The organism is Gallibacterium melopsittaci, assembly GCF_042433085.1.
Classification (GTDB): Bacteria; Pseudomonadota; Gammaproteobacteria; order Enterobacterales; family Pasteurellaceae; genus Gallibacterium; species Gallibacterium melopsittaci.
This window is the reverse complement of sequence record NZ_JBHLWA010000037.1, coordinates 1-45,637: the sequence shown is the minus strand read 5'-3', so window position 1 is coordinate 45,637 and position 45,637 is coordinate 1. Positions and strand designations below refer to the sequence as shown.

General features: G+C 37.4%; 57 protein-coding genes, 9 tRNA genes and 1 pseudogene. 53 read left to right on the top strand and 14 right to left on the bottom strand.

Going from position 1 to position 45,637, the window contains the following annotated elements; translation table 11 throughout:
• Positions 1–141: 141 nt before the first annotated feature.
• The 3 genes from ACFFHT_RS08420 to ACFFHT_RS08410 form a co-directional block, all read right to left on the bottom strand.
• Positions 142–351 (bottom strand): YMGG-like glycine zipper-containing protein, encoded by a 210-nt coding sequence (locus ACFFHT_RS08420; RefSeq protein ID WP_382375259.1) that lies wholly within the window; start codon positions 349–351, stop codon positions 142–144.
• A gap of 90 nt (positions 352–441) precedes the next feature.
• Positions 442–2,148: a 2-succinyl-5-enolpyruvyl-6-hydroxy-3-cyclohexene-1-carboxylic-acid synthase gene (menD, locus tag ACFFHT_RS08415; RefSeq protein WP_382375257.1), complete on the bottom strand. Its 1,707-nt coding sequence runs from the start codon at positions 2,146–2,148 to the stop codon at positions 442–444.
• Positions 2,129–3,448, bottom strand: coding sequence for an isochorismate synthase (locus ACFFHT_RS08410; RefSeq protein ID WP_382375255.1), 1,320 nt, complete (start codon positions 3,446–3,448; stop codon positions 2,129–2,131). Before ACFFHT_RS08410 ends, menD begins: the two co-directional genes overlap by 20 nt.
• 152 nt (positions 3,449–3,600) lie before the next feature.
• Between ACFFHT_RS08410 and ACFFHT_RS08405 the strand changes: the two genes are divergently transcribed.
• On the top strand, positions 3,601–4,815 hold the full coding sequence (locus ACFFHT_RS08405) for a pyridoxal phosphate-dependent aminotransferase (RefSeq protein WP_382375253.1): 1,215 nt from the start codon (positions 3,601–3,603) through the stop codon (positions 4,813–4,815).
• Positions 4,816–5,066: 251 nt separating this feature from the next.
• Positions 5,067–5,981 (top strand): 2-dehydro-3-deoxygluconokinase, encoded by a 915-nt coding sequence (gene kdgK, locus ACFFHT_RS08400; protein WP_382375251.1) that lies wholly within the window; start codon positions 5,067–5,069, stop codon positions 5,979–5,981.
• Between the two features lie 7 nt (positions 5,982–5,988).
• On the opposite strand, the gene kdgR is transcribed toward kdgK, so the two are convergent.
• Entirely contained in the window at positions 5,989–6,774 is a 786-nt protein-coding gene (gene kdgR / locus ACFFHT_RS08395; protein ID WP_382375249.1) for a DNA-binding transcriptional regulator KdgR, read from the bottom strand.
• A gap of 209 nt (positions 6,775–6,983) precedes the next feature.
• Here kdgR and ACFFHT_RS08390 point away from each other — a divergent pair, with 209 nt between their 5' ends.
• The 6 genes from ACFFHT_RS08390 to ACFFHT_RS08365 all read left to right on the top strand — a co-directional run bounded on the left by ACFFHT_RS08390 (position 6,984) and on the right by ACFFHT_RS08365 (position 11,390).
• A complete protein-coding gene (locus ACFFHT_RS08390) occupies positions 6,984–7,508 on the top strand; it encodes a YgjV family protein (RefSeq protein ID WP_382375247.1) in 525 nt (174 codons plus the stop codon).
• 219 nt (positions 7,509–7,727) lie between these two features.
• Positions 7,728–7,964, top strand: a complete 237-nt coding sequence (gene rpmB, locus ACFFHT_RS08385; RefSeq protein WP_013746215.1) for a 50S ribosomal protein L28 — start codon at positions 7,728–7,730, stop codon at positions 7,962–7,964.
• Between the two features lie 11 nt (positions 7,965–7,975).
• Positions 7,976–8,146 carry a 50S ribosomal protein L33 gene (gene rpmG / locus ACFFHT_RS08380; protein ID WP_382375245.1) on the top strand — a complete coding sequence of 57 codons (171 nt, stop codon included), beginning with the start codon at positions 7,976–7,978 and terminating at the stop codon, positions 8,144–8,146.
• A gap of 170 nt (positions 8,147–8,316) precedes the next feature.
• Positions 8,317–9,270: a DMT family transporter gene (locus ACFFHT_RS08375; protein ID WP_382375243.1), complete on the top strand. Its 954-nt coding sequence runs from the start codon at positions 8,317–8,319 to the stop codon at positions 9,268–9,270.
• 2 nt (positions 9,271–9,272) lie between these two features.
• Entirely contained in the window at positions 9,273–10,442 is a 1,170-nt protein-coding gene (gene cgtA, locus ACFFHT_RS08370) for an Obg family GTPase CgtA (protein WP_382375241.1), read from the top strand.
• A gap of 39 nt (positions 10,443–10,481) precedes the next feature.
• Positions 10,482–11,390 (top strand): glycosyltransferase family 4 protein, encoded by a 909-nt coding sequence (locus ACFFHT_RS08365; protein ID WP_382375239.1) that lies wholly within the window; start codon positions 10,482–10,484, stop codon positions 11,388–11,390.
• Positions 11,391–11,414: 24 nt separating this feature from the next.
• On the opposite strand, the gene murQ is transcribed toward ACFFHT_RS08365, so the two are convergent.
• The 6 genes from murQ to ACFFHT_RS08335 all read right to left on the bottom strand — a co-directional run bounded on the left by murQ (position 11,415) and on the right by ACFFHT_RS08335 (position 13,931).
• Entirely contained in the window at positions 11,415–12,329 is a 915-nt protein-coding gene (gene murQ, locus ACFFHT_RS08360) for an N-acetylmuramic acid 6-phosphate etherase (RefSeq protein ID WP_382375238.1), read from the bottom strand.
• Positions 12,330–12,345: 16 nt separating this feature from the next.
• A complete protein-coding gene (locus ACFFHT_RS08355) occupies positions 12,346–13,461 on the bottom strand; it encodes an anhydro-N-acetylmuramic acid kinase (protein ID WP_382375236.1) in 1,116 nt (371 codons plus the stop codon).
• A gap of 88 nt (positions 13,462–13,549) precedes the next feature.
• Positions 13,550–13,625, bottom strand: a tRNA-Val gene (locus ACFFHT_RS08350).
• 32 nt (positions 13,626–13,657) lie between these two features.
• A tRNA-Val gene (locus tag ACFFHT_RS08345) sits at positions 13,658–13,733 on the bottom strand.
• Between the two features lie 29 nt (positions 13,734–13,762).
• Positions 13,763–13,838 (bottom strand) — tRNA-Val (locus ACFFHT_RS08340).
• A 17-nt stretch (positions 13,839–13,855) separates the two neighbouring features.
• A tRNA-Val gene (locus ACFFHT_RS08335) sits at positions 13,856–13,931 on the bottom strand.
• A 178-nt stretch (positions 13,932–14,109) separates the two neighbouring features.
• On the opposite strand from ACFFHT_RS08335, the gene gltX reads away from it, so the two are divergent.
• The 39 genes from gltX (at position 14,110) to murA (ending at position 40,095) form a co-directional block, all read left to right on the top strand.
• Positions 14,110–15,558 (top strand): glutamate--tRNA ligase, encoded by a 1,449-nt coding sequence (gene gltX / locus ACFFHT_RS08330; protein ID WP_382375234.1) that lies wholly within the window; start codon positions 14,110–14,112, stop codon positions 15,556–15,558.
• Between the two features lie 103 nt (positions 15,559–15,661).
• A tRNA-Ala gene (locus ACFFHT_RS08325) sits at positions 15,662–15,737 on the top strand.
• A 162-nt stretch (positions 15,738–15,899) separates the two neighbouring features.
• The gene (speA, locus tag ACFFHT_RS08320) at positions 15,900–17,831 is read left to right on the top strand and encodes a biosynthetic arginine decarboxylase (RefSeq protein WP_382375232.1); all 1,932 of its coding nucleotides are present in this window, start codon (positions 15,900–15,902) and stop codon (positions 17,829–17,831) included.
• Positions 17,832–17,840: 9 nt separating this feature from the next.
• A complete protein-coding gene (gene speB / locus ACFFHT_RS08315) occupies positions 17,841–18,764 on the top strand; it encodes an agmatinase (RefSeq protein WP_382375230.1) in 924 nt (307 codons plus the stop codon).
• A gap of 62 nt (positions 18,765–18,826) precedes the next feature.
• Positions 18,827–19,420, top strand: coding sequence for an XTP/dITP diphosphatase (locus ACFFHT_RS08310; protein WP_382375228.1), 594 nt, complete (start codon positions 18,827–18,829; stop codon positions 19,418–19,420).
• Positions 19,417–20,553 carry a radical SAM family heme chaperone HemW gene (gene hemW / locus ACFFHT_RS08305; RefSeq protein WP_382375226.1) on the top strand — a complete coding sequence of 379 codons (1,137 nt, stop codon included), beginning with the start codon at positions 19,417–19,419 and terminating at the stop codon, positions 20,551–20,553. The genes ACFFHT_RS08310 and hemW overlap by 4 nt, the downstream gene beginning before the upstream one ends.
• A gap of 16 nt (positions 20,554–20,569) precedes the next feature.
• Complete coding sequence (gene rpiA / locus ACFFHT_RS08300; RefSeq protein ID WP_382375224.1) at positions 20,570–21,229, top strand: ribose-5-phosphate isomerase RpiA; 660 nt, start codon at positions 20,570–20,572, stop codon at positions 21,227–21,229.
• A 33-nt stretch (positions 21,230–21,262) separates the two neighbouring features.
• Positions 21,263–22,501 (top strand): phosphoglycerate dehydrogenase, encoded by a 1,239-nt coding sequence (serA, locus tag ACFFHT_RS08295; RefSeq protein ID WP_382375223.1) that lies wholly within the window; start codon positions 21,263–21,265, stop codon positions 22,499–22,501.
• 172 nt (positions 22,502–22,673) lie between these two features.
• Positions 22,674–23,363 (top strand): pirin family protein, encoded by a 690-nt coding sequence (locus ACFFHT_RS08290; protein WP_382375221.1) that lies wholly within the window; start codon positions 22,674–22,676, stop codon positions 23,361–23,363.
• Between the two features lie 266 nt (positions 23,364–23,629).
• On the top strand, positions 23,630–23,941 hold the full coding sequence (gene rpsJ, locus ACFFHT_RS08285; protein WP_001181005.1) for a 30S ribosomal protein S10: 312 nt from the start codon (positions 23,630–23,632) through the stop codon (positions 23,939–23,941).
• 17 nt (positions 23,942–23,958) lie between these two features.
• A complete protein-coding gene (rplC, locus tag ACFFHT_RS08280) occupies positions 23,959–24,588 on the top strand; it encodes a 50S ribosomal protein L3 (RefSeq protein ID WP_065231803.1) in 630 nt (209 codons plus the stop codon).
• Between the two features lie 15 nt (positions 24,589–24,603).
• Positions 24,604–25,209: a 50S ribosomal protein L4 gene (rplD, locus tag ACFFHT_RS08275; protein ID WP_382371006.1), complete on the top strand. Its 606-nt coding sequence runs from the start codon at positions 24,604–24,606 to the stop codon at positions 25,207–25,209.
• On the top strand, positions 25,206–25,505 hold the full coding sequence (rplW, locus tag ACFFHT_RS08270; RefSeq protein WP_382371008.1) for a 50S ribosomal protein L23: 300 nt from the start codon (positions 25,206–25,208) through the stop codon (positions 25,503–25,505). Before rplD ends, rplW begins: the two co-directional genes overlap by 4 nt.
• A 16-nt stretch (positions 25,506–25,521) precedes the next feature.
• A complete protein-coding gene (rplB, locus tag ACFFHT_RS08265; protein WP_382375219.1) occupies positions 25,522–26,343 on the top strand; it encodes a 50S ribosomal protein L2 in 822 nt (273 codons plus the stop codon).
• A 26-nt stretch (positions 26,344–26,369) separates the two neighbouring features.
• On the top strand, positions 26,370–26,645 hold the full coding sequence (gene rpsS, locus ACFFHT_RS08260; protein ID WP_013745959.1) for a 30S ribosomal protein S19: 276 nt from the start codon (positions 26,370–26,372) through the stop codon (positions 26,643–26,645).
• A 10-nt stretch (positions 26,646–26,655) separates the two neighbouring features.
• Positions 26,656–26,988: a 50S ribosomal protein L22 gene (rplV, locus tag ACFFHT_RS08255; RefSeq protein WP_013745958.1), complete on the top strand. Its 333-nt coding sequence runs from the start codon at positions 26,656–26,658 to the stop codon at positions 26,986–26,988.
• Between the two features lie 17 nt (positions 26,989–27,005).
• Positions 27,006–27,713 (top strand): 30S ribosomal protein S3, encoded by a 708-nt coding sequence (gene rpsC, locus ACFFHT_RS08250; protein ID WP_382375217.1) that lies wholly within the window; start codon positions 27,006–27,008, stop codon positions 27,711–27,713.
• A 13-nt stretch (positions 27,714–27,726) separates the two neighbouring features.
• Positions 27,727–28,137, top strand: coding sequence for a 50S ribosomal protein L16 (rplP, locus tag ACFFHT_RS08245; protein ID WP_382375215.1), 411 nt, complete (start codon positions 27,727–27,729; stop codon positions 28,135–28,137).
• Positions 28,137–28,328: a 50S ribosomal protein L29 gene (gene rpmC / locus ACFFHT_RS08240; RefSeq protein ID WP_013745955.1), complete on the top strand. Its 192-nt coding sequence runs from the start codon at positions 28,137–28,139 to the stop codon at positions 28,326–28,328. The genes rplP and rpmC overlap by 1 nt, the downstream gene beginning before the upstream one ends.
• Positions 28,328–28,582, top strand: a complete 255-nt coding sequence (gene rpsQ, locus ACFFHT_RS08235) for a 30S ribosomal protein S17 (protein WP_382371015.1) — start codon at positions 28,328–28,330, stop codon at positions 28,580–28,582. Before rpmC ends, rpsQ begins: the two co-directional genes overlap by 1 nt.
• Positions 28,583–28,867: 285 nt before the next feature.
• The gene (gene rplN, locus ACFFHT_RS08230) at positions 28,868–29,239 is read left to right on the top strand and encodes a 50S ribosomal protein L14 (RefSeq protein WP_013745953.1); all 372 of its coding nucleotides are present in this window, start codon (positions 28,868–28,870) and stop codon (positions 29,237–29,239) included.
• A 13-nt stretch (positions 29,240–29,252) separates the two neighbouring features.
• Positions 29,253–29,576, top strand: a complete 324-nt coding sequence (rplX, locus tag ACFFHT_RS08225) for a 50S ribosomal protein L24 (RefSeq protein WP_382375213.1) — start codon at positions 29,253–29,255, stop codon at positions 29,574–29,576.
• A gap of 15 nt (positions 29,577–29,591) precedes the next feature.
• The gene (gene rplE, locus ACFFHT_RS08220) at positions 29,592–30,131 is read left to right on the top strand and encodes a 50S ribosomal protein L5 (protein WP_382375211.1); all 540 of its coding nucleotides are present in this window, start codon (positions 29,592–29,594) and stop codon (positions 30,129–30,131) included.
• Between the two features lie 11 nt (positions 30,132–30,142).
• Positions 30,143–30,448 (top strand): 30S ribosomal protein S14, encoded by a 306-nt coding sequence (rpsN, locus tag ACFFHT_RS08215; RefSeq protein WP_382375209.1) that lies wholly within the window; start codon positions 30,143–30,145, stop codon positions 30,446–30,448.
• A 38-nt stretch (positions 30,449–30,486) separates the two neighbouring features.
• The gene (rpsH, locus tag ACFFHT_RS08210) at positions 30,487–30,879 is read left to right on the top strand and encodes a 30S ribosomal protein S8 (protein ID WP_382375207.1); all 393 of its coding nucleotides are present in this window, start codon (positions 30,487–30,489) and stop codon (positions 30,877–30,879) included.
• 15 nt (positions 30,880–30,894) lie between these two features.
• On the top strand, positions 30,895–31,428 hold the full coding sequence (gene rplF / locus ACFFHT_RS08205; RefSeq protein ID WP_382375205.1) for a 50S ribosomal protein L6: 534 nt from the start codon (positions 30,895–30,897) through the stop codon (positions 31,426–31,428).
• Positions 31,429–31,441: 13 nt separating this feature from the next.
• On the top strand, positions 31,442–31,795 hold the full coding sequence (rplR, locus tag ACFFHT_RS08200; protein ID WP_382375203.1) for a 50S ribosomal protein L18: 354 nt from the start codon (positions 31,442–31,444) through the stop codon (positions 31,793–31,795).
• A 15-nt stretch (positions 31,796–31,810) separates the two neighbouring features.
• Entirely contained in the window at positions 31,811–32,311 is a 501-nt protein-coding gene (gene rpsE / locus ACFFHT_RS08195) for a 30S ribosomal protein S5 (protein WP_382375202.1), read from the top strand.
• A 6-nt stretch (positions 32,312–32,317) separates the two neighbouring features.
• Positions 32,318–32,497, top strand: coding sequence for a 50S ribosomal protein L30 (gene rpmD, locus ACFFHT_RS08190; RefSeq protein ID WP_013745945.1), 180 nt, complete (start codon positions 32,318–32,320; stop codon positions 32,495–32,497).
• A gap of 2 nt (positions 32,498–32,499) precedes the next feature.
• On the top strand, positions 32,500–32,934 hold the full coding sequence (rplO, locus tag ACFFHT_RS08185) for a 50S ribosomal protein L15 (RefSeq protein ID WP_382375200.1): 435 nt from the start codon (positions 32,500–32,502) through the stop codon (positions 32,932–32,934).
• 7 nt (positions 32,935–32,941) lie between these two features.
• Positions 32,942–34,267, top strand: a complete 1,326-nt coding sequence (gene secY / locus ACFFHT_RS08180; RefSeq protein WP_066108056.1) for a preprotein translocase subunit SecY — start codon at positions 32,942–32,944, stop codon at positions 34,265–34,267.
• Between the two features lie 31 nt (positions 34,268–34,298).
• Positions 34,299–34,412 carry a 50S ribosomal protein L36 gene (rpmJ, locus tag ACFFHT_RS08175; RefSeq protein WP_005548767.1) on the top strand — a complete coding sequence of 38 codons (114 nt, stop codon included), beginning with the start codon at positions 34,299–34,301 and terminating at the stop codon, positions 34,410–34,412.
• Positions 34,413–34,562: 150 nt separating this feature from the next.
• Entirely contained in the window at positions 34,563–34,919 is a 357-nt protein-coding gene (gene rpsM / locus ACFFHT_RS08170; protein ID WP_013745942.1) for a 30S ribosomal protein S13, read from the top strand.
• Positions 34,920–34,934: 15 nt separating this feature from the next.
• A complete protein-coding gene (rpsK, locus tag ACFFHT_RS08165; RefSeq protein WP_012072238.1) occupies positions 34,935–35,324 on the top strand; it encodes a 30S ribosomal protein S11 in 390 nt (129 codons plus the stop codon).
• A 28-nt stretch (positions 35,325–35,352) separates the two neighbouring features.
• Positions 35,353–35,973, top strand: a complete 621-nt coding sequence (gene rpsD, locus ACFFHT_RS08160; RefSeq protein ID WP_065234043.1) for a 30S ribosomal protein S4 — start codon at positions 35,353–35,355, stop codon at positions 35,971–35,973.
• A 28-nt stretch (positions 35,974–36,001) separates the two neighbouring features.
• Positions 36,002–36,985 (top strand): DNA-directed RNA polymerase subunit alpha, encoded by a 984-nt coding sequence (locus ACFFHT_RS08155; RefSeq protein ID WP_065234044.1) that lies wholly within the window; start codon positions 36,002–36,004, stop codon positions 36,983–36,985.
• Between the two features lie 41 nt (positions 36,986–37,026).
• On the top strand, positions 37,027–37,416 hold the full coding sequence (rplQ, locus tag ACFFHT_RS08150) for a 50S ribosomal protein L17 (RefSeq protein WP_382375196.1): 390 nt from the start codon (positions 37,027–37,029) through the stop codon (positions 37,414–37,416).
• 181 nt (positions 37,417–37,597) lie between these two features.
• The gene (locus ACFFHT_RS08145; RefSeq protein ID WP_382375194.1) at positions 37,598–38,674 is read left to right on the top strand and encodes an extracellular solute-binding protein; all 1,077 of its coding nucleotides are present in this window, start codon (positions 37,598–37,600) and stop codon (positions 38,672–38,674) included.
• A 149-nt stretch (positions 38,675–38,823) separates the two neighbouring features.
• A complete protein-coding gene (gene murA, locus ACFFHT_RS08140; RefSeq protein ID WP_382375192.1) occupies positions 38,824–40,095 on the top strand; it encodes a UDP-N-acetylglucosamine 1-carboxyvinyltransferase in 1,272 nt (423 codons plus the stop codon).
• A 100-nt stretch (positions 40,096–40,195) separates the two neighbouring features.
• Here murA and pyrG read toward each other — a convergent pair whose 3' ends face one another.
• The 3 genes from pyrG to ACFFHT_RS08125 all read right to left on the bottom strand — a co-directional run bounded on the left by pyrG (position 40,196) and on the right by ACFFHT_RS08125 (position 43,378).
• A complete protein-coding gene (gene pyrG, locus ACFFHT_RS08135; protein ID WP_382375190.1) occupies positions 40,196–41,833 on the bottom strand; it encodes a glutamine hydrolyzing CTP synthase in 1,638 nt (545 codons plus the stop codon).
• 146 nt (positions 41,834–41,979) lie between these two features.
• Entirely contained in the window at positions 41,980–42,753 is a 774-nt protein-coding gene (locus ACFFHT_RS08130; protein ID WP_382375188.1) for an ABC transporter permease, read from the bottom strand.
• The gene (locus ACFFHT_RS08125) at positions 42,746–43,378 is read right to left on the bottom strand and encodes an ABC transporter ATP-binding protein (RefSeq protein ID WP_382375186.1); all 633 of its coding nucleotides are present in this window, start codon (positions 43,376–43,378) and stop codon (positions 42,746–42,748) included. The genes ACFFHT_RS08130 and ACFFHT_RS08125 overlap by 8 nt, the downstream gene beginning before the upstream one ends.
• A gap of 50 nt (positions 43,379–43,428) precedes the next feature.
• Between ACFFHT_RS08125 and ACFFHT_RS08120 the strand changes: the two genes are divergently transcribed.
• Positions 43,429–43,746: a DUF2322 family protein gene (locus ACFFHT_RS08120; protein WP_382375184.1), complete on the top strand. Its 318-nt coding sequence runs from the start codon at positions 43,429–43,431 to the stop codon at positions 43,744–43,746.
• A gap of 7 nt (positions 43,747–43,753) precedes the next feature.
• On the opposite strand, the gene coaA is transcribed toward ACFFHT_RS08120, so the two are convergent.
• A complete protein-coding gene (gene coaA, locus ACFFHT_RS08115) occupies positions 43,754–44,686 on the bottom strand; it encodes a type I pantothenate kinase (protein WP_382375182.1) in 933 nt (310 codons plus the stop codon).
• A 401-nt stretch (positions 44,687–45,087) separates the two neighbouring features.
• On the opposite strand from coaA, the gene ACFFHT_RS08110 reads away from it, so the two are divergent.
• From ACFFHT_RS08110 to ACFFHT_RS08090, 5 genes and pseudogenes are all read left to right on the top strand, one after another.
• A tRNA-Thr gene (locus ACFFHT_RS08110) sits at positions 45,088–45,163 on the top strand.
• 32 nt (positions 45,164–45,195) lie between these two features.
• Positions 45,196–45,280, top strand: a tRNA-Tyr gene (locus ACFFHT_RS08105).
• Between the two features lie 28 nt (positions 45,281–45,308).
• Positions 45,309–45,383 (top strand) — tRNA-Gly (locus ACFFHT_RS08100).
• Between the two features lies 1 nt (position 45,384).
• Positions 45,385–45,460, top strand: a tRNA-Thr gene (locus ACFFHT_RS08095).
• Between the two features lie 103 nt (positions 45,461–45,563).
• Positions 45,564–45,637: pseudogene (locus ACFFHT_RS08090) on the top strand (GTP-binding protein); the annotation flags it as partial.

Below are 45,637 nucleotides of genomic sequence, written 5' to 3'. Positions count from 1 at the left end.
ATAATTACCAACTTTTTTGTCCTATAGACAATGAAAATAGATAAAGACCAACTTTTTTGTCCTATATGCCTTTTTAAATAAAAAAGGACAAAAATCTTATATATCTTCGTCCTTTCTATCATATTTGTTGTTAAGTAAAAATTATTTACCAACTTGGTTTCCGATAACACCGCCGACAGCTGCACCACCAACAGTACCAAGTGTTCCACCACCAGTTAATACTGCACCTGCGACCGCTCCAATACCTGCACCAGCAATAGTACTTTTATCTCGCTTACTTAAGTTTCCACAGGCAGCAACAGAAAGAATAACTACTGAAACAGCCATTAATTTAATTATAGTTTTCATCATTTTTCTCCTTAAAAGTAATTAAAATGATCTTCTCTAACATAACAGAGAAAAGTATAAAACAATAGTTATAGTTTTATTATTAAATGTTATTTAAGTACCAATAACAGCTTGTGAAATTTGGTTAATCAAATTTTTATAAATCGTACTTCCATCAGTCGAGTTCACTTTTATTTCAATAATTGTGGTACTTTTTCTTAAATAAGCATTTTTTAAGGTAGAAGTTAAGTCTGCCCATGTGTATGGACGTGAATAATTTAATTCGAACATTGTAGCAACTTGAGAAAAGTCGAGATTATGCGGTAAGCGGTAATATTGATCTTTTACTTCATTATCGACTGGCAACATATCAAAAATTGCTCCACCATTATTATTAATCACAAAAATAATCGTTGGGAATTTTACTTTTCTCAGTAAAGCTAAAGAATTCAAATCATAAAGTGCGGAAAGATCCCCTAAAAAAGCGACTAGTGGGGATTCACTTGCAATAGCAACGCCTGCTGCAGTAGCAAATAAGCCATCAATGCCACTCGCACCACGGTTTGTATATACTGGGTAATTGTTAGGAAGTTTACAAAGTGCATCTACTAAACGGACGAATAAACTATTGCCTAAAAAGAGTACGCCATTGCTTGGTAATAATCTTTCAATATGATGGGCAAGAGAGGCTTCATTGAGGTTACTACCAACTTGTTGTTCGATAAAATCTGCACAAAATTGGGATAGTGCTAAAGGTTCCAGTAACCAAGGTTTTTGGCGAAGTGGCGGGTGTGCACGCAACCAGTGATGTACTTTAGCGTGGAAACGAGTTTGTTGATGATGATAAGGATCTAAGCGACGTTGAGAGTGATCAACCAACCAATATTCACCTTGAAAGGCTTGGAGGAACTGGTTAATACGTTTACTGATAATGCCACTACCTAATTGAATCACGATATCGGCTTGTAGTAGTTGGTTAAATACGGTTTGATTAGCTAACCAAATATCTGCGTAAGGTAACGTTGCTTCAACACCTGACTGTATATCTGTGAGTAATATCCACCCCATTGTATTTGCCCAAGTGGTGATCCCCATCGTTTGTTCAAGTGGTAAGCGTCCTACAACAATCACACCACGCTTGGCTCGCCAAAAATCCCATTTCTCATGGATTAAAACTTCAGTTTGATTTTCTGGATGATTTAACCATGGTTTTGAACTATTTAGCCAAATTTTAATTGGTTGTAACCAAGTATGGTTGTCAATTTGTTCAGCTTCTGCCTGATATAAAGGTTCGGCAAAGGGGACATTAATATGTATTACACCTGGCGTTAATGTTTGTTGATAACAGGCTTGTTCTAAGGTTGAAACTAACCAATTAGCACTATAATCTTGACTTGGTTTTGGTAAATTAATTTGTGCCACAGGGTAATGTGCAAACATTCCTTGTTGTGGAATAGCTTGATTTGCACCGCAATCAATTAATTCTAATGGCCGATCAGCACTTAAAATAATTAAATTTGTTTGAGTTTGATACGCTTCGACTATTGCAGGATAGAGATTTGCTACTGCAGTGCCAGATGTGACAATAATTGCAACTGGTTTATGTTGAACTTTTGCTAAGCCAAGAGCAAAAAAGCCCAAACCTCTTTCATCAAAATGGGTATGGCAAGTAACAAGACTTGCATCTTGTAACCGAGCAGCTTCAAGCGTTAGTGGGGTTGAGCGTGATCCTGGTGCAATACAAATGTGTTGTACACCATAGTTTACTAATGTTTTTAAAATAACTTTAGACCAACAGCGGTTAAATGTACTGATTGACATTGTTTTCTCCTCGATCTAAGTGAGTGTTAAATAAGGATAATAATCCTGACATTTTTTTGCTAATTTCTTGCCATTCTTCGCTGGCAACAGACTCTTTGACAATGCCAGCACCTGCAAATAGGTGTAATTTATCATGATTGAGTTGTGCAGAACGAAGACCAACACATAACTCAGAGAATTTTTGTGAAATAATGCCTATTGCACCTGCATACCAATCTCGCTCAAATGGCTCATAGCGTTTGATAAAATCTAATGCTGCTTGTTTAGGATAGCCTGCAATCGCCGCAGTAGGATGCAGAGTTAATAACGGTTCCCAATAACGGTATTGTGATGACAATATGGTATGAATTGGGCGACATAAATGTTGCACTTTTCTTAGAATGCGTAATTGTACATCTTCAATTTGTATATGTTGGCAAAAAGGCGACATTTTTTGTTGAATATCATCAGCAACAAATTGATTCTCTTCAAGATTTTTATGATCGTTTAATAACCAGTTTTGATAATGTAATTGTTGCTGTTTTGTATCACCGATAGGCGCTGTGCCTGCTAATGCCTCACTATATATATGGTCATCTATTCGTTGGTATAAGCATTCAGGGCTTGCACCTAGAAAAGCAGATTGTTGAGTTTCGGCAAACAGGAAGTGATAACAATGTTGATTGCTCACCGAACTTGCAGCTAAGAAATCAAAAGCATTTAAATGATTGTTTAGACTAAATGTAACTTTTTGAGCTAATACAACTTTATCAAATTGTTTTTGTTGAATTGCTGTTAATGCTTGTTGAATTAGTGATTGCCAATGAAATTGATCACTGCTTTGTTGTATTAGTGTAGGGGTAATATTTTGGATAGATTGAATTGGTTTTTCCTGTAAAAAGGTTGTCCAATATTGTGCTAGTTGTTGTTGCTGGCTATGCCAATTTAGGTGGTTAATGAACAACTTAACGGTAAGTTTTTGGTCACAATACTCAAAATAGAATTGTGGTAATAGAAAATTCAATTCACCATCAAATTTCAGCCCGCCAATAAAATTAAAGGTAGGATATTGTTGTTTTAACTCAGTGAGCTGTTGGAAATCTTTGATTTGTAATAGTGAACCAAGTGCTGCAACTTCATATCGTTGATGACGTTGCTGAAAATAAAATTGTGGAAATAATGTTTGTGCTTTTAACCAAGCGATAAAATCAACCTTTGGGGTGTTAAGCGTAATTTGAATCATACCAAATGGTTGAGAGGATGGTTGATAAATAGCGATCTGCTCAGTTAATAATGTTTTGAGTTGTTGTAATACATTCATTGCAAATTAAGTAGTTCTATTTATCCAAATAATAACAAAGGGAGTAATTCTACCGTAATTTGAAATAAACTTCTTGAAAATCTTTCTAAGCCTAAAAAATTAGCGTAAAGTAACTCCTTATTGTTAATTAGTGATTTGCTAGGGTGATGCAGATGGATTATTTTCCAAAATCAAATAAGTTAGAACATGTTTGTTACGATATTCGTGGTCCAGTACATAAAGAAGCCTGCCGATTAGAAGAAGAAGGGCATAAAATTTTAAAATTAAATATTGGAAATCCTGCCCCATTTGGTTTTGAAGCACCAGATGAAATTTTAGTTGATGTCATTAGAAATTTACCAACAGCACAAGGCTATTGTGATTCAAAAGGGTTGTATTCGGCACGCAAAGCGATTGTGCAATATTACCAATCAAAAGGGTTATTAAATGTAGGCGTCAATGATGTTTACATTGGTAATGGTGTGTCAGAATTGATCACAATGTCAATGCAAGCATTATTAAATGATGGCGATGAAGTTTTAGTGCCGATGCCAGATTATCCTTTGTGGACTGCAGCAGTGACTTTGTCGGGTGGTAAAGCTGTACATTATCTTTGTGATGAAGAGCAAAATTGGTTTCCTGATATTGAAGATATTAAGCAAAAAGTATCTAGCCGCACAAAAGCGATTGTCATTATTAACCCAAATAATCCAACGGGTGCGGTTTATAGTAAAGAGCTATTACTTGAAGTTGCGGAAGTGGCTCGTCAGAATAAGCTCATTGTTTTTGCAGATGAGATCTATGACAAAATTTTATATGACGGTGCAGTCCATCACCATATAGCAGCATTAGCACCAGACTTATTAACTGTAACATTAAATGGTTTGTCGAAAGCGTATCGTGTTGCTGGTTTCCGCCAAGGTTGGATGGTATTAAATGGACCTAAGAAGGCAGCAGCAGGTTATATTGAAGGGTTGGATATGTTAGCTTCGATGCGTTTATGTGCCACAGTGCCAATGCAACACGCCATTCAGACAGCATTAGGTGGATATCAAAGTATTAATGAGTTTGTGCTTCCAGGTGGACGATTATTGGAACAACGTAATAAGGCATATGAATTAATCACGCAAATTCCAGGTATCAGTTGTGTTAAACCACAAGGTGCAATGTATATGTTCCCTAAAATTGATACAGAGATGTATAACATTTATGATGATGAAAAATTTGTGTTTGATCTATTAACACAAGAAAAGGTGTTGTTAGTTCATGGTAGAGGCTTTAATTGGCATAAACCAGACCATTTCCGTATTGTCACGTTGCCTTATGTACATCAAATTGAAGAAGCAATGATGAAGTTAGAAAGATTCTTGAGTCATTATCATCAATAATATCTTTCATTTTCCTGACTGATTTAAAGATCTCCCTTAGCAAATTGCAAGGGAGATTTTTTATTGCCTTTTTATCTGAAAATTTCGCTGCGATGCTTTTCTTTATTTCATAAAAATTATTTTTATATCAAAAATAATAAAACAGCTTTTCAAAAAATATAAAGCAAACTATTATTTTATTCATAGAATAAAAAATGTTCTGATGAGTTAGTTGTTATTGTAAGAAAAAAATTATGCTATAGGAGTACTTAATGATGAAAAGTAGAATTGCAATTCTGGGTGAATGTATGATTGAACTTTGGAACGATCATGATTGTTATCGACAGGGTTTTGCTGGAGATACATTGAATACGGCAATTTATCTTTCAAGGCTATTAGGTACTTCTAGTCAGGTTGCTTATATTACGGGTGTAGGTAAAGATGATTTAAGCCAAGCTATGTTAGCTTATTGGGAAACAGAAAAAATTGATACCTCTTCAGTGTTCGTTGTGCCAAATAAGCAACCTGGGTTATATATGATAAAAACCGATGAGAATGGGGAACGTCGTTTTTTATATTGGCGTAATGATTCGGCAGCACGCTATTGGTTAGCTCCGTTATCGGTAGAGGAAATAACAGTTCTTTTAGCGTCATATAATTATCTTTATTTGAGTGGGATCAGTTTGGCAATTTTGCCTACAAACGAGCGTGAAAAATTGCTTACAGCAATTGAGCGAGCAAAGGTAAAGGTGATTTTTGATAACAATTATCGTCCAGCCTTATGGGAAAATATGGAAGCAACAAAATTAGCGTATCGTAAAATATTATCGGTTGCAGAAATCGCTTTTTTAACTTTTGAGGATGATCAGGCATTATATGGATTTACTGATTATCAACAATCTATTGATTTAGCGCTTCAATTAGGTGTCAAAGAAGTTGTTGTGAAGCGAGGTAAAGAACCTTGTGTAGTAGCAACATCGTCAGATCGTTATGAAATTGCCGCAACAAAAGTAGAAAAGGTAATTGATACGACAGCCGCAGGAGATTCGTTTAGTGCTGGCTATTTAGCCAAAAGATTACAAGGCGGTACGATTGTGGAATCTGCCCAAGCGGGGCATAAACTTGCAGGTACAGTGATTCAACACAAAGGCGCTATTATTCCAACAACCGCAATGCCATTATTTTAATTATTTATTAAATAGGGTAACCATAGAAACCTAAACGTTCAGAGATATGTTTACCTGCTTGTTGGAGTAGATTTACCAAATAAGGGCGATCTTTTTCTTTAAAGCGAATTGATGGTAGAGAAATAGATAGCCCTGCGATGATATTTCCTAAATGATTATAAACAGGTGTTGCAATACAAGTTATTCCTTCTTCTTGCTCTTCATTATCTTCTGCATAATGCTTCTCTCGAATGGAATGAATTTCAAGAATAAGTTGTTCTACATTAGTTACTGTATTTTTAGTATGTTGAATGAATTCAACTTTAGACAAAATTGCTCTCACTTGTTCATCTGTTAGTCCAGAAAGCAAAATTTTTCCTATTCCAGTACTATATAGAGGGTTACGTCTACCAATGCGTGAATACATTCTAAGATTATATTTTGAATCGATTTTATGAAGATAGACTATTTCATGTGTATCTAAAATACCTAAGTGTAATGTTTCTCCTGTGAGTTCTGAAATATATTGCATTTCTTTATCTGCAAAAGAAACTAAGTCGGTATATTCTAATGAACGAGAACTAAGCTCAAATAACTTTAAGGTTAAACTATATTTATCACTATCATCTTCTTGATAAACATAACCTAAGTTTTTCATTGTTTGTAGAAAACGATAAGTAGTACTTTTTGACATCATCAATTTTTGTGAAAGTTCAGTAATACCTATATCTTTTTGTTCAGACAACATTTCTAAAATACTAAAAACTTTCAAAACTGAGGCAACAGATTCTAATGAGGTAGTGTCTTTTTTCATCTTATTCCTTAGGATATTAAGGTAAATAGAATATTGGTAATGATATTTATTGGAAGAAATATCTAACTTATGCAGTATCAGTTTATCGTATTTTAGAGATAGTTCTACCGTAAAGTGGTTTATTTATAATAAATCTATTTTTCTCTTTTTAAAAATAAAACAATGTTTTAAAATTTTAAAATCAAATGTGCAATTTATGATATTTAGGTATGATGCTAGTACAACTATTAACTCTACCGCAACTTCTTGGAATGTTGGCATTTATTTTGGGTGTTCTCTCTTTTTATCAAAGAAATGATAAGAAGTTAAAGATAGTGATGTTGATTCAGAATATAACGTATATGACACACTTTCTTTTATTAGGCTCAAATGTATCAGCATTAAGTTCGTTGTTATCTGCGTGTCGTACAGCAACTGCAATTTATGTTTCATCAAAGTATGCAGCATTATTTTTTGTCATCGTAGGTATTACTTTTGGTTATGTTGTTTCGGATTCAATTTGGCAGTTTTTCCCTATTTTAGGAACAACAATAGGAACAATTTCATTATTTTTATTGAAAGGGATTCCAATGAGAATCTTGATGTTAGTAGGATCGGGATGTTGGTTAACAAATAATATTTTGGTAGGTTCTTTTGGTGGTATTTTATTAGAATCTACCGTGATTGTAATGAATTCGCTAACGATTTTACGTTTAGTATTACAAAATAAAGAAAAGGATCATGTTTTATCTTGATCAAGAAAGAAGAAAGGATATTTATCATTTTTAATGATCTATTTTTATGATCAGGCTTGAGAAATCAAGATAAAGTGAGTATAATCCACGACCTTTAATATAGTTAGTAGCGGGTCGGGTTTCATACCTGACGAGGTAGCTAACAAATCTAAACCAATTAGAATGTTGGTAATCCGAACCGTAGAGCTTAAGCTTTAGTTAATTATTGGAGAATTACAAATGTCCAGAGTCTGTCAAGTAACAGGCAAACGCCCGGCAGTTGGTAACAATCGTTCACACGCAATGAACGCAACTCGTCGTCGTTTTTTACCAAACCTTCACACTCACCGTTTCTGGGTTGAAAGTGAAAACCGTTTCGTAACTTTACGCTTAACAGCGAAAGGTATGCGTATTATTGATAAAAAAGGCATCGATGCAGTTTTAGCTGATCTTCGTGCTAAAGGCGAAAAAATCTAAGGAGCTGAAAAATGGCAGCAAAAGGTGCTCGTGAGAAAATTAAACTTGTTTCTACTGCAGAAACAGGTCATTTCTATACTACGACTAAAAATAAACGTAACATGCCAGAAAAAATGGAAATCAAAAAATATGATCCAGTTGTTCGTAAGCATGTTCTTTATAAAGAAGCTAAAATCAAATAATCGCTTTTTTATAAAACAATCCTTTTAAAGTTAACTGCACCCAACGGTATTTACTGATGGGTGCAGTTTTTTATCTATTAAAGCATAGATATAAATTAACATATCTTGAATTGTGTCACAGAATGAACAGTAGTATTCTGCGGTAAAACAGAACGAATCAAGGAATAATAATGAGGCAAGTTGAACGACCATTATCTGGTTTTCTATTGGCATTAACGACAGCGATTTGTTGGGGATCACTGCCGCTTGCTTTACAACGAGTATTAACTGTTTTGGATAGCTATACCATTGTTTGGTTACGCTTTTTAGTTGCTATGTTAGGTCTTGTCGTTATTTTAGTAATGACAGGGAAATTACCTAATTTAAGAATTGCATTTAATCGTCGCTTTCGTTGGATAACATTAATTGGATGCATAGGATTAGCGGCTAACTTTATCCTTTTCAATACTTCATTAGAGTATATTAATCCATCTGTTTCGCAGGTATTAGGGCAAGTATCGCCATTTTTTATGATGTTGGCTGGGGTTATTATTTTTAAAGAAAAACTCAGTTGGAATCAAAAGTTGGGTGCAGCATTATTATTTATTGGTCTCTTAACTTTTTTTAATGAGCGTCTAGTTGAGTTGTTTACGAGTTTAACGACTTATACCAAAGGTGTTTTAATTTGTGTGTCTGCGGCAATTATTTGGGTATCTTATGCAATTGCTCAAAAATTATTATTACGACGTTTTAATTCACAGCAAATTTTGCTGATTTTTTATGTCGGTGCAGCATTAATTTTTACACCATTTAGCCATCCATCAAGTTTATCAGGGCTAACATGGCCTATTGCACTTTGTTTAGTATATTGTTGTTTAAATACATTAGTCGCTTATGGAGCTTATGCAGAGGCATTAAATCGTTGGGAAGTGGCAAAAGTAAGCTCAATTATTACCTTAACACCGTTATTTACTATCTTGTTTGTGGAAATCTTTCATAGTGTTTTTCCCGATATTGTTGCCGCATCTAATTTGAATTTTTTGGCATATGTTGGTGCATTTATTGTAGTATTAGGCGCATTGTGTTCAGCGGCAGGGCATAAATTAATTAAGACACGTCGGTTTGACGTCATAGGAGATAAATAAAAATGAAATTTATTGATGAAGCATTAATTAGAGTAGAAGCTGGCGATGGCGGTAATGGCTGCGTGAGCTTTCGACGTGAAAAATATATCCCTAAAGGTGGCCCAGATGGCGGTGATGGCGGTGATGGTGGCGATGTTTATTTAATTGCTGATGAAAATCTTAATACGCTCGTGGATTATCGCTTTGAAAAACGTTTTGCTGCAGGACGAGGTGAAAATGGCAGAAGTTCAAATTGTACTGGGCATCGTGGTAATGATATTACCTTAAGAGTACCAGTAGGAACACGTGCAGTTGATAATGATACTCGAGAAGTGATTGGTGATTTAACTGAGCACAATATGAAATTATTGGTGGCAAAAGGGGGATATCACGGTTTAGGAAATACACGTTTTAAATCTTCTGTAAATCGAGCACCACGTCAAAAAACCAATGGTACACCAGGTGAAAAACGTGATTTACAACTGGAATTAATGCTACTTGCTGATGTGGGAATGTTAGGTTTACCTAATGCAGGGAAGTCAACGTTTATTCGTGCTGTTTCTGCTGCGAAGCCGAAAGTTGCTGATTACCCATTTACCACATTAGTACCGAGCCTTGGTGTAGTAAAAGTGGATGATAATCGTAGTTTTGTGGTTGCAGATATTCCAGGATTAATCGAGGGAGCCTCTGAAGGTGCTGGGTTGGGTACGCGTTTCTTAAAACATTTAGAACGTTGTCGAGTTTTAATTCACCTTGTGGATCTATTGCCGATTGATGAGAGTGATCCCGCAGATAATATTGCCATTATTGAAACAGAATTATTCCAATATAGTGAAAAATTAGCAGAAAAACCTCGTTGGTTGGTATTTAATAAGATTGATACGATGGATGGTGAAGAAGCACAACAGCGAGCAGCGGAAATCGTTGAGCGTATTGGTTGGGATGAAGATTATTATCTTATTTCTGCGGCAACAGGACGTAATGTACCAACTCTTGTGCGAGATGTGATGGACTTTATTGAAGCAAATCCTCGTGAAAAAGCGGTAACACCAGAAAATGAAGAAGTGAAGTTCAAATGGGAAGATTATCATCAGCAACAGTTATCTGATGTACAAATTGAAGAGGATGATGACGATTGGGATGATTGGTCAGAAGAGGATGAAGAAGGGGTTGAGATTATTTATAAACCTTGATCCATATAGACTAAACAAAGATATGAAAAGGAGAAATAAATGTATAAGTTTGGGTTAAGTTGCCTTAAATTTAAGCGTAGAGGAGGAGTAGAAAGCTACGTCCTTTCTTTAGTCAATGGATTCAATCAGCAAAATATTGATTTTAATATTTATTGTGATATTGTTATTTGTGGTGGAAATCATAAAGGCTTCATTAAAGCAACTAATAAAAAGAAAAAATTTTATGATAATTTAAAAATAGCTCAAGAACAAAAAACATATAATTCATCTAAAGCGATTATTGCTCATTCTGAATTAATGAAGAATGAGCTTATTGAGTTGTATCAAGTACCTGAGGATAAAATCAAGGTCATATATCCACCTATTGATAGTGAGGCATTTTATATAAGAGATGATAATGAAAGACTGAAATTAAGGGAAAAATATAATTTTTCTAAGGAAAAAATCTATTTCTTATTTCCATCAACAGGGCACAAGAGGAAAGGCTTTGAATTGTTAGCAGAATATTTTAATAAGAGTAATTTGCCAATAGAGTTAGTTGTAGTAGGAAGTGAAATAGATAAAAAATATGAAAAGTATAAGAATATTCGTGAATTAGGTTTTTCTAATACGATGAGTGAGTTGTATAGTTGTGTTGATTTCACAATTATGGCATCAATATACGAACCATTTGGTTTAGTAGCGGTAGAGTCTATTTTATGTGGTACTCCCGTAGTCATGTCTGACAATATGGCTTGTACAGAAGTGTTTAATCATCAAAGTGGAATTACCTTTGATCGTTCAAGACAAGATTCTCTTGATATTGCAATAAAGCAAGCAGTGAATCGTGTAAAAGTTGGACAAGGTAGAATAGATAATCCTCTGAATGCATTAGAATATGATCCCAGTTTATCTAAGCATATAGAGGATATTATTACGGTTGTAGATCAAATAAAAAGTGTTAGATAAAGGCTTATAGTTATTCTTCTTTAATTATTTTCTGGCTTGTAATGCAACGTTCAATTTACCCTGAGCCTGTTGTAATAACTGTTCTGCCTCAGTGCGTTGTAAATGGCCTAAAATCATCATAATTGCTAATTTGGCTTGATTATCGGCTAGTTGTAGATAATGGGTGGCAGTTTGTTGATCGCATTCTGTGGCTTGCATCACAATTTTGACTGCACGATGGCGAAGTTTTTCATTTGTCGCTTGTACATCAACCATAAGATTTTGATAGCATTTTCCCATTTGTACCAAACTGGCAGTTGAGAGCATATTTAGCACCATTTTTTGTGCAGTACCTGCTTTTAAACGTGATGAACCTGTCAAAATTTCTGCACCAACAACTGGTGTAATGGCAATGTCGGCAAGCTTTGCCATTTCTGAATTTGGGTTACAACTAATTGCAACAGTAGTTGCACCGAGTTGTTTTGCATAGGCAAGTCCACCTAAGACATATGGCGTTCTGCCACTAACAGCTAAGCCTACGACCACATCTTTAGCAGAGAGTGCGAGTTGCTGTAAATCAAATTGTCCTGCTTGTGTATTATCTTCGGCATTTTCAACCGCTTGGCGAATAGCTTTATCACCACCAGCAATAATACCAATCACTTGATTTGGGCTAACACCGAATGTAGGCGGACATTCAGACGCATCTAATACTCCAAGTCGTCCGCTCGTCCCTGCCCCCTGATAGATTAAGCGTCCACCTTGTTGAAAAGCCTCAACAATGCAGTCAATGGCTTGTGCAATAATGGGAAGTTGGCTTTTGATTGCGATTGCCACCTGTTGATCTTCTTGATTCATCAGTTCAACAATTTCAAGAGAAGAGAGTTGATCTAATTGTGAGGAATTTGGATTGCGTTGTTCAGAGGTTAGTTGATCTAATGTTTGAGTAAGTGAAGACATTGGTTAATCCTAATGGTTAAAATGTATCAGCTAAATGAATAGCACCTAAGATTGCAGCTCGAGAAGCGCCTGTTACTTCAGGAACATTTCCTGGTTGATGCTGCATAGTTTGATAAGCTAACCAAGCAAAAGCAGCCGCTTCGACAAAATCACTATCAATATCTTTATCGTCTGTTGTGCAGACTTGCCATTGTGGTAGTAATGCTTGTAACCGTTGCATGATGAGTGGATTTCTTGCTCCACCGCCACAAACTAATAATTGAGCAGGTACATGAGTTTCGGGAATAGGAAGTTGTTGCACAATGGATTGTACGGTTAACTCAAGTAATGTTGCTTGTACATCAACGGCTGGTATATCTGGGAAGTGTGATAATTGCTGTTGCAACCAAGAGAGATTAAATAATTCTCGTCCTGTACTTTTCGGTGGACGTTGTTGGAAATAGTGTTCACGTAAACAGTGATCTAATAAGGCTTGATGTACCGTTCCTTGGCTTGCCCAGATACCATTTTCATCAAAGCGTTTACCTTGATGAAGTTGGATCCAATTATCTAATAATGTATTACCCGGTCCAGTATCATAACCCGTTACCGAACCATTAGGTGGTAGAAGAGTAATATTACTAATGCCACCAATATTTAATACAACGGTGAAGCAAGCGGAATGAGCAAAAATAGCTTGATGAAATGCAGGAACTAAAGGTGCACCTTGTCCGCCATACGCCATATCTTTACGGCGAAAATCAGTAATGGTTGTTATACCTGTTTTCGCAGCAAGTAGATTGCCATCAACTAGCTGCATAGTAAAAGGAAACTCACATTGTGGTGCGTGCCAAACCGTTTGTCCATGGCAACCAATAGCGGTAATTTGCTGTGGCGATAAGTTAGTTTGAGTGAGTAATTTATTCACTTCTTCGATATAACATAACGATAAGCGATGTTCGACTTCACCTAGCTGTTGTAGGGTGGTGTTACCTTGCATTAATTGGGTGAGATCTTGACGTAATGATTCTGGCATAGGTGAAAATTGACTGGCAAGCATTTGTGGTTGTGCAGTAGCAAAATCAACTAATGCAATATCAATACCATCTAAACTTGTGCCTGACATAATGCCGATATAAAGAGATGAGGACATAAAGCAGCCTTTATCAAAGAATGTTATCAGGCAAATATTATAAACAATAATGTAAGTAGGAAAATAAGAAATATTGAATTAAAAGGATTGGTGGGCGATACCGGTCTCGAACCAGTGACCCCCTCCTTGTAAGGGAGGTGCTCTCCCAACTGAGCTAATCGCCCGAATAGCATATATTCGTGGTTATTAACAATAGTGGTGGGCGATACCGGTCTCGAACCAGTGACCCCCTCCTTGTAAGGGAGGTGCTCTCCCAACTGAGCTAATCGCCCACATTGTTAATATTGGGTGATGCCATAAGTGGTGGGCGATACCGGTCTCGAACCAGTGACCCCCTCCTTGTAAGGGAGGTGCTCTCCCAACTGAGCTAATCGCCCTTATGACAAACAAAATATGGTGGGCGATACCGGTCTCGAACCAGTGACCCCCTCCTTGTAAGGGAGGTGCTCTCCCAACTGAGCTAATCGCCCACATTTTGTGTTCGACGCATTATAATTATAATTTGTGATCAGTCAATCGCTTTTTATGGCTTTGGCTTTAATTGTTGTAAAAGTAAGCATAAATTTGAACTTTTTATTAAGAAATGCGCTAACTCGTAGTAGAATAACGCGGTTTTTTGACAATAAAGATGATTGATAGGCACAGCTAATGGAAATTAAAAGTTTATTTAATTTAGATCCAAATGTGAAAGTTCGTACTCGCTTTGCTCCAAGCCCAACAGGGTATTTACATGTAGGTGGAGCAAGAACCGCACTTTATTCGTGGTTATATGCAAAACATAACCAAGGCGAGTTTGTATTACGTATTGAAGATACTGATTTAGAACGTTCTACCCAAGAAGCAACAGATGCTATTTTAGATAGTATGGCGTGGTTAGGTTTATCTTGGGAACATGGTCCTTATTATCAAACCAAACGTTTTGATCGTTATAACCAAGTAATTGATCAAATGCTTGAACAAGGATTAGCGTATCGTTGTTACTGTAGTAAAGAACGTTTAGAGGCATTAAGAGAAGAACAAGAAAAAAATAAAGAAAAACCTCGTTATGACCGCCATTGTTTACATGATCATAGTCATGATCCAAGTGAGCCTCATGTGGTTCGTTTCAAAAACCCAACGGAAGGTTCAGTGATTTTTGATGATGCGGTGCGTGGTAAGATTGAAATTAGTAATAGTGAGTTAGATGATCTCATTATTCGCCGTACAGATGGTTCACCAACATACAACTTCTGTGTTGTTGTCGATGACTGGGATATGGGAATTACCCATGTAATTCGTGGTGAAGACCATATCAATAATACCCCTAGACAAATTAATATCTTAAAAGCGTTAAATGCACCAATTCCACAATATGCACACGTCTCCATGATTCTTGGTGATGATGGACAAAAATTATCAAAACGCCACGGTGCAGTGAGTGTAATGCAGTATCGTGATGAGGGTTTCCTACCAGAAGCATTATTGAATTATTTAGTGCGTTTAGGTTGGGGACACGGCGATCAAGAAGTCTTTTCAATCGATGAGATGGTGGAATATTTTGATATTCATCAGGTGAGTCGTTCAGCCAGTGCATTTAATACCGATAAACTATTATGGTTGAACCATCATTACATTCGTGAATTACCAGCCGAAAAAGTGGCTAGTTATTTAGCTTGGCATATGCAAGATCAGCAGATCAATACAGAAAATGGTCCAGCACTAACTGAAATTGTGAAAGCGTTAGGCGAACGTTGTAAAACATTAAAAGAAATGGCAGCAGCAAGCCGTTATTTCTATGAAGATTTTGCTGAATTTGATGAAGCTGCGGCGAAAAAGCATCTGAAATCGGCTGCGATTGCACCATTAACAGAAGTGTTATCTCAATTAGAACAATTAGAAAATTGGCAGGCACATGACTTACACCAAGTTATTGAAGAAACTGCAGCGAAGTTAGAAATTGGGATGGGTAAAGTGGGAATGCCATTACGTGTCGCTGTGACTGGTGCAGGTCAATCACCATCATTAGATATTACGATGGAATTGATTGGCAGAACACGTTGTTTAGCTCGTATCCAACAAGCTATTGAGTTCATTAAAAATAAAGCAGAAGCAGTATAATCTGTTTGCTTTTTAGTCAAAAAGGGAATGCCTATCCCTTTTTGACTAAATTACATTGACATCAAGAAAGACGCCAATTAATATTAGCAACGTCCATTTTAGTGGGGATATAGCTCAGTTGGGAGAGCGTTTGAATGGCATTCAAAAGGTCGTCGGTTCGATCCCGATTATCTCCACCATCTTTAATTCCTTTCATTTAATCTGTTTTTATTCAAAAAATAATTTAATCATTGATCCCTAGCATTGATAACACTTTTGCTTTATTCTTGCAGTTCTATTTTTGGTCCGTCTATTTAGTATAGCGGTGAGATGATTTTGTCTAAATAAGGAGCCTTAAGTCAGTGGAAAAAACTGTCCTCAATCCTGAGCTTCAAGCTGTTTCTAGTAATGCGGATACTATTCGTGAAGCCTGCAATATCAATTATTGGGGTATGAATTATTACAATGTGGATGAGAATGGTGAAATTTATGTTTGCCCTAATCCTGAAAAACCAACCAGTAGAGTATCTTTGGCTAAACTAGCCGAACAGATGCAACAACAAGGTGCTCGACTACCTACATTATTTTGTTTTCCTCAAATTATTCAACATCGTTTACGTTCCATTAATGCGGCGTTTGCACAAGCACGGCAAGAATTTGGCTATGAAGGAAACTATTTTTTGGTTTATCCAATTAAAGTAAATCAATATCGTCGAATTATTGAATCTTTAATTACTTCGGGGCAACCATTGGGATTAGAGGCAGGATCAAAAGCTGAGTTAATGGCAGTACTTGCTCACGCTGGACAGACCAAAACAGTGATTGTATGTAATGGTTATAAAGATCGCGAGTATATTCGTTTTGCTTTGATGGGTGAAAAACTCGGACATAAAGTTTATCTTGTGATTGAAAAAATTTCTGAAATCTTTTTAGTTTTAGAAGAAGCCCAAAAATTAAAAGTGCGTCCGCGTTTAGGGGTGCGAGCGAGATTAGCCTCACAAGGTTCAGGTAAGTGGCAATCGTCTGGTGGTGAAAAATCGAAATTTGGTTTGTCAGCATCTCAGGTTTTAGAGTTAGTTAACCTATTAAAAGAACAAGACAGTTTAGATTGTTTGCAACTTTTACATTTCCATTTGGGATCGCAATTAGGCAATATTCGTGATGTTGCTACAGGTGTGCGTGAAAGTGCCCGTTTCTATGTAGAATTACACCGTTTAGGTGTCAATATTCAATGTTTTGATGTTGGTGGTGGTTTAGGGGTTGATTATGATGGTAATCGCACTGAATCGGATTGTTCCGTAAATTATGGTTTGCGTGAATATGCCGAAACAGTGGTGTGGGGGATTGGTCAGGCTTGTCGTGAATATAATCTGCCACATCCAACGATTATTACTGAATCAGGTCGAGCAGTTACCGCTCATCATGCAGTATTAGTATCAAATGTCATAGGAGTAGAACGTTATTTACCTTCAACATTACCTGCACCAAAAGAGAGCGATCCGCGTGTATTACATAGTATGTGGGAAACGTGGACAGATATTTTATCATCAAGAGAAAAACGTTCTTTACGCAGTTGGATTCATGAAAGCCAATTCGATCTTTCTGATGTACATAATCAATATAATGTTGGTTTAATCAATTTAGAACAACGAGCTTGGGCAGAACAATTATATTTGAATATTTGCCATGAAGTGGGTGAGTTATTCAGTGAACGCCATCGTTCGCATCGTACGATTATTGATGAGTTACAAGAGCGTTTTGCAGATAAGTTATATGTTAATTTCTCGTTATTCCAATCTTTACCAGATGCATGGGGAATTGATCAGCTATTCCCTGTTTGCCCATTAACGCAACTTAATGAGCCTGTTAGTCGTCGAGCTGTACTATTGGATATTACTTGTGATTCAGATGGGACGATTGATCACTATATAGATGGTGATGGAATCACAACTACAATGCCAATGCCAAATTATGCAGTGGATAACCCACCATTAGTTGGGTTCTTTATGGTGGGAGCCTATCAAGAAATTTTAGGAAATATGCATAATCTTTTTGGTGATACGACAACTATCGATATTGTTTTAGATGATAAAGGCGAAGTGGTCGTTTTAGCACACGATGCAGGTAATACGGTGGCGGATATGTTGCATTATGTGTATTTAGATCCTAAACAATTAATTGCACGTTATCGTGAACAGATAGAACATTCAACGTTACCAGCCTCTGAAGCATTGCAATTTTTAAAAGAGTTAGAAGATGGTTTGAATGGTTACACTTATTTGGAAGAAGAGTAGGGCATAAATATGTTTAACACACTTGGTCATAAAGAAGATATTTCATTGGTATCCAATAATTTTGGCTTTTTACGTTTACCATTAAATTTTATGCCACAAACCAGTGATGCAGATTGGGTCATTACAGGTGTACCTTTTGATGCGTCAGTATCGGGGCGTTCTGGTACTCGATTTGGGGCAGAAGCAATTCGTAGAGCATCAGTGAATTTAGCTTGGGAACATTGTCGTTTTCCGTGGAATTTTGATGTGCGAGAAAGGTTAAATATTGTTGATTGTGGTGATCTCGTTTATTCCTATGGTGATAATCAAGATTTTGTTGAACAATTAGAAGCACATACAATGTCATTGTTGCAAGCAGGAAAACGTTGTTTAACCTTAGGCGGTGATCATTTTATTACGTTACCGCTATTACGCGCATATGCAAAACATTTTGGTAAATTGGCCTTGATTCATTTTGATGCACATACAGATACTTATGAAAATGGTAGTTGTTATGATCACGGTACAATGTTTTACCATGCACCGAAAGAAGGGTTGATAGATCCAAAACATTCGGTACAAATTGGTATTCGGACAGAATATGATCGCCATTTAGATTTCACTGTATTGGATGCACCGTTAGTCAATGATTTAAGTGTTGCTGAAGTGGTAGCAACAATCAAGCAGACAGTGGGAACAGACTTACCAGTTTATTTAACGTTTGATATTGATTGCCTAGATCCTGCATTTGCACCAGGAACAGGAACACCAGTATGTGGTGGTTTGAGTACAGATAAAGCACTAAAGATTTTGCGTGGTCTTGCTGATGTGAATATTGTTGGTATGGACGTTGTTGAAGTTTCTCCCGCATACGATAAGGCGGATATTACTGCATTAGCAGGTGCAACAATTGCATTAGAAATGTTGTATTTGCAGGGGAGTAAGCTGAAATAGTATTTATTTGATAAAAAATAGAGGCAAATAGCCTCTATTTTTATCAATAAGGAAGAAAGATAATGAAAAAACAAAAAATTGTATTAGCCACAGGAAATCAAGGTAAAGTCAATGAAATGGCAAATGTGTTGGCAGATTTTGGTTTTGAGGTCATCGCACAAACTGAGCTTGGGATAGAAAGTCCAGAGGAGACAGGATTAACTTTTGTGGAGAATGCGCTGCTTAAAGCTCGTCATGCAGCAAAATTGAGTGGTTTACCTGCGATTGCAGATGATTCTGGATTAGCGGTAGATTGGCTAAATGGAGCACCTGGTTTATATTCGGCACGCTATGCAGGTGAAAATGCAACGGATGCTGAAAATCGAGCAAAATTGTTAGCAGAATTACAGGGAGTATCCATAGAAAAACGTACAGCAAAATTTGTTAGTTGTATTGTGTTATTACGCTCAGAAAACGATCCTGTTCCGATTATTGCAGAAGGAGAGTGTAGAGGGACAATTAGTGAACAGGAAATCGGTGAGAATGGATTTGGCTACGATTCACTCTTCTTTTATCCTGAAAAACAGTTAACTTTTGCACAATTAACCAAAGCTGAAAAACAACAAGTATCACATCGGGCGCAAGCATTGAAAATATTACAACAAAAATTAAGATGATCGTGTTACCTCCTTTAAGCCTTTATATTCATATTCCTTGGTGTGTGCAGAAATGCCCATACTGTGATTTTAATTCTCATGCCCAGAAAGGCGAAATTCCTGAACAAGCCTATCTACAACATTTGTTGATGGATTTAGAGCAACAGTTACCTTATGTACAAGGACGAGAGTTACATACCATTTTTATTGGTGGTGGAACGCCGAGTTTATTTAGTGCAGAGAGTATCGCTTATTTATTACATCAAATTGAATTACGCATTCCTTATCGTGAGCAGATTGAAATTACCTTGGAAGCCAATCCAGGTACAGCCGAAGCACAACGTTTTCTAGGTTATCGGCAAGCTGGCGTGACGCGTCTTTCAATGGGCGTGCAGAGTTTTCATAATCACCAATTACAATTATTAGGGCGGATCCATAATAGTGATGAAGCAAAACGTGCGGTGATGTTTGCACAACAAGCAGGATTTGAGCAGTTTAATTTAGATTTAATGCACGGCTTACCTAATCAAACGTTAGACAATGCGTTATCTGATTTACAACAAGCGATAGATCTCAATCCCCCACATCTCTCTTGGTATCAATTAACGATTGAGCCAAATACATTATTTGCGAGTAAACCACCAAAACTACCAGATGATGATTTGTTATGGGAGATTTTTGCAGAAGGACATAAAAAATTAACCGCTGCAGGTTATCAACAATATGAAACCTCTGCTTATGCAAAAGTTGGGTTTCAGTGTGAACATAATTTAAATTATTGGCGGTTTGGGGATTATTTGGCGATTGGTTGTGGTGCACATGGTAAGGTAACTTTCCCTGAAGGAAAAATTTTGCGTTATTCACAAACTAAACACCCACAAGGTTATTTACAAGGGAACTATCGTTATCAACAACATGAGGTAGCCGATGAAGATCGTCCATTTGAATTTTTTATGAATCGTTTCCGTTTATTAGAACCTGTACCAAAACAAGATTTCACACAGTTTACAGGTTTATCATTAATGGCGATTGAAAAGCAAATAGACGAAGCGAAAAAACAAGATTATATTGTAGAACATCAGGAATGTTGGCAAATTACAGAACATGGCAAATTATTTTTGAATGATTTGTTGACACTTTTTTTATCTGAATAATAGAAAGGATATAGGCATGGATCAATTAACAATGAAAAAAATGGCAGCGAATGCAGCACTACAATATGTACAAGCAGATTCGATTGTTGGCGTAGGGAGTGGTTCAACCGTCAATTGTTTTATTGAAGCATTAGGTACAATTAAACATAAAATCAAAGGTGCAGTTGCTGCGTCAAAAAATTCTGAAGCGTTGTTACGTCAACAGGGTATTGAAGTATTTAGTGCAAATGATGTATCTGGGTTAGATATCTATGTTGATGGGGCAGATGAAATTACTCCGCACAAAATGATGATTAAAGGTGGTGGTGCGGCGTTGACCAGAGAAAAAATTGTTGCAGCATTGGCAAAAACATTTATTTGTATTGTTGATCGTTCAAAACAAGTTGATGTCTTAGGTTCGACTTTCCCATTGCCAGTAGAGGTCATTCCAATGGCTCGTTCTCAAGTAGCTCGCAAATTAGTCGCATTAGGTGGTTCACCAGAATATCGTGAAGGCGTAGTAACGGATAATGGCAACATTATTTTAGATGTGCATAATTTCAAAATTATTAATCCTGTCGAAATGGAAAAAGAATTAAATAATGTGGCTGGTGTGGTGACAAATGGTATTTTTGCATTACGTCCAGCAAATATTGTGATTGTTGGTACACCTGATGGCGCACAGATTATCAAATAAACTATCATTTTAATAACAAAGGAAAATGCAAACATGACAGCAAAAGTATCTTTAGATAAAGCAAAGATTAAATTTTTATTATTAGAAGGTGTGCATAATAGTGCATTAGAAGTTTTGCACAATGCAGGATATTCAAATATTGAATATCATAAAAAAGCCTTAGATGAAGAAGAATTAATCGAAGCGATTAAGGATGCACATTTTATTGGAATCCGTTCTCGTACCCATCTTACAGAGAAAGTTTTACAACATGCCCAAAAATTGATTGCGATTGGTTGTTTTTGTATCGGTACAAACCAAGTAGATCTAGAAGCCGCTAAACAGCGTGGTATTCCTGTATTTAATGCACCTTTCTCAAATACTCGCTCAGTTGCGGAATTGGTTTTAGGTGAGATCTTATTATTAATGCGTAATGTACCGAAAGCGAATTTTGAGGTGCATCGTGGCTTATGGAATAAGTCTGCTGAAGGTTCAAATGAGGCAAGAGGTAAGATTTTAGGTATTGTCGGTTATGGCCATATCGGTTCTCAATTAAGTGTGATTGCTGAATCACTTGGTATGAAAGTGTATTTTTATGATATTGAGAATAAACTACCATTAGGTAATGCACAGCAAGTGAGAACATTAGAAGAATTATTAACCATGAGTGATGTAGTTTCGCTTCATGTCCCAGAAAATAACTCAACTAAGAATTTAATGAGTGCTGAGCGTATTGCTCAATTAAAACAAGGTGCGATTTTAATTAATGCAGCGCGTGGTACAGTAGTGGATATCGATGCGTTAGCGAAAGCCTTAGACGAAGGAAAAGTGCGTGGCGCGGCGATTGATGTATTCCCGAAAGAACCAGCATCTATCAATGAAGTATTTGAATCACCATTACGTCGTTTTGAAAATGTCATTTTGACACCACATATCGGTGGATCAACAGCGGAAGCACAAGAAAATATTGGTACAGAAGTGGCAAGTAAATTTGTGAAATACTCAGATAATGGTTCAACCGTAACTGCAGTCAACTTCCCAGAAGTATCTTTACCAAGCCATAGTTTAGCGAAAGCAAAACGCCTATTACATATTCACCAAAATCGCCCAGGTATCTTGAATAAGATCAACCAAATTTTTGTGGATAATGGGGTAAACATTGCTGCACAGTATTTACAAACAGATGAATCTATTGGTTATGTGGTGGTGGACGTAGAATCTGATAACACAGAAAGCCTACAACAAAAACTGAAACAAATTGATGGTACAATTAAAGCGCGCGTATTGTACTAATTACTGTTAAAGAGAAGTGCCTTAGTCAGATGTATTGGTGAGGCACTTTTTCTTTATCTATTATAGATCATTTCTTATTTGGAAACTTATTGTTGTCTAAAGCTATCTTAATTTCCTATTTATTGATTGCTACAATCCTCTGCACAAAAAGTTAATAGAAGGATTGCCACTATTGTTATATATCAGAAAATCCGCAGAACGAGGCCATGCGAATCATGGCTGGTTGGATTCCTATCATACCTTTTCATTTGCAGGTTATTATGATCCACGTTTTATGGGGTTCTCGCATTTGCGTGTGATCAATGAAGATCGGATTATGCCTAGCAAAGGCTTTGGAACGCATCCTCATCGTAATATGGAAATTTTAACTTATGTACTTGAAGGCACAGTCGCTCATAAAGATAGTATGGGGAATATAGAAGAATTGAAAGCGGGAGAGTGTCAGATTATGTCAGCTGGCAGTGGCATTACACACTCAGAGTTTAATCCTAGCGAAACGGAGATGTTGCATCTCTATCAAATTTGGATTGAACCGAATGAGATGAATATTACACCTCGTTATGCACAAAAAGCATTTGCGGAAGTAGAGGGAGCTACCTTGATTCTTTCTCCTACAGCAGAAGCAAATTCTTTTAAAGTGTATCAAGATATGAAGTTATGGCGTTATCAATTTAAACAAACCCAGCAGACGAGTATTCCACTTGAGGAAAAAAGACATTACTGGTTACAAATGATCAAAGGTTCTGCCAAAATTAATGAGCAATATGTACAAGCTGGCGATGCGATTGCAGTAACTAACGAGTTAGCATTGAAGATAAAAATTGATAATCATGTTGAATTTCTACTATTTGATTTAGTGTAATGCTTGATAGCTAGAAAAGCTGCAATAAATTATTAAAAAGTACTTGCTATTTTATTAATGTTATATAAAATACACGAGCTTTTTTAAGCCATTTGATGTAATCATTTATCAAATGATGACAACGTTGGTTTTATTAATAAGTTGTCATAAGAAAATGTTTCCGATTTGGAAACTAAAATAGGTTAGTCGCACTTCTTTCCATTAACTATTGGAATTTGAGGTGTGAATTTTTTTATTAATCATTTTTTGAATGGAGCTCTGGTCTCATGCAGAACCAAAGAATCCGTATCCGCTTAAAAGCATTTGATCATCGTTTAATTGATCAATCTACAGCGGAAATCGTAGAAACGGCAAAACGTACAGGTGCTCAAGTTCGTGGTCCAATTCCACTACCAACCCGTAAAGAACGTTTCACAGTATTGATTTCTCCACACGTAAACAAAGATGCGCGTGATCAATATGAAATCCGTACTCACAAACGTTTGGTTGATATCGTTGAGCCTACTGAAAAAACTGTTGACGCTTTAATGCGTTTAGATCTGGCTGCCGGTGTTGATGTGCAGATCAGCCTAGGTTAATTTAAGAGGTTATTACAATGATTGGTTTAATCGGTCGTAAAGTTGGTATGACTCGTATCTTCAATGAAGATGGTGTGTCTATTCCAGTTACCGTAATCGAAATCGAAGCCAACCGCGTTACTCAAGTGAAAACCCTTGAAACAGATGGCTACTGTGCAGTTCAAGTTACAACTGGCTCAAAAAAAGCGAGTCGTGTAACTAAACCTGAAGCAGGTCATTTTGTTAAAGCAGGTGTTGAAGCTGGTCGCGGTTTATGGGAATTCCGTGTGGCTGAAGGTGAAGAATTCACTTTAGGTCAAGAAATTAATGTTGATATCTTCGCAGACGTGAAGAAAGTTGATGTTACTGGTACTTCAAAAGGTAAAGGCTTTGCAGGTACTGTAAAACGTTGGAACTTCCGTACTCAAGATGCTACACATGGTAACTCTTTGTCTCACCGTGTTCCTGGTTCTATTGGTCAAAACCAAACACCAGGTCGTGTGTTCAAAGGTAAAAAAATGTCTGGTCACTTAGGGAATGAACGTGTAACTGTTCAATCTTTAGAAGTGGTTCGTGTTGATGCTGAACGTAAATTACTATTAGTTAAAGGTGCTGTCCCAGGCGCAACTGGTGGTGATTTAATCGTTAAACCAGCAGTGAAAGCATAAGTCTAGGAGATAGGAATGGAATTAGTAACTAAAGATGCACAAAGTGCATTAACTGTTTCTGAAACTACCTTCGGACGTGAGTTTAACGAAGCGTTGGTTCACCAAGTTGTTGTTGCTTATGCAGCAGGTGCTCGCCAAGGTTCTCGTGCACAAAAAACTCGTGCTGAAGTGTCTGGTTCAGGTAAAAAACCATGGCGTCAAAAAGGTACAGGTCGCGCTCGTTCAGGTGACATCAAGAGCCCAATTTGGCGTTCTGGTGGCGTGACTTTCGCGGCTAAACCACAAGATCACAGCCAAAAAGTGAACAAAAAAATGTATCGTGGTGCAATCAAGAGCATTCTTTCTGAATTAGTTCGTCAAGATCGTCTCGTTGTTGTTGAGAAGTTCGAAGTTGAAGCACCTAAGACAAAAGTTTTAGTTCAAAAATTAAAACAAATGGCACTTGATGATGTTCTTATCATCACTGCAAATGTAGATGAAAATCTATATTTAGCAGCACGTAATTTATATAAAGTAGATGTACGTGATGTTCAAGGTATCGATCCAGTTAGCTTAATTGCTTTTGATAAAGTAGTTATGACTGTGGACGCAGTGAAGCAAGTTGAGGAGATGTTAGCATGAGTCAAGAACGTTTGCTAAAAGTGCTTAAAGCACCACATATCTCTGAGAAAGCAACAAATAATACTGAGAAGTCAAACACTATCGTTTTCAAAGTTGCATTAGATGCAAACAAAGCAGAGATTGCACAAGCAGTATCTGAATTATTTGAAGTGAAAGTGGATTCTGTTCGTACTGTGGTTGTTAAAGGTAAAACTAAACGTCATGGTGCAAGAATGGGACGTCGCAGTGACTGGAAAAAAGCTTATGTAACACTTGCTGAAGGTCAAACTTTAGACCTTGCAGAAAGTGCAGAGTAATCAGAGGAGATAATCAATGGCTATCGTTAAATGTAAGCCGACCTCCGCTGGTCGTCGTCACGTTGTAAAAGTTGTCAATCCTGAATTATATAAGGGTAAACCTTATGCGCCACTTTTAGATACAAAAGCTAAAACTGGTGGTCGTAACAATTTAGGTCGTATTACTACTCGCCATATCGGTGGTGGTCATAAACAACATTACCGTTTAGTAGATTTCAAACGTAACAAGTTAGATATCCCAGCGGTTGTAGAGCGTTTAGAATATGATCCAAATCGTTCTGCGAATATTGCATTAGTATTATATAAAGACGGTGAACGTCGTTATATTTTGGCACCAAAAGGATTGTCTGTTGGAGATCAAATCCAAGCTGGTGTAAATGCACCAATCAAAGTTGGTAATTCATTACCAATGCGTAGTATTCCAGTTGGTACAACTGTACACAATGTGGAATTAAAACCAGGTAAAGGCGGTCAAATTGCACGTTCTGCGGGCGCATATGTACAAATCATTGCTCGTGAAGGAAACTATGTAACTTTACGTCTTCGTTCTGGTGAAATGCGTAAAGTGTTAGCTGAGTGCCACGCAACTGTAGGTGAAGTTGGTAACTCTGAACATATGTTACGCGTATTAGGTAAAGCTGGTGCTAGCCGTTGGAGAGGTATTCGTCCAACCGTTCGTGGTACCGCAATGAACCCAGTAGATCACCCACACGGTGGTGGTGAGGGTCGTAACTTTGGTAAACACCCTGTTACTCCATGGGGCGTTCAAACTAAAGGTAAGAAAACTCGCCATAACAAACGTACTGATAAATATATCGTACGCCGTCGTGGTAAATAATTTTAATTAAATAAAGAGGATAAGCCATGCCACGTTCTCTCAAGAAGGGTCCTTTCCTTGACCTACACTTGTTGAAGAAGGTAGAGAAAGCGGTGGAAAGCGGGGATAAAAAGCCAATTAAAACTTGGTCCCGTCGTTCAATGATCATTCCTAGTATGATCGGATTGACCATCGCAGTCCATAATGGTCGTCAGCACGTTCCTGTTTATGTTACTGATGAAATGATTGGTCATAAATTAGGTGAGTTTGCACCGACTCGTACTTACCGCGGTCATGCCGCAGATAAGAAAGCTAAGAAGTAAGGGGTAGATGATGGAAACTATTGCAAAACATCGTTTCGCACGCACCTCAGCACAAAAAGCTCGCTTAGTTGCGGATTTAATTCGCGGTAAAAAAGTAGCACAAGCATTAGAAATTCTTACTTACACTAACAAAAAAGCAGCAGCGTTAGTGAAGAAAGTGCTTGAATCAGCTATCGCTAATGCGGAGCATAATGATGGTGCAGATATCGATGATCTTAAAGTCGCGAAAATCTTCGTAGATGAAGGCCCAAGCATGAAGCGTGTTATGCCACGTGCAAAAGGTCGCGCAGATCGTATTTTAAAACGTACTAGCCACATCACTGTGGTTGTGTCAGATCGTTAATCAGTAGGAGAATAGCAATGGGTCAAAAAGTTCATCCACATGGTATTCGCCTAGGTATTGTTAAACCTTGGTCATCTACTTGGTATGCGAATACACAAGATTTCGCCGCTAACTTAGACGGCGACTTTAAAGTACGTCAATTCTTAAACAAAGAATTAGCGAATGCTTCTGTTTCACGTATCACGATTGAACGTCCAGCAAAAAGTATTCGTGTAACCATTCATACAGCTCGCCCTGGTATCGTTATCGGTAAAAAAGGTGAGGATGTTGAAAAATTACGTAACGCAGTTGCAGCTATCGCAGGTGTTCCGGCGCAAATTAACATTGCGGAAGTGAAAAAACCTGAATTAGATGCAAAATTAGTTGCAGAGAGCATTGCCTCTCAATTAGAACGTCGTGTAATGTTCCGCCGTGCAATGAAACGTGCAGTTCAAAATGCAATGCGTTTAGGTGCAAAAGGTATCAAAGTTGAAGTAAGCGGTCGTTTAGGCGGTGCAGAAATTGCTCGTTCTGAATGGTATCGTGAAGGTCGTGTACCATTGCATACTTTACGTGCGGATATCGATTACAATACTGCTGAAGCTAATACTACTTATGGCGTCATTGGCGTTAAAGTATGGATCTTCAAAGGTGAGATTCTTGGTGGAATGGCTGCAGTTATGCAATCAGAACAACAACAACCTGCGGATAAGCCTAAAAAAGCTCCGCGTAAAGGTCGTAAGTAAGGAGATTCGCTAAATGTTGCAACCAAAACGTACTAAATTCCGTAAAGTCCACAAAGGTCGTAACCGTGGTATTGCGGCAGGTACTGATGTAAGTTTCGGTACCTTCGGTTTAAAAGCAATTGGTCGTGGTCGTTTAACAGCTCGTCAAATCGAAGCGGCTCGTCGTGCGATGACTCGTGCAGTTAAACGTCAAGGTAAAATCTGGATTCGTGTATTCCCAGATAAACCAATTACTGAAAAACCATTAGAAGTCCGTATGGGTAAAGGTAAAGGTAACGTTGAGTACTGGGTAGCCTTAATCCAACCGGGTAAAGTTCTATATGAAATGGATGGTGTGTCTGAAGATATCGCAAGAGAAGCGTTTGCATTAGCAGCAGCTAAATTGCCTATTAAGACCACTTTCGTAACTAAGACGGTGATGTAATGAAAGCTCAAGAACTACGTACAAAAAGTGTTGAAGAGCTGAATGCTGAATTGGTTAACTTGTTAGGTGAGCAATTCAAGTTGCGTATGCAAGCAGCCACCGGTCAGCTTCAACAAACTCATCAGTTAAAACAAGTGCGTCGTCAAATTGCAGTTGTTAAGACTATTCTAACTGAGAAGGCGGGTGAGTAATGACTGATAAAATTCGTACAGTACAAGGTAAAGTAATTAGCGATAAGATGGATAAATCATTCACCATCGCTATTGAACGTATGGTTAAACACCCAATCTATGGTAAGTTTATCCGTCGTACAACAAAATTACATGTACATGATGAAAACAACGAAGCAAAAGTTGGTGATACTGTAGAGATTCGTGAATGTCGTCCTATCTCTAAAACAAAATCATGGACTTTAGTTCGTGTTGTTGAGAAAGCAGTAATCTAATTTATTGTTTCTTTTAGTCAAATAAAAGCCAGTAGTAGCAATACTACTGGCTTTTTACTTTTATATTTCTGATGTATTTTTCTTTTAAAATAGAGTGTGTAGTGAGATTTATTAGGTTAATAATCCTAATAATTAGAATATGGTTTGTCATACTCTTATTTTCTGTAAAATCAAGTTGCTTTTTATCTATGCGTTATGCTAGAATCCGCACCCTATCCGCCTGTAGGGTGAGATAGAGGTAAATTTGTCCCGAAAGGGTTTTTTTAATTTTAGCGGAGTACTAACATGATCCAAGAACAGACTATGCTAGACGTTGCTGATAACTCAGGCGCTCGTAGCGTAATGTGTATCAAGGTTCTAGGTGGATCGCACCGTCGTTATGCTGCTGTTGGTGATATCATCAAAGTTACTGTGAAAGAAGCAATTCCTCGCGGTAAAGTGAAAAAAGGTGATGTACTTAAAGCAGTTGTTGTGCGCACCAAGAAGGGTGTTCGTCGCCCAGACGGGTCAGTTATTCGCTTCGATGGTAATGCTTGCGTTATTTTAAATAATAATAGTGAGCAACCAATCGGTACACGTATTTTCGGACCAGTAACTCGTGAACTTCGTTCAGAGAAGTTTATGAAGATTATTTCTTTGGCTCCAGAAGTACTGTAAGGAGAAGTGAGAAATGGCTACAAAAATCCGTCAAAATGATGAAGTGATTATGATCACTGGTAGCGTTGCCAAAGGTAAAGGCAAACGTGGAAAAGTAACAAAGGTATTACCTAACGGTAAAGTAATCGTTGAAGGTTTAAATTTAATTGCTAAACATGAGAAGCCAGTTCCTGCACTAGGAAAACAAGGTGGTATCGTGCGTAAAGAAGCGCCAATTGATGTTTCTAACGTAGCAATTTTCAATCCGTCAACTAATAAAGCTGACCGAGTAGGTTTCAGATTTGAAGATGGCAAAAAAGTTCGTTTCTTCAAATCTACTGGTGAAACAATTAAGTAAAACTGGAGTAATGCGATGGCGAAACTGCATGATTACTACAGAGATCAAGTAGTAAACGAATTAAAAACAAAATTCGGCTACAAATCTGTCATGCAAGTCCCACGAATCGAGAAGATAACCCTAAACATGGGTGTGGGTGAAGCATTGACCGACAAAAAATTGCTAGATAATGCAGTAGCAGATTTAGCAGCAATCAGCGGTCAAAAACCTTTAATCACTAAAGCTCGCAAATCTGTTGCAGGCTTTAAGATTCGTCAGGGATATCCGATCGGTTGTAAAGTAACCCTACGCGGTGAGCGTATGTGGGAGTTCTTTGAACGATTAATTTCTATTGCTGTTCCACGTATTCGTGACTTCCGTGGTTTAAATGCGAAGTCTTTCGATGGTCGTGGTAACTACAGCATGGGTGTGCGTGAACAAATCATCTTCCCTGAAATCGACTATGATAAAGTGGATCGTGTACGTGGTTTAGATATTACTATCACCACTACTGCGAAAACAGATGAAGAAGGTCAAGCACTACTTGCTGCCTTTAACTTCCCATTCCGTAAATAAGGCAGGTTCTAATGGCAAAACAATCAATGAAAGCACGTGATGTAAAACGTGTTGAGTTAGCTGAAAAATACTACGCAAAACGTCAAGAATTAAAAAGAATTATTTCTGATGTTAATTCTTCTGATGAAGACCGTTGGAATGCAGTGTTAAAGTTACAAACTTTACCACGTGATTCAAGCCCAAGTCGTCAACGTAATCGTTGCCGTCAAACTGGTCGTCCACACGGTGTATTGCGTAAATTTGGTTTAAGCCGTATTAAGGTTCGTGAAGCAGCAATGCGTGGAGAAATTCCAGGCCTTAGAAAAGCGAGTTGGTAATATACCACTTTATTTTGGAATCATGGGAGTAAAGACACATGAGCATGCAAGATCCAATAGCAGATATGTTGACCCGTATTCGTAACGGTCAAGCTGCGAATAAGGTTGCGATCAACATGCCTTCATCCAAGCTAAAAGTGGCAATTGCCAACGTTCTAGCTGCTGAAGGTTATATTGAGAGCTTTAAAATTATTGAAGGTGTAAAACCTGAATTGGAAATTACTTTAAAATATTTCCAAGGAAAACCAGTTGTAGAAACTATTCAACGTGTAAGCCGTCCTGGTCTTCGTATTTATAAACGTAAAGACGAATTACCAAAAGTATTAGGTGGTTTAGGTATTGCTGTTGTTTCTACATCTAAAGGTGTTATGACTGACCGTGCTGCACGTCAAGCAGGATTGGGCGGTGAAATCATTTGTTATGTAGCTTAATAGTGAGGTAGGAAAATGTCTCGTGTCGCAAAAGCACCTGTTAATATTCCTGCCGGTGTAGAGGTAAAACTCGACGGACAGCTATTAACAGTAAAAGGTAAAACTGGCGAGTTAACTCGCAATATTCATAAAGCAGTTGAAGTTACAATTGATAACAACGCATTACATTTCGCTCCACGTTTAGAAATGGCTGGTGCGGATGCACAAGCTGGTACAGCACGTGCGTTAGTAAATGCAATGGTTATTGGTGTTACTGAAGGATTTACTAAAAAATTACAATTGGTTGGTGTTGGTTACAGAGCACAAATCAAGGGTAATGTACTTGCATTAAGTTTAGGTTATTCTCATCCAATTGAGCATACCTTACCAGCAGGTATTGTAGCGGAATGTCCTTCTCAAACTGAGATTATTTTGAAAGGCGCAGATAAGCAATTAATCGGGCAAGTTGCTGCAGATATTCGTGCTTACCGTCGCCCTGAACCTTATAAAGGTAAGGGAGTACGTTACGCTGATGAAGTGGTTCGTACTAAAGAGGCTAAGAAGAAATAAGTAGGGTAACACTATGGATAAAAAATTGGCTCGTCTTCGTCGTGCGACCCGTGCACGTCGTATGATTAAAGAGCAAGGTGCAACACGTTTGGTAGTACACCGTACTCCACGTCATATTTATGCTCAAGTTATTGCACCTAACGGTTCAGAAGTGCTTGCTACAGCTTCTACTCTTGAGAAAGCGATCCGTGAGCAAGTGAAATATACTGGAAATAAAGAAGCTGCAGCGGTAGTTGGTAAATTAGTTGCTGAACGTGCTTTAGAAAAAGGTATTAAAGAAGTTGCCTTTGATCGTTCAGGTTTTAAATATCATGGTCGTGTGCAGTCGTTAGCAGACGCTGCTCGTGAAGCTGGTCTACAGTTCTAATAGAGGTAATTTGAGATGGCAAGCATCGAAAAACAAGCTGGTGAACTGCAAGAGAAGCTAATCGCGGTAAACCGTGTATCAAAAACAGTAAAAGGTGGTCGTATTATGAGCTTTACTGCTTTAACAGTAGTAGGTGATGGTAATGGCCGTGTTGGTTTTGGTTATGGTAAAGCACGCGAAGTTCCAGCAGCGATCCAAAAAGCGATGGAAAAAGCTCGTCGCAATATGATAAACGTAGCTTTAAATGAAGGTACATTACAACATCCTATTAAAGGTAGCCATACTGGTTCTCGTGTATTTATGCAACCAGCAAGCGAAGGTACAGGTATCATCGCAGGTGGTGCAATGCGTGCAGTATTAGAAGTGGCAGGCATTCGTAACGTACTATCAAAAGCATACGGTTCAACAAACCCAATCAATGTAGTTCGTGCTACGATTGATGCGTTAGCTAATATGAAATCACCAGAAATGGTCGCAGCTAAACGTGGTAAAACAGTTGATGAAATTTTGGGGTAATTGATCATGGCAAAAACTATTAAAGTAACTCAAACTCGTAGTTCAATTGGTCGTTTACCAAAGCATAAAGCTACTTTACGTGGTTTAGGTCTTCGTCATCTTAACCACACTGTTGAGTTGGTTGATACTGCAGCAGTTAGAGGTATGATCAATCAAGTATCATACATGGTTAAAGTGGAGGAGTAATAATGCGTTTAAATACTCTATCTCCGGCTGAAGGTTCTAAACACAGCGCAAAACGTCTTGGACGTGGTATCGGCTCTGGTTTAGGTAAAACTGGTGGTCGTGGTCATAAAGGTCAAAAAGCACGTACCGGCGGTGGTGTAAGACGTGGTTTTGAAGGTGGTCAAATGCCTTTATACCGTCGTTTACCTAAGTTTGGTTTTACTTCAATGAAAGCGGCTTTAACAGCTGAGGTTCGTTTAAGTGATTTAGCAAAAGTTTCTGGTAATGAAATTACTCTAGAATCTCTAAAAGAAGCTAAAGTGATTTCTTCTGAAATTCAATTTGCAAAAATTATTCTTTCAGGTGAAGTTAAATCTGGTATCGTGGTACGTGGTTTACGCGTAACTAAAGGTGCTAAAGCAGCAATTGAAGCTGCTGGCGGTTCAATTGAGGAATAATTAACAGATGGCTAAACAACCGGGATATCAAAATAGAAGTACTCAGAGCGGTACAAGTGAATTAAAGCGCCGTTTATTATTTGTTTTAGGTGCCCTTATTGTATTCCGCATTGGATCTTTCATCCCGGTTCCTGGCATTGATTCTGCTGTACTGGCACAAGTTATTGAACAACAAAAAGGTACTATCGTAGATATGTTCAACATGTTTTCTGGTGGTGCCTTAAGTCGTGCTTCAGTATTTGCTTTAGGGATTATGCCGTATATTTCGGCATCGATCATTATTCAATTATTGACGTCTGTTTATCCTGCGTTAGCTGAACTGAAAAAAGAAGGGGAAGCTGGTAGACGTAAGATTAGCAAATATACTCGTTATTCTACATTAGCATTAGCAACGATTCAGGCAATTGGTATTTCTACAGGATTGCCTAATATGTTGCCTGGATTAGTGCCAAATCTTGGATTTGGTTTTTACTTTACCGCGGTTATCAGTTTGGTAACAGGAACTATGTTCTTAATGTGGTTAGGTGAACAAATCACAGAAAGAGGCGTAGGTAACGGTATTTCTTTGATTATCTTTGCAGGTATTGTGGCAGGGTTACCTGCTGCGATTGCTCATACAATCGAACAGGCTCGTCAAGGTCAGATGCATCTGTTAGTTCTCTTATTAATTGCTGTTGTTGTATTTGCAGTAACTTATTTTGTTGTATTTGTAGAACGTGGACAAAGAAGATTAGTTGTTAACTATGCAAAACGTCAACAAGGACGTCATATGTTAGCGGCACAAAGTTCGCATTTGCCACTTAAAGTTAATATGGCGGGGGTTATCCCAGCGATCTTTGCATCAAGTATTATCTTATTCCCAGCAACAATTACTCAATGGTTTGGTCAAGGACAAGGTCTTGATTGGTTAAATGACTTATCTATGTTATTACATCCAGGTCAACCTTTATACTTGATTCTATATGCAGTAGCGATTATATTCTTTAGCTTCTTTTATTCAGCAATGCAATATAATCCTCGAGATACAGCGGATAATTTGAAAAAATCTGGTGCATTTTTGCCAGGAATTAGACCGGGGGAACAAACATCACGTTACATTGATAAGATAATGACCCGTTTAGCATTAATTGGTGGTCTTTATGTTACCTTTGTATGTTTGGTTCCGTATATTATGACATCAGCATGGAACGTCCAATTCTATTTTGGCGGTACTTCATTACTGATTGTTGTAGTAGTAATTATGGATTTCATCGCTCAGGTTCAAAGTCATTTGATGTCAAGTCAATATGAATCGGTGTTGAAAAAAGCAAACCTTAAAGGGACAAGACAATAATATTTGTCTTTTAAGTTAAAAAGGATAAGCAATGAAAGTTCGTGCGTCCGTAAAGAAATTATGTCGTAACTGTAAGATTGTTAAACGTGAAGGCGTAGTTCGTGTGCTTTGCAGCGATCCTAAACATAAACAACGTCAAGGTTAATTGATATATTTTTCTTGAAAAGAATCGGTTGAGTAGGTATACTGCTCGACTCTTTTATGTAGTGTATTGGTATGTTGTTTGAGTATCCTGAAACGGGCTTTTCAGATCAACATACCAGATTTTTGTTAATCAAAAAAATAGGAGTGCATAGTGGCCCGTATTGCAGGCATTAACATTCCTGATCATAAACACGCTGTAATTGCTTTAACAGCAATCTATGGAATCGGTAAAACCCGTGCACAACATATTTGTGATGCAGTGGGTATTGCTGGAAGCGTTAAGATCAGCGAATTGTCTGAAGAGCAGATTGATAAACTGCGTGACGAAGTTGGTAAATTTACCGTTGAAGGTGATTTACGTCGTGAAGTAACACTAAACATTAAACGTCTTTTAGACTTAGGATGCTACCGTGGATTACGTCATCGTCGTAGCTTACCGGTACGTGGTCAACGTACTAAAACTAACGCGCGTACCCGTAAGGGCCCACGCAAACCGATCAAGAAATAATCGGGGTAAATGATAATGGCTAAAACACCAGTTCGTGCGCGTAAGCGTGTAAAAAAACAAGTTGTAGATGGCGTGGCTCATATTCATGCTTCTTTCAACAATACTATTGTTACGATCACTGATCGCCAAGGTAATGCTCTAGCATGGGCAACCGCAGGTGGTTCAGGTTTCCGTGGTTCTCGTAAATCTACTCCGTTTGCTGCACAAGTTGCTGCAGAACGTTGTGCCGAAATGGTTAAAGAATTCGGCTTAAAGAACTTGGAAGTTATGGTTAAAGGACCTGGTCCTGGTCGTGAGTCAACAATCCGTGCATTAAATGCAGCTGGATTCCGCATCACTAATATTACTGATGTGACTCCGATTCCTCATAACGGTTGTCGTCCACCGAAAAAACGTCGTGTGTAAGACGTATTAGGATAGTTGGAGAAAGAAAATGGCAAGATATTTGGGGCCTAAGCTCAAACTAAGCCGTCGTGAGGGCACAGACTTATTTTTGAAGTCAGGTGTTCGTGCGATTGAGTCAAAATGTAAAATTGATACTGCACCAGGTCAACACGGTGCACGTAAGCCACGTTTATCTGACTATGGTAGTCAATTACGTGAGAAACAAAAAGTTCGTCGTATGTACGGCATTTTAGAACGTCAATTCCGTAACTATTACAAAGAAGCTAACCGCTTGAAAGGTAACACAGGTGAAAACTTATTAGTGTTATTGGAAGGTCGTTTAGATAATGTTGTATATCGTATGGGATTTGCAGCAACACGTGCAGAAGCTCGTCAATTAGTTAGTCATAAGGCTATTGTTGTTAATGGACGTGTAGTAAACATTCCTTCTTACCAAGTTTCTGTTGATGATGTTATCGCAGTACGTGAAAAATCTAAAAAACAAGCACGTATTAAAGCATCATTAGAATTAGCAGAACAAAGAGAAAAACCAACTTGGTTAGAAGTCGATGCTGCTAAAATGGAAGGTGTTTTCAAACGTATTCCAGAACGTTCTGATTTATCAGCAGACATTAACGAACATCTGATCGTTGAGCTTTACTCTAAATAATAGAGCTTAACAGCAAAGAGAGGATAAAATGCAGGGTTCTGTTACAGAATTTTTAAAGCCACACTTAGTAGATATTGAGCAAATTAGCTCTACCCATGCTAAAGTGACCTTAGAGCCGTTAGAACGTGGCTTTGGCCATACATTGGGTAATGCTTTACGTCGTATTCTTTTGTCATCTATGCCAGGTTGTGCAGTGACAGAAGTTGAAATTGATGGCGTATTGCATGAGTACAGCAGTAAAGAAGGGGTTCAGGAAGATATTCTTGAAGTGCTTTTAAACTTAAAAGGTCTAGCGGTTAAAGTGCAGAATAAAGATGACGTATTTCTGACACTAACAAAATCTGGAATTGGCCCTGTTGTTGCCGCGGACATCACCCACGATGGTGATGTTGAGATTGTAAATCCGGATCATGTCATTTGTCATTTGACAGATGAAAATGCGTCTATTAATATGCGCATTCGTGTACAACGTGGAAGAGGATATGTTCCAGCTTCAGCTCGTGTACATGATGAAGAACGTCCTATTGGTCGTTTGTTAGTGGATGCGTGTTATAGTCCAGTTGACCGTATTGCTTATAATGTTGAAGCAGCACGTGTCGAACAACGTACTGACTTAGATAAGTTAGTTATTGAAATGGAAACTAATGGAACATTGGATCCAGAAGAAGCAATTCGTCGAGCAGCAACAATTTTAGCAGAACAGCTTGATGCATTCGTTGATTTGCGTGATGTTCGTCAACCAGAAGTCAAAGAAGAAAAACCAGAGTTTGATCCGATTTTACTTCGTCCAGTGGATGACTTAGAGTTGACAGTTCGTTCTGCTAACTGTTTGAAAGCAGAAACAATTCACTATATCGGTGATTTAGTCCAACGTACAGAAGTTGAGTTACTTAAAACACCTAATCTTGGTAAGAAATCACTTACTGAAATTAAGGATGTGCTTGCTTCTCGTGGTTTATCACTTGGTATGCGCCTTGAGAATTGGCCACCGGCAGGTATTGCCGAAGACTAGTTTGGTCATAGGTTAAAGATTTTTCTGAGAAGGATAAGGTCATGCGCCATCGTAAGAGTGGTCGTCAACTAAACCGTAATAGCAGTCATCGTCAAGCGATGTTTCGTAATATGGCAAGTTCTTTAGTTAGTCATGAGATCATCAAGACTACATTGCCTAAAGCAAAAGAATTACGTCGTGTAGTTGAGCCGTTAATTACTTTAGCTAAAGTAGATAGCGTTGCAAATCGCCGTCTAGCTTTTGCTCGTGTTCGCGACAACGCAGTTGTTGCTAAATTATTTAATGAATTAGGTCCACGTTTTGCACAACGTGCGGGTGGTTATACTCGTATTTTAAAATGTGGATTCCGTGCCGGTGATAATGCGCCAATGGCATATATTGAATTAGTAGATCGTCAAGTTACTGAAGAAGCAGTAGCTGCGGCTGAATAATTCGCTATTCATTTTTGTCTAAAAACTGCATCTAAAATAATAGATGCAGTTTTTTTATATTTAAAATATATAAATAACTTTTTGGAATAAAGTTATTGCAGTTTGCGAGAGTTTTTTATTTTTAAAGTACATAATTACTTGTTATACTCGACAAGTTTTTGATTAATTGCTGTTTTGCTGTATGAAAAGCAGGCTCTGGAGGACTCGTAAATTGAAATTTTTATCTTTTTCTAAATTATTGAAACCAATTTTATTTTCCTTTCCTATTTTATTTAGCTCATCTCTATTTGCAGAAAAACTTTATATATATAACTGGACAGAATATATTCCCACATCTTTGATTAGCCAATTTACAAAAGAAACAGGAATTGAAGTGGTCTATTCTACTTTTGAAAGTAATGAAGAAATGTATTCAAAGATGAAGCTGACTAATGGTGGTGAGTACGATCTAGTTTTTCCATCTAGTTATTATATTGGTAAAATGGCTAAGGAAGGGATGTTGGAAAAATTAAATAAAAATAAATTGAAAAATTTATCTCAGATTACGCCAGAGTTATTAGATAAGTCTTTTGATCCACATAATCAATATTCTTTACCATATGTTTATGGTTTGACGGGAATAGGAGTAAATTCGACAGAAATTGATCCTAAAAAGATTACAAGTTGGAGTGATTTGTGGAATCCAGCATATAAAGGAAAAGTGCTATTAACTGCCGATTCTCGAGAAGTATTCCATATTGCGTTATTACTTAAAGGATTTTCACCTAATACAAGAAATGCCTCAGAAATTGAGTCTGCATACCATTTGTTACAAAAACTTATCCCAAATGTTTTAGCATTTAATTCAGATTCTCCAGATGTACCATACCTTCAAGGTGAAGTTTCGTTAGGAATGATTTGGAATGGTTCTGCTTTTCGTGCTCATAAAGAAAATGAGAATATCCAATTTATTTTTCCAAAAGAAGGTGTAATTATTTGGATGGATAATTATGCTATTCCTAAGAAAGCTAAGCATAAGGATGCGGCATATAAATTCATTGATTTTATGTTACGTCCAGAAAGTGCTAAGGAAGTGATAGAAACAATGGGATTTTCGATGCCAAATGAGGGAGTAAAATCCTTACTTTCCAAAGAAGATGTTAATGATCCTACTCTTTTCCCAACACAAGAAGAACTAAGGAAAGGTATTCTTCAAGAAGATGTTGGAGATGCCATTGATATTTATGAAAAATATTGGAATAAGTTGAAAACTAATTAAGGTTTTTCAACGATTTTCTCTTAAGAAATGTATATAATTAAGAACACATTTGAGGCTCCCTCATTATGTATCAGCATAATGAGGGAGTTGTATTAATTAAATATTGTTATTCAAATAATTGAATTAAAAGAAGTTTTATAGGAATTATTATGGAAAAGTTTCGTGTTCATGGGCGAGCTTGCTTAAAAGGTACAGTTAATATTTCTGGGGCTAAGAATGCAGCATTACCGATTTTATTTGCTTCTATTCTTGCTGAAGAGCCAGTTACGTTACATAACGTCCCGCGCTTGCGTGATATTGAAACCACTTTGAAGATTTTACATAAATTGGGAATTAAAGCAGATTGGTGCGGTGAGCAAACCGTTTGTATTGATGCGAGTAATGTGACTAGTTTTGTTACTCCTTATGAACTAGTCAAAACTATGAGGGCTTCTATTTGGGCGCTTGCTCCACTGACAGCTCGTTTTAATCAAGGTCAAGTCTCTTTGCCTGGAGGTTGTTCGATTGGTGCTAGACCAGTTGACCTTCATATTTCAGGTTTAGAAAAATTAGGTGCAAAAATTATCTTAGAAGATGGTTATGTGAAATCATTTGTATCATCGCGTTTACAAGGGACACGTATTGTTATTGATAAAGTCAGTGTTGGGGCGACTATCTCAATTATGACGGCTGCAGTTCTCGCAAAAGGTACAACTATTATTGAAAATGCCGCAAGAGAACCTGAAATTGTCGATACAGCAGAGTTTCTCAATAAAATGGGGGCAAACATTCAAGGTGCTGGGACAGATACAATAACAGTTGAAGGTGTTGAACGTTTAGGTGGTTGTGAACATACAGTAATTCCAGATCGTATTGAAACAGGAACATTCCTTGTTGCGGCTGCGGTATCAGGGGGACGAGTAGAATGTCTTGGTACACGAGCGAATACTTTAGAAGTAGTGATTGAAAAATTACGTGAAGCAGGTGCACAAATTGATGTTACTGAAGATAGCATTACATTAGATATGTTTGGGCAACGGCCAAAGGCTGTCAATATTCGTACTGCACCACATCCAGGATTCCCAACTGATATGCAAGCACAATTTACGTTGTTAAATATGGTAGCGAGTGGAACAGGAATTATTACTGAGACTATTTTTGAGAATCGTTTTATGCATATTCCTGAATTGATTCGTATGGGGGGTAAGGCCGAAATTGAAGGTAATACCGCTATTTGTCATGGTGTAGATCATCTTTCTGGTGCAGAAGTGATGGCGACAGATTTACGTGCTTCAGCTAGTTTAGTCATTGCGGGATGTATTGCCCAAGGTGAAACTATTGTTGACCGTATTTATCATATTGATCGTGGTTATGAGCATATTGAAGAAAAATTGCGTGGCTTAGGAGCCCGTATTGAACGTTTTTCTGATAACGAAGCATAAGCCTTATAAATTTGTAGTTCTTTTGAAATAAAAAATCTGCACAAAATTAGTTTTAACTAACGGTAGTGCAGATTTTTTAATTTATGTTTTAGTGATTAGATTAGTTTTTTTGTTGTTTTTGATAAGCATAAGCTGCTTTAATAAATCCTTCAAATAATGGATGTCCATCACGAGGAGTTGAAGTAAATTCTGGATGGAATTGACAAGCAACAAACCAAGGATGATTTGGTACTTCGATAATTTCTACCAATTTTTTGTCTGCTGACCAACCAGTAACTTTTAAACCTGCTTTTTCAATTTGCGGTAATAGTTTATTGTTTACTTCATAACGGTGGCGATGACGCTCTTCAATGGTTTCTTTGCCATATAATTGGCGAGCTAAGCTTCCTTCCACTAAATGACATTGTTGGGCACCGAGGCGCATTGTTCCACCAAGATCTGATTTATCACTACGAACTTCAACATTTCCATCAGCATCTTGCCATTCCGTAATTAACCCAATGACAGGTTGAGGACAATTTTTATCAAATTCTGATGAACTTGCGTCTTTCATTCCTGCAACATGACGAGCATATTCAATTAAGGCAATTTGCATTCCTAGGCAAATACCTAAATAAGGAATATTATTTTCGCGTGCGTATTGTGCGGTCAGAATTTTGCCTTCAATACCACGATAACCAAAACCACCTGGAACAAGAATTGCATCTAAGCCTTTTAATAAATCAGTTCCTTTTGATTCAATATCTTGTGAATCAATATATTTAATATTCACACTTAATCTATTTTTTAAGCCACCGTGTTTAAGTGCTTCATTTACTGATTTATAGGCATCTGGTAATTCAGTATATTTTCCAACCATCCCAATGGTAACTTCACCTGTTGGATTTGCCTCTTGATATAGTACATTTTCCCATTCAGAAAGATCCGCTTCTGGGCAATCTAAATGGAAACGTTGACAAATAAAGTCATCTAAGCCTTGAGATTTTAGTAATGCTGGGATCTGATAAATGGAATTAACATCTTTTAATGAGATAACCGCTTTTTCCGGCACATTACAGAAAAGTGCAATCTTAGCACGTTCATTTGGTGGAATAATGCGATCAGAACGGCAGATTAATACATCTGGTTGAATACCGATTGATAGCAATTCCTTCACTGAATGTTGTGTTGGTTTTGTTTTCACTTCACCAGCTGTTGCAATATAAGGTACCAGTGTTAAGTGCATAAATAATGTTCTTTCTCTACCGACCTGCACGGCAAGTTGACGCAATGCTTCTAAGAATGGTAAAGACTCAATATCACCAACGGTTCCACCAACCTCGACAATAACAACATCGTGTCCCGCTGCACCTTCAATAACTTTTGCTTTAATTTCATTGGTGATATGAGGAATAACTTGAATTGTTGCGCCAAGATAATCGCCGCGACGCTCTTTACGTAATACTTCAGAATAGATTTTCCCCGTAGTAAAGTTATTACGTTTAGTCATTTTGGTACGGATAAAACGTTCATAATGTCCTAAATCGAGATCGGTTTCTGCGCCGTCTTGAGTAACAAATACCTCACCATGTTGTGTTGGGCTCATTGTGCCTGGATCGACATTGATGTAAGGATCTAGTTTCATCATGGTAACATTTAGCCCACGAGCTTCTAAAATAGCAGCAAGCGATGCCGCTGCGATACCTTTACCTAAAGAAGAAACGACACCGCCTGTGACAAAAATATAATTGGTTGCCATTGTTTATGCCTATTTAATAAAAAGTGAGTGGAAATTTAAGATTGAGAGATACCTAAGTATCAAGACGGGATGATAGTTTACAGGATTTATAAATTTAACTCAATCTAAGAATCAGAGATTGCCTTGAAAGACAATCTCTAAATTCATTACCAAGTCATTTGTTGATCCTTATTGTATAAAGAACGATAACCGAAATAGAGTGAACCAAAGACAGATAAACAAACGGCAGTACAGATCGCAATCATAATTGCAATTTGATAAAGAATCGCTGTACTTGGTAAGGTACCCGAGAGAATTTGCCCCGTCATTAAACCTGGTAACGCAACAATACCCATACCGACCATTGAGTTTAACGTTGGTAATAATGCACTTTCCAATGCTTGATTTACAAATGGCGTTAAAATACGTTGTGGTGTAGTGCCAAAATTTAACAGTGTTTCTATACGTTGGCGTTCACTGGCTAAACTTTCACGGAAGGTTTTTACGCCAAGATTTACCCCAGTCATAGCATTCCCCATAATCATGCCACTAAGTGGGATAACATATTGAGGATGAAAGAAGTTTTCTTTAACGACTACAATAATGAAAAAGGCTAATACCGCTAGTCCTGATAACGAAATTGATCCAGCTATTGCGTATTTAAAATGTCTATTCAAACTAGGATTTTTTGACAGTACACGATGTACCGCAAAAATAATCATTGCAATAAGGTAGAGTACTGTAAAAATAGGGTGTGGATTTTTAAAAATATAAGTAAGAATAAAACCAGCTAGAATTAACTGGATTGTCATACGTAGGCTAGCAACAAACAGCAATTTTGATTGGTTAATCTGGCACTTTTTCATAATAAAAAGCACGATTAATAGAAGTAAATAAACCAAGCTAAAATTAACTAATTGAATTTCAGTAATATTATTCATCGCCAATCTCCTTGTTTAATTCAATAATATGATCGGCATAACGTTGTGTGAGCGTATGATCATGACTAATGACAATTAATGTAGTGCGAGGTAAACAATATTGTTTTAAGTTGGCTAAAACTTGGTTTGCAACAGTAGGATCTAATGCGGAAGTAGGTTCATCTAACATTAAAACATTAGGTTTAAAACTTAATGCAATTGCTAAGAATACCCTTTGTTTTTCTCCACCTGATAAATTAGTAACAGGATGTTGAAGAGAGAAAGGTACTTGGCAAATATTAAGGTGTTGTTGTAAGTCGTTAATAGATGGAATATCACTTTCTCGATAATGATGATATTGTTGAAAATTTTCCAAAATTGAACCAGCAAAAAGATAGGTTTGTTGAGAGACAAGAAGAATTTCACGACGTAATGTGATTTTATCAAGTTGTTGAATATTTTGATTTTTATATAAAATCTTTCCTTCAGTAAGTGGTAGAGTACTATTAAATAAATGTAACAATGTACTTTTACCACAGCCACTTGGCCCTTGTAGAAAGGTTGCTCGACCTTCGGGGATTTCAATTTTGGGATAGCGAATTTTTTGCTGAAAGACAACATTTTCAGCACTTAAAATAACTGACATAACTTACCTTAACTGGATACTATAATTTGTAATAACAGGAGAAATTGTATATGAATTTCCAACAAATTTTGATGACCTTGCCACCTATTGATGATATTCGTCAAATTGATATTTTGAGTTTACAAGATGAGATTGTTCATACTATCCCAGCAATACCGGGAAAATTAGGTTCATTACAGGTTTATAATGCGTTAGCAAAAAAATTTGCTTGTCAGTTGAATAAAGAGAGTGCAACACAAGGATTAGAGTGGTTTGCAGAACATTGTATTGATGCAAGCCAACATCCAGGAAAACATCCTAATATTGACTTGCTATTTGCAGTAATCAAGAAAAATCAACAATTGAAATTACAGGTTTTGCATAAATAAATTGAATTTATTTCCTTAATTTTACGGTATTAATGGCGTGATCTTCCCCTTTTACTAAAATTAGGCTTGCACGTTCTCTCGTTGGTAAAATATTTTCATGTAGATTAACGCCATTAATGGTGTCCCAGATATGAGAAGCTATTTCAATAGCTTCTTGCTCGGTCAATTTTGCATAATGGTGGAAATAAGAATTGGGATCAGCAAAAGCCCCCTTTCTAAATTTAAGAAAACGTTTGATATACCAGCTTTTGAGTAATGTTTCTTCTGCATCGACAAAAATAGAAAAATCTACGAAATCAGATACAAATAAATTATGGGATTTATGGCTACGTTGTAAGACATTTAAACCCTCAATAATTAAAATATCTGGTTGATTTATTTCGGTAAATTTATTAGGGATGATGTCATAAATAAGATGGGAGTAAACAGGTGCTTTAACATGTTGTTTTCCTGATTTAATATCAGAAACAAATTGGATTAATGCATGTGTATCATATGATACAGGAAATCCTTTTTTCCCTAATAAATCTAGCTGTTTTAGTTTTTCTAATGGATATAAAAAGCCATCAGTAGTAATTAAATCCACACGTCGATTTTCTTCAGTTAATAATGCCTGCAAAATACGTGCTGTTGTGCTTTTCCCAACGGCTACACTACCTGCAATACTGATAATATAAGGAATCTTTGGTTTATCAATATCCAAAAAACGTTGGATAACGGTATGGCGTTGTAAGTTTTCTTCAATATAGTAATTTAGTAAACGAACTAAAGGGAGATAAATAGAACGAACTTCATCTAAAGAAAGTTCTTCATTAAAACTTAATAGTGGTTTTAAATCTTGTTCAGTAAGTGAGAGCGGGACAGACTTTCTTAATGCCGCCCATTGTTCACGTTCAAAAATTAAAAAAGGAGAAAAATTATTTGCAGGTTGATTGATCACAACACCCTTCTTATTTTAATGAAGTTAGAGAGATTATGGCTGTATGTTATAGAAAGCAACGTGAAAAGGCAAAAGTAATTAAATCCTATCATTTAACTCTGAATTATAGATGAAGAACGCTTATAGATAATTATCAATTATTGAGGATTAAAAAAGAAATGATATTGGTTTGAATGATTTTAATCGTTTTTATATAGGGAATAAGCCCCTATTTTCTGAGTAATTTTAGGGAGAAAAATAAAAAGAGGTGATTGGATTGTTGGGAATTTAGACGGAAACTGTAAAAAACAGACAATTTTTGCTTGAGATTTAGGCTACCGATAAAAAATCCTATTTTTTTTCAAAAAAAGTCTTGCCAGAAGAAAAAAGATCCCTATAATACGCCTCACTTGCTTAACGATGCCGACTTAGCTCAGCAGGTAGAGCAACTGACTTGTAATCAGTAGGTCACCAGTTCGATTCCGGTAGTCGGCACCATCTTCTCAAGTAAGTATTAGCATTAGCGTTGTGGAGGGATTCCCGAGCGGCCAAAGGGGGCAGACTGTAAATCTGTTGGCTCAGCCTTCGAAGGTTCGAATCCTTCTCCCTCCACCATTTTATGATGGGACAGATGAATATAGGTGCGGGCATCGTATAATGGCTATTACCTCAGCCTTCCAAGCTGATGATGCGGGTTCGATTCCCGCTGCCCGCTCCACGCTGATATAGCTCAGTTGGTAGAGCGCACCCTTGGTAAGGGTGAGGTCGGCGGTTCAAATCCGCCTATCAGCACCACCTCTATTTTTCTTTCCTTTTTTATTCAATATCCTGTAATTATCTTTGGTTAATGTGGTAGTTATACGCCATCGATAACCGTGTTTTTTTTAGGGGACTTTCCATGTCTAAAGAAAAATTTGAACGTACAAAACCGCACGTTAACGTGGGTACAATCGGTCACGTTGACCATGGTAA

Coding starts and splice junctions, on each gene's coding strand:
- ACFFHT_RS08420 (WP_382375259.1), bottom strand. CDS start 351: ATGATGAAAACTATAATTAAATTAATGGCTGTTTCAGTAGTTATTCTT.
- menD (WP_382375257.1), bottom strand. CDS start 2,148: ATGTCAATCAGTACATTTAACCGCTGTTGGTCTAAAGTTATTTTAAAA.
- ACFFHT_RS08410 (WP_382375255.1), bottom strand. CDS start 3,448: ATGAATGTATTACAACAACTCAAAACATTATTAACTGAGCAGATCGCT.
- ACFFHT_RS08405 (WP_382375253.1), top strand. CDS start 3,601: ATGGATTATTTTCCAAAATCAAATAAGTTAGAACATGTTTGTTACGAT.
- kdgK (WP_382375251.1), top strand. CDS start 5,067: ATGATGAAAAGTAGAATTGCAATTCTGGGTGAATGTATGATTGAACTT.
- kdgR (WP_382375249.1), bottom strand. CDS start 6,774: ATGAAAAAAGACACTACCTCATTAGAATCTGTTGCCTCAGTTTTGAAA.
- ACFFHT_RS08390 (WP_382375247.1), top strand. CDS start 6,984: ATGATGCTAGTACAACTATTAACTCTACCGCAACTTCTTGGAATGTTG.
- rpmB (WP_013746215.1), top strand. CDS start 7,728: ATGTCCAGAGTCTGTCAAGTAACAGGCAAACGCCCGGCAGTTGGTAAC.
- rpmG (WP_382375245.1), top strand. CDS start 7,976: ATGGCAGCAAAAGGTGCTCGTGAGAAAATTAAACTTGTTTCTACTGCA.
- ACFFHT_RS08375 (WP_382375243.1), top strand. CDS start 8,317: ATGAGGCAAGTTGAACGACCATTATCTGGTTTTCTATTGGCATTAACG.
- cgtA (WP_382375241.1), top strand. CDS start 9,273: ATGAAATTTATTGATGAAGCATTAATTAGAGTAGAAGCTGGCGATGGC.
- ACFFHT_RS08365 (WP_382375239.1), top strand. CDS start 10,482: ATGTATAAGTTTGGGTTAAGTTGCCTTAAATTTAAGCGTAGAGGAGGA.
- murQ (WP_382375238.1), bottom strand. CDS start 12,329: ATGTCTTCACTTACTCAAACATTAGATCAACTAACCTCTGAACAACGC.
- ACFFHT_RS08355 (WP_382375236.1), bottom strand. CDS start 13,461: ATGTCCTCATCTCTTTATATCGGCATTATGTCAGGCACAAGTTTAGAT.
- gltX (WP_382375234.1), top strand. CDS start 14,110: ATGGAAATTAAAAGTTTATTTAATTTAGATCCAAATGTGAAAGTTCGT.
- speB (WP_382375230.1), top strand. CDS start 17,841: ATGTTTAACACACTTGGTCATAAAGAAGATATTTCATTGGTATCCAAT.
- ACFFHT_RS08310 (WP_382375228.1), top strand. CDS start 18,827: ATGAAAAAACAAAAAATTGTATTAGCCACAGGAAATCAAGGTAAAGTC.
- hemW (WP_382375226.1), top strand. CDS start 19,417: ATGATCGTGTTACCTCCTTTAAGCCTTTATATTCATATTCCTTGGTGT.
- rpiA (WP_382375224.1), top strand. CDS start 20,570: ATGGATCAATTAACAATGAAAAAAATGGCAGCGAATGCAGCACTACAA.
- serA (WP_382375223.1), top strand. CDS start 21,263: ATGACAGCAAAAGTATCTTTAGATAAAGCAAAGATTAAATTTTTATTA.
- rpsJ (WP_001181005.1), top strand. CDS start 23,630: ATGCAGAACCAAAGAATCCGTATCCGCTTAAAAGCATTTGATCATCGT.
- rplC (WP_065231803.1), top strand. CDS start 23,959: ATGATTGGTTTAATCGGTCGTAAAGTTGGTATGACTCGTATCTTCAAT.
- rplD (WP_382371006.1), top strand. CDS start 24,604: ATGGAATTAGTAACTAAAGATGCACAAAGTGCATTAACTGTTTCTGAA.
- rplW (WP_382371008.1), top strand. CDS start 25,206: ATGAGTCAAGAACGTTTGCTAAAAGTGCTTAAAGCACCACATATCTCT.
- rplB (WP_382375219.1), top strand. CDS start 25,522: ATGGCTATCGTTAAATGTAAGCCGACCTCCGCTGGTCGTCGTCACGTT.
- rpsS (WP_013745959.1), top strand. CDS start 26,370: ATGCCACGTTCTCTCAAGAAGGGTCCTTTCCTTGACCTACACTTGTTG.
- rplV (WP_013745958.1), top strand. CDS start 26,656: ATGGAAACTATTGCAAAACATCGTTTCGCACGCACCTCAGCACAAAAA.
- rpsC (WP_382375217.1), top strand. CDS start 27,006: ATGGGTCAAAAAGTTCATCCACATGGTATTCGCCTAGGTATTGTTAAA.
- rplP (WP_382375215.1), top strand. CDS start 27,727: ATGTTGCAACCAAAACGTACTAAATTCCGTAAAGTCCACAAAGGTCGT.
- rpmC (WP_013745955.1), top strand. CDS start 28,137: ATGAAAGCTCAAGAACTACGTACAAAAAGTGTTGAAGAGCTGAATGCT.
- rpsQ (WP_382371015.1), top strand. CDS start 28,328: ATGACTGATAAAATTCGTACAGTACAAGGTAAAGTAATTAGCGATAAG.
- rplN (WP_013745953.1), top strand. CDS start 28,868: ATGATCCAAGAACAGACTATGCTAGACGTTGCTGATAACTCAGGCGCT.
- rplX (WP_382375213.1), top strand. CDS start 29,253: ATGGCTACAAAAATCCGTCAAAATGATGAAGTGATTATGATCACTGGT.
- rplE (WP_382375211.1), top strand. CDS start 29,592: ATGGCGAAACTGCATGATTACTACAGAGATCAAGTAGTAAACGAATTA.
- rpsN (WP_382375209.1), top strand. CDS start 30,143: ATGGCAAAACAATCAATGAAAGCACGTGATGTAAAACGTGTTGAGTTA.
- rpsH (WP_382375207.1), top strand. CDS start 30,487: ATGAGCATGCAAGATCCAATAGCAGATATGTTGACCCGTATTCGTAAC.
- rplF (WP_382375205.1), top strand. CDS start 30,895: ATGTCTCGTGTCGCAAAAGCACCTGTTAATATTCCTGCCGGTGTAGAG.
- rplR (WP_382375203.1), top strand. CDS start 31,442: ATGGATAAAAAATTGGCTCGTCTTCGTCGTGCGACCCGTGCACGTCGT.
- rpsE (WP_382375202.1), top strand. CDS start 31,811: ATGGCAAGCATCGAAAAACAAGCTGGTGAACTGCAAGAGAAGCTAATC.
- rpmD (WP_013745945.1), top strand. CDS start 32,318: ATGGCAAAAACTATTAAAGTAACTCAAACTCGTAGTTCAATTGGTCGT.
- rplO (WP_382375200.1), top strand. CDS start 32,500: ATGCGTTTAAATACTCTATCTCCGGCTGAAGGTTCTAAACACAGCGCA.
- secY (WP_066108056.1), top strand. CDS start 32,942: ATGGCTAAACAACCGGGATATCAAAATAGAAGTACTCAGAGCGGTACA.
- rpmJ (WP_005548767.1), top strand. CDS start 34,299: ATGAAAGTTCGTGCGTCCGTAAAGAAATTATGTCGTAACTGTAAGATT.
- rpsK (WP_012072238.1), top strand. CDS start 34,935: ATGGCTAAAACACCAGTTCGTGCGCGTAAGCGTGTAAAAAAACAAGTT.
- rpsD (WP_065234043.1), top strand. CDS start 35,353: ATGGCAAGATATTTGGGGCCTAAGCTCAAACTAAGCCGTCGTGAGGGC.
- ACFFHT_RS08155 (WP_065234044.1), top strand. CDS start 36,002: ATGCAGGGTTCTGTTACAGAATTTTTAAAGCCACACTTAGTAGATATT.
- rplQ (WP_382375196.1), top strand. CDS start 37,027: ATGCGCCATCGTAAGAGTGGTCGTCAACTAAACCGTAATAGCAGTCAT.
- ACFFHT_RS08145 (WP_382375194.1), top strand. CDS start 37,598: ATGAAAAGCAGGCTCTGGAGGACTCGTAAATTGAAATTTTTATCTTTT.
- murA (WP_382375192.1), top strand. CDS start 38,824: ATGGAAAAGTTTCGTGTTCATGGGCGAGCTTGCTTAAAAGGTACAGTT.
- pyrG (WP_382375190.1), bottom strand. CDS start 41,833: ATGGCAACCAATTATATTTTTGTCACAGGCGGTGTCGTTTCTTCTTTA.
- ACFFHT_RS08130 (WP_382375188.1), bottom strand. CDS start 42,753: ATGAATAATATTACTGAAATTCAATTAGTTAATTTTAGCTTGGTTTAT.
- ACFFHT_RS08125 (WP_382375186.1), bottom strand. CDS start 43,378: ATGTCAGTTATTTTAAGTGCTGAAAATGTTGTCTTTCAGCAAAAAATT.
- ACFFHT_RS08120 (WP_382375184.1), top strand. CDS start 43,429: ATGAATTTCCAACAAATTTTGATGACCTTGCCACCTATTGATGATATT.